Raw genomic sequence first — 49,723 nt, forward strand, 5'->3', positions numbered from 1 at the left:
AACAGGTTTCTGCTGCTATGTGTTTCATTTGCTCCGAAATAAACAAGATTCGTATTTAAAATATCATTGCCGTAAGACCATTGGAAGAAAATATTCAGATCGAAATCACCATAAGTGAAATTGTTAGTGAAGCCTCCGTAATGAATTGGCAATCCTCTGCCGATGACTGTGTAATCATTTGCATTCACCACTTTATCTCCATTAATATCTCTGTATTTAATATCGCCGGGTTGAATTCTGTCCCTGTTATTTCCATTGGTAGTAACATTGTCTTTTAAGATATAACCACCGGTTCCGGTTCTGTTAAAATCATCGTAGGTATAAACACCATCCCAGATAAACCCATACATCATACCCAGCGGCATTCCAAGTTTTGCAATGTAAGCAGGTGTATTTCTCCAGTTCTGATCCCAGTTGATATTGCTTATTAAAGCTTCCTGATCTTCGGCGAGTTTTAACACCTCACTTTTATTGAATGAAATATTAAAGCTTGAACTCCATGAAAACTTTGCCTTTTGGATGTTAACAGAATTCAATGAAAACTCAAGTCCCTGATTGCGCACACTACCCACATTTTTAAATACTGTTGTAAACCCGGTAGATGTAGGAATATCTGCATTTAACAACAGGTCAGGTGTTGTTTTTTGATACACATCAGCAGTGAAGTTTAATCGCTGATCAAAAAATCCTAAATCAACTCCAATATCAAACTGCCGGGTATTTTCCCAACGCAGATCATTGTTACCCAACTGTGCAGCCTCAACTCCGGGTTGATAGTTATTATTGAAAACATAAAGCGGATTGGTTAACCGCATGAGTGTGAGATAAGCAAAATCGCTTACACGGTTATTTCCTGTTTGTCCATAACTTATTCTGAATTTACCCTCCGACAAAACTTTACTGTTCACCAGGAAATTTTCTTTAGAAAAGCGCCATGAAAAGGCACCGGAAGGAAAATAACTCCATTTGTTGTTTGATGAAAACTTAGACGATCCATCAGCACGGAAAGAAGCAGTAAACAGGTATTTTGATTTGTAACTGTAATTCACTCTTCCGAGGTAAGAAGCCATCGACCACAACGAACTTGATGCAAAAATCGGCTGCAAAATACCTTCATCCAAACCACTAAGCCCTAACTCTTCGTTCGGGAGTTGTGTTGCCCGCATGCCGTAAGATGAAGACTTACCCGACTGTGCTGTAAAACCAGCAACTGCATTCAGTGTATGTGATTTACCAAACGATTTATTCCAATTGAGTGTGTTTTCATTTAACCATGAACTGTTCTTCGGAAAAGTAATGGAACCGTTTACACCATCCAGCGATCGTGGATTCCCATACTGTGTTTGGGAATTATTAAACACTTCATTTTCGCCGGCATTCTGTATAACACCACCACTGATCCGCAATTTTAAGTTTGGCATTATTGCATACTCTGCATAAGCGTTTACAGTAAAATTCTGTAACCGGTTATTGCGAACAAGATTTTTTTGATTGACTACAGGGTTCACACGATAATCATTCGCTGAATTGATAGTAGGATCAAACAACATATCTTCCGGATCATCCACATCCGGAGAAACAGGTCTTGCGCCCCAGATTGCAACCATCAGATTATGGCTGGCACTGAATACACTTTGACTGGGGCTGATACCTGATTGCAACAAATTGCTGTAGTTGGCATTAATGCTGATCTTCAATTTTGAATTGATGGTTTGATCTAAAACGATTCTGCCTTGATAGCGTTTGTATCCGGAGTTTATCAGTATCCCCTGCTGATCGAGTAACGAACCAGAAATGGCATATCTTGTTTGCTTTGTGCCTCCCGTAACAGATAAGTTGTAGTTGGCCATTGGTGCCACACGCAAGACTGCATCCTGCCAATCAAATGCTTTTTCATTTTTATAATCCTCCATACTTTTTCCATTAGAAAGATAAATCTGGGATGGAGTTTGTCCAAATGAACCCGCCGCAGGAACTAGTGATGGATCAGATTCTACCTGATACCGCACATATTCATAAGCACTTAACAAATCCATTTTCCGCAGTGCTTTTTGTGTACCGTACGATACATTCAATGAAATGACTGGCGGTCCTTCCTTTCCTTTTTTTGTTGTTATCATAATAACACCGTTGGCACCACGTGCACCATAAATTGCAGTTGCAGATGCATCTTTCAATACTTCAATTGTTTCAATATCGGCTGGATTGATGGCATTGTTATCTGAATTTTCAATAGGAAATCCATCGATAACATACAGCGGTGAGTTGTTTTGTGTAATCGAATTATTACCCCTTACAACAATGCTGATGCCTGAACCGGGCTGGCCATCACTCGATTGCACCTGAACACCAGCAGTACGACCGGCAAGTGCTTCATCGAAAGAACGCACCGGTGCTTTATTGATATCTTCCATGTTCACTTTTGCAACCGAACCGGTAAGATCTTTTTTCCTCACGGTTCCGTAGCCAACTACAACCACCTCTTCCGATTCTTTTATTCTCGACTGTAACACCACATCTAAAGTTGAATTTTTACCGGGCGATAATTCTCTGTCTAAATAGCCAACATGCGAAAAAATCAAAAATGCATCCCGGGTGGAAATAGTAATGCGGTATTTACCTTCCGCATTGGTAATAGCGCCGGCTGTTTGTGATCCTTTCACTTTCACTGAAACTCCTTCTACTGGAGCGTTATCAGAACCGGTAACAGTTCCGCTGATAGTAACCTGTTGCGCAAAGGCAAGGGACAGATTCAGCAGCAGAATACATGCAAGCAAGCAACGTCTCATAATGCGTAAATTTTGGATTATTTATTTAAAGCTTTGGTTGTTTGATTATAGCGCAGTAACGCCTCCAGATAATAATAATCGGCATAAACAATAGGAACATCCACTTCAGCTCCATGCGGAATACTTCCTACTGAATGTTTGATTAAAAAATTCCCATTTGTGCCGTGCTTGGCAAAATAATCAGGACTGCTGAGTGATTGAAGAGAGGCAACAGCAAACTCTTTATAGTGATTTCCTTTCACACCAAGATGTTTGCTTAATTCAAATAAAGCAGAACTCACAATGGCGGCAGCAGAAGCATCACGGGGAGTATAACTGAATTTTGATGGATCGTATTTCCAATCCGGCTTATACCCCGCTTCATTTACATTAAAATCCCAATAAGGAATTTTGTCTTTTGGCAGGTTGGGATTGTTTATATAAAAATCTGTAAGCTTTTGAGCTACGTTTAAAAAGCGCTTATCGCCAGTTTCACGATAGGTCATTGTGTAGCCGTAAATAGCCCATGCCTGTCCACGTGCCCATGTTGAATTATCAGCATAACCCTGGCAGGTTTGTTTGTTGAGTACGTTTCCTGTGAGTGTATCATAATTCACAACGTGGTAAGAGCTGTAATCATCACGGAAATGATGTTTCATCGTTGTTTCAGCATGTTTTACAGCAATATTTTTATACAATGGATCGCCGGTAACTTTTGACGCAAAGAATAATAATTCCAGATTCATCATGTTATCAATGATAACGGGATAATACCACTTTGTTTTACCATCCCACGAAAGGCGGTAGTTCCATGATTTTATACAACCCACACGTGGATCAAAACGCTTGCTGAGTGATTTCGCTGATTGGATCAGAATGGCTTTGTATGCTTCGTTTTTAGTTAAACGGTATGCATTACCATAGCTGCAATACATCATAAAACCAAGATCATGATGACTTGTGTTAAACTGATTTGCTTCTAAACTCTCTGTCCACCGAACAGCTGCATTTTTCCAGTTATCATCTTTGGTATATTCATAAACATACCAGAGATTGCCCGGCCAAAAACCACCAGTCCAGTCGGAGATGGGAACATAAGCAGTATTTCCTTTTGCATCTGTTGTTCGTGGATACTTTGTAAGATCGGTGGAGCGCAGCAGCATATCTGTGTATTGTTCTTCTGCTGTTTTGAAAGCTTGTTCTACTAATACTTTCGCCGGCTTTTTATTTTGACTGAAAGAGAAGGCACAAAGAGTACCAATGACGACAACTGTAATAACAAGTTTAAACGTATATTTTTTTTTCAACTGCATATGGCTAGTATTAACAAATCGTTCATTTCATCGTAAAATGAATAAACAAATCTGCTGATTACTTTACTAACCATGAGGGCAGAATTCTCTCTAAAAAGGGGTATATTTTTATCAGAAAGCAGATTATGAGATTTTCCCTCCCCTTTCTGCAAGATATTCTGATGGAGACTTGCCAAAAAACTTCCTGAATTCTTTACTGAAATATTTACGGTCGTTGAACCCTACTTCCCAGGCTATTTCAGAAATATTCATACTATCGTTAACAAGAAGTGATGCTGCTTTTTTCAGACGCATATTTTTAATGAACTCGCCTATAGGAATATGTACCAAAGCATTAAATTTTTTATAGAGAACAGCCTTACTCATACCCAGCTCTTTTGCTAAAGAAGGCACACTGAAATCAGGTCGTCCAAGATTATCTTCTATGATACTCATCAACCGTTCCATAAATTTTTTATCCACCGTTCCTACTTCCACATCCAACGGTTCCAGATAAATCTTTTGACTGTAGCGTTGCCTCAAAACGGTTTTTAACTTCAACAGATTGCTGATATAGTTTTGTAAAACCAGAATACTGAAAGGTTTTGTAAGGTAGATGTCTGCACCGCTTTCGAGTCCTTCGATGAGTTGATCTTCTGCAGCTTTTGCAGTAAGCATAATAACAGGAATATGACTTGTGCGTTCGTCCTGTTTCAGATTTCTGCAAAATTCATTACCGTCCATTTGCGGCATCATCACATCGGTTATGATCAGATCGGGAAGTTCATTCACAGCAAGCTCCCAGCCTTTCACACCATTCTCAGCTTCGAGTATGGAATAATCTTCTTCCAGACAGGCTTTAATAAATGCCCTGACATCGGGAGTATCCTCAATAATTAAAATACGGACCTGGGACATGGAACTGGTTTAGGCAAACAAATCAATCTAACACAGGATAATCATCTTTAAAATGATTCTTCCCAAGCTGTAAGTTAACAATAAAACGGGTTTCCATATTACCTGTTTGCATGTTCTTTCCGCTTTTGAAACGAAGAGTTCCTTTGTGTAACTCTACCAGTTTCTTTGAAAAAGCCAACCCTATACCCGATCCTTCACTTTTTGATGTGCCGGTATTTGCCTGATAGAAACGGGTAAATATATGTTCCTGATGTTCAGGAGGGATACCACAACCATTATCGAATATTTCAATATCCACACTTTCCTGTTCTGTTTTTATTACAGTCACCGAAACCTTTCCTGATTCAGGAGCAAATCTTATGGCATTCGCCAGCAAATTCGAAAGTACAATCTCAAGATGATGTGCATCAAAATAGACGAGCAGCTCATTTTCATCACATATGAAATCGTAATGAATATTTTTTTTCTCAGCGGCGCCAATAAATTTATCGAAAACGGATTTTGTAAATTCTGCAATATCTGACCGGGCAATTTTCAATTTGGTATAACCGGCCTCTGCCTTTCTAAAGTCCAGCAAATCATTGGTGAGGGTTAACAGTCGGTCAGCATTACTTTTAATATTCTTCAGCATACTTTGCGCCATCGTATTGCCTGAAAGTTTTTTCATTAACATTTCTACAGGGCCAATTACAAGTGTAAGTGGTGTTCTGATTTCATGGGAAATATGTGTAAAAAAATCCAACTTCATTTGATGAAGTTCCTGCTGTTGCTGGTTCAACATATGTTCATATCGGATTTCCCTCTTTAGTGATGCTCTCGACACAAAAAAGTAAATAATCCCGAATGCAAGCAACGCAACGAATAATGCATATAACGTATAAGCCCACCACGTTTTCCATGGTGGCGGAAGTATTTTTAGTTTGATTTGATAAGGAACCTCATTCCACACGCCATCATTATTTGCACCTTTGATCATAAGGAAATAAGTGCCTGGCTGCAAATTTGTAAATGAAGCATGATGTGCATCAGTATAAACCCAGTCTTTATTAAATCCTTTCAGCAGATAGGCTGATCTGTTTTTTGATGGTTTCACAAAATTCATCACAGCATACTCAATCGAAAACACGTTTTGGCTGTAATCAAGAATCAATTCATTTATCGCTGAAATATCAGCTTTTAGAATTCCGGACGAATCATTCGTTTTTACCGGAAGCCCGTTTATACGAAGCTCCGTTAGAACAATGCCGGGGGCCTGCCTGTTCATTTCAACATTGTTTGGATCAAACTCCACCAACCCATTATGAGTACCAAAGAAAATATGGCCTTGTTTGTCTTTGAAAAATGAACGGTAGTTGAATACTTTGCCCGGCAAACCATCATGTGAGTCGTATAAATAAAATTGTTTCCTTAACCGATCAAATCTGTTAAGTCCATTATTTGTACTCACCCATAAATTATTACGGTTATCAACAACGATACCTGCGATTTTATTATCTGCAAGACCTTCAGTGATGGTGTAAGTGGTAAAACTATTTTTACCCGGGTCATAAGCAGAAAGCCCCATGTACGTCCCGATCCAGATGATTCCATTTTGATCTTGTGTAATACATGTAATAAAATCTGATTGTAGTTGATCGGGTTGTTTCCCCTGAAAGAATTGAATGAATTTGGCACCATTTGAGGAGATCATGTTTAATCCCTGACCGGTTCCAATCCAGATATTGTACATTGAATCTTCAAACATGCAAGTAATTCCCTTGTCAGACAAATTCTTACCCGGATACAACGTTTCAAATTGTTCAGGTTTTCCTTTAGCACCATCATAAATATTTATACCGTTATCATCTGTTCCGATCCATATCCGGTTTTTGTGATCTTGCAGTAAGGATGAAACACTTTCTGAATTGATCGTATTACTTCCTTTGTCGGGCCCAAACTCTTTCCATTTTTTACCCGATGGTTCAAATACGTTAACCCCGCCTCTTGACATGCCTACCCACAAATTTTTCTTATTGTCAAGTAACAGCGCTTTAACAAGGTTAGAAGTTAAAAATGAATTGGGATCTTTTGGGTTCGTTGAACGGACGAATATATTTCTCTTCCTGTCATAGTAGTTCAGCCCTTCAGCTTCTGTACCAATCCATAAATTATTATGTTGATCTTCAATAATTGCACTGATAATATTACTACTTACACCTTTACCTTTCGTATCGTTCTGATAAACGATAAACGGAGTTGTAAGAGACTCCACATAATTGAGTCCGCCAAAATAAGTACCGATCCAGATATTACCTTGTCTGTCTTCAAACAGATCATATATCGAATTAAAGTTTAGCGACCGTGCATCATCAGGATGATGTGTATACGATTCGATTTTTTCAATTTCAGGATAAAACAGGTTTAAGCCTTTCAATGTTCCTATCCAGATTCGTCCGGCTGTATCAATGCGGAGTTTACGTATAATGTTGCTGAGAAGGCCAACAGGTTTGCTATCCTCGTTGTACTGCTTCACTATCCGGAATTCATGATCGGTTTTAATTAAACCGTTTCCCCTTGTTCCTATCCAGAAGTTTTGATGCTTATCTCTTACTATAGAAACCACAGGAATACCCGGTAAGGCTCTCTTGATTTTTACAGCGGCCCCGGTTACATCCGATTTAAAAAAAACAACAAGGCCATCATTTGTGCCTGCAATCATCTTACCATTACCCGCTTCAAAAACACATTGTATATTTTTTATACCACTGGTTTTATCATCTTCGAATGGAACAGGTAGGAAACTATAAGATGAATCGTTTCGAATAATTTTAGTTAATCCCTCTGCTGTACTCACCCATACATCACCACTACTGTCGTTATCTAAAGAATTGATGTTATTGCTGATAATACTTCTGTTATCAGAAGCTGAATGCTCATAGTAAATAAACGTATCTGTCAGATCGTTATAAAGATACAATCCATTATTTGTACCGATCCATAGTTCATTCTTTCGACCGGCAAGAGTATTGTTTATTTTTATGCGGGAACCAATACTATTGTCCTTGTAAAACGATCGGTAAATTTTTACGTTTTTCCCGTCATATCGATTTAACCCATCCATTGTTCCAACCCAAAGGAATCCTTTCTGATCTTGCGTAATGGATAATACAGATGGTGAAGAGAGTCCGTTTTCTACAGTAAAGTGTTTGAACGAAAGCTTTTTCTGAGCGCATACCGGAGTGCTCCGGAGTATTCCCCAGCATAATACAGCAACAGTTAAAAGCAATCTACCCACAGAACATTTTTTTAATCAGCAAGATGATTTCATCTCAACCGAAGTTATGGCTTAAACTTATTTGACCGCCATCGACCTGTTAATCATAATTCAAGTTGTCTTTATTGAATGATTCATGATCAATTCAACTTCAATGTTTTTAGTATGAATTCAATTTGTTTATTGCGTTGCGCCTGCGTAACGGCATGTCCCGTTTCCTTATCAATAAAAAATGTTTTAGGCGCCTTGATGCTATTAAACGTAGCGTAAAGAGAAGTAGGCGGTGTGGTTTCATCATTGTAGCCCAACGAGTAAAATCCAGGAATGCTAATGAGTCGGGCAAAATTTACTGCATCGTAGTAACGAGATGTTTCAATTTTTTCTTTTGTAAGATGTTCTTTTTTAGCAAACATGTGCGGCCATCCACCGGCTCTGCCAATTTGATATCCTGTAAGATCACTTAATGCAGGATGCGTACACAAAATTGTTTTCACCCGTTTGTCTAACGCAGCTGTTACCAATGCCAATGCACCACCCTGACTTCCTCCCATGACGATCATGTTGCTGCCATCAAATTCTGGTAACGAAAAAATTAAATCGACCGAACGTAAACAACCAAGGTAAACCCGTTTGTAATAATACTCATCACGGTTATCAAGATTAAACGTAGGATAACCAAGCAACGCACCAAAGCGCAGATTTTCATACACCATCGAATCGAGGTTAACAGGTATTCCGTGAATGCCGATTTCAAAAACAACGATTCCTTTTTCGGCCAGCTTTACATCACCCTTATACGGACGAACACCTGCACCGGGAACCCTTAACACAGCCGGATATTTCCCCGGAGCTTTCGGCATGCTCAGCATTCCATACAAACGCATACCGATTTTATGGTTTTGCATGTTTACCTGGTACACATTCACTTTATCGTTACTTAGCTGTGGCTGCAGTTCCATGCGCAGATCCATCGGTATCTTTTTGTTCTCTTCAATGGCTTTGGTCCAGAATTCCATAAAATCGTTTGGCATAACAGTCGTGGGCTGAATGGTCTCCGGGCTTATCGCTGCTGTTGCCATTCCCTTGTATTTCTTGCCTTCATATTCCACTGTAGCTGTGCAGCGAAGAAAACCACCTGTTTGCATGGCACCACCGTCAAGTACCAAATCCGAACCAATTAATTGCACTTCCCCTGTTTGTACAGGAGGCATTTTTTCAGGTCCGATTTCGTAACTGAGTTTTGCGCCCTTCATTGGTTTGCCATCCTGTAGTACAGAAATTTTAAACACAACTTTTTCATTGATTTTGTACAGCCAATCACTATGATCAGCTGTCACCTTCACAACAACAGCCTCCGCAGCTGCAGGTTTATCTATACGCTGAACAGCAGCTGTTTCAGATGTATGCCTTGGCGTTTTTGCCTTTGCAACGTTCAGACTTAGTATAACCGCTGTGAACATCCAAACTGAAGTACGGGACAGAAAAGCTTTTTGCATTCGCTTCATCATATGACAGATTTTAAAAATTAACTGCTAAATTATTGATTCGTTTTTGTTTTGCTGCATAATGTCAAACACCAAACGTCTTTCGCAAAACGATCGCACATAGCACAACCGTTATTAAAACAATGAAAATAAGATAATCTTTTACGCTGAAGTTACATTCAGTGGTTTCGAAATTTTTCATTCAGGCAGATGAGCGGAAGAGTTGAAACCCTTCCGCACATCTGCCCTTACCTGTTTGACTAAACTAAAAAACGTTAGAGTTTTACAATCTTCTTTCTGGCTATTCCTAATCCATTTTTTACATGAACAAAATAGATGCCTGCTGCCAATCCGCTCAATGAAATTCCCTGGTTTGTTTTCACAAGTGCTGCATTCCGCACCAACATGCCCTGCGCATTATATACTTGTACGTTTGCGTTCTTATCCAGCATATGAACTGTAACAAATAACATATCCTGAACAGGATTCGGAAATACGTTCATCATCACGTCATTTGATTCAGATGTAGTAGTAACCCTTCTGCCTGCTACACCACACTCACCCAGCGCATCGCCATGATTTAAATGTTCCTGTATTGCTTCAGATGAAATACAAATACTGTTATTGTTATGGCAAACTCTCACCTTATTACCATTGTTACCGCATCGCACATCTACTACATTTATTTGTATCGCTGCAGAAGTTTGGCAACCTTTCAAATCAGTAACAGTTACGGTATAGGTTCCTGCATCTGCAACTGCAATTGACTGCGTTTGTTCTCCGGTACTCCAACTGTAACGATACTCTCCGGCTCCACCTTGAGGCGTAGCCGTAATGGATAATGATGACGGACCATAACCTAAATAAAGTGTGTTCTTTAAATCCATTGCTGCATTCACTGCAAAAACATCTGCAATAGTTACCGTTAATCGGTTAGTAATGGTTATTGTACAAACAGCGGTTGAATGATTACCATACAAATCTGTCACTGTCCATGTAATGGTCGACACACCCTCTTCAAAGAAGCCGCTTGCATTTACTCCATTATCACTTCGTTGTGTTGCACCTGAAACAACATACTGAATTGTTGCAATGCCAACATTATCTGTTGCTGTTAAAACAGGCACCTGGTAGTTTGATCCTTCATAACATATACTTTGCTCAGCAGGTGCAATCAATACCGGTGCTTCACTATCTGTTACGGTTACCAGTTGTATGGCTGTTGCAACATTTCCGGAAACATCTGTCGCCGTCCATGTAACCTCTGTTACACCAACAGGATAAATTGGCGGAGCATTGTTGGTTACAGACTGAAGAGCATCATTATCGCTGGCTGTAGCTAATCCAAGCGACACATTGCTTGCAGTAGCTATGCCCGCATCTGTATGCACGTTAATATTTGCAGGAGCTGTTAAAACCGGAGGTTCAACATCCTTCACAGTTAGTGTTTGTACGGACGTGGCAGCATCATAAAGATCATTTCCTTTTTGTGAAGCTGTAATCGTTGCTGTACCCTTGCCAACAACAACTACGGTGTCGCCTTTTACTAACGCAACAGCGGTGTTAGAACTGCTGTAGCTGACAGGCAGACCTGACGATGCAGTTGCCGTTAAAATAAAAGCTGTATCAGTCGTTGCTTTTTCAGCGATTGGATCAAAGCTGATTGTTTGCTGAGCTAAAACCCGGCTCAACACAATTTCTACCGGTAATCCGTCTCTTGTTGTAAACTGTAGGATAGTTTCTCCGTTTGCTGTATCACTTATACTTGCATTCGCATGTGGCTGTGAAATTTCCCAGTTCGTTCCTTTTATAGAAATTTTAATTTGCCTGGTTACAGATGCAGCATCTGATCTGTAATTGTATCCGAGATCAGGATTGTTTACTGCTATCTGAAACGTTTTTTGTGCTGTATCATATTTACTCATGACCAGGCAAGGATAATCAGCACCTGTCAACAATCCATTATTGTTGATGCCGGAAAGTGCACTAAAAAAAGCATATCCAAATATCGCATTCGTGTTAGCAGCAGGTTTGTATTCTACAATATGTGCAATGCCGTCCTGGCGGTGTACAGTATATGGTTTATTGCCTGCACTTATCTGGTTGTTTAAATCAACCATAGTAATAGCAGTAGTATTCGGTACACAAATGTATTCGTAAGATTTGTTTGACGGCGCTGTTCCATGATCAAGAAATCCTTTCGCATAATTTCCTACAGGATTATTGGTAATTGTTTGAGCTGATAATAATTTATCATGTTGTGGTGTTTGTTGGTCGGCTTTCGATAGCTTAATTGTACCACTTCCTGCAAACACATAAAACCCGGTGTTGTAATTATCTACAATCCAGTGGTTGGTATTATCGGTATAAGTGTTGTTGTAAGTGCCGGTTGGCAATAAATTATCATCAACAGTTACCTGTTCTTTTGCTGCTGATGTTTTACGTTGATACAACGCTGTCATAGTGGTATTCGCTGCATCGTTGTTACCAATATTGGAGCCCAAACAAATCAACATATTATCAAACGCAAACACTGATTTTTTAAACACAAATGTTGCGTTATGATTTTCAGTTGAATAGACGGTTCCAAATCCCTGGCCTGTTCTTTCCTGAAAATCCATTGCAAACAAACCATACGTTCCTTGAATGGCTTTCAGATAAGATCCGTTCTTATTGATAAAACTTAAAGAACCAACAAATCTTTTCTGTTGCAGCTCGTCAATACGTTGTTTCTCGCCATGCAGCTTATTCCAGGGAAGCCTGATAACCGTTGCACCGGGAGTGAAATTCCAATCCCATGTTGTTACATCGTATCCATTTCCTGTCAGTGCATCTCCGGGATAAATGATATTTACTGCACCATAACTTTGATAGCGCCCGAAACGATTTGCATCCGGAAAAATTTCAGAACCCAACATATTATTGTTAAAACCCTTGCATACAGCCAACCATCCATCGTTTCTGTATATACCTGCCATGCTGTGGTTAAACTGAAAATAACCTGAGTTAAAAGAAGCTTTTATACTATTACCAAAAGGTGCGTAACCACCCCACACACGATTATAATAGGTTGCTATCACAGGATCTGATGCACCAGTACCCAGTATACTTCCTCCGGCAACTCCCATATTACGCAAACTAAACCGGCTGATGGTGGTAACAATTTCTTCTGGTTTTCTTCCGCCCATCGTTAAAAATCTCGTGGTATTATCATTGGTAAACATGAGTTGAGCCATGATTGCATCTCTCAGGCGCAGGTAGGCAGCACTATCGACTTGAAAAGAAGTTTCTCTTAAATTGGAAATGATCTCTGCTACGCTGTTTAAATTAGACGTGTAAGATGGATAGCCGGTCCAGTGATGAAAGCCTGAACCATCTTGTTTTATTCCGGCGTAAGAATTACCTGGTGCATAGCGGGTGAAGTTTTCGATATAACGTTTGAAAGCGGTCATATAACGGTAACGCTCATCCGCAGATTCAATCCATTTCACATAGGCCATTGTAACATTTCCACTGTTGCCCAAATGATCGTCATTAATTCCTACTATGTAGTTTGGATCCCAGAAATGCAGAAAATTATCCTGTTGGTACAATACGTTTTCAAACAGGCTTTTTACAAATGAGTTCTCCTTAATGCGTGGTATCAAAATAGCCGATCGTGCAAAATCCCGATACACATATTGATTATAATCGATCTCAAATAAGCCTTTACACATTCTGTCCGATATCAGCCACACGGTGTTAAGGGCTTTCGTGAAGACATCGTTATCCTCAGGATGGAACTTGAGGTACTGAGCAAATGTTTTTAAAAATGCTGTCTGACTGTAACTGGTAACGGCTGTTTGAGCTGAGATGCTGTATCCGTCTACTGTTATGTTCAATGCATTGTAACTTGCGATGGCATTGGTAAGTGCAGTCGCAGTTGGTTCAGCTACACCCAAATAAGCATCAGAAAACCGCTGCACAATTGTATTGATCTCTGCTTCGATCGTTGCGTTCGAAGGCAGTAATGGCAAATCAGGAGTTAAACTGATTGGACATGGAGCTGCCGGCACTGGCGATGTAAGCAGTTGATAGTTTACAGCATTTCCTGCGTACGTTACATCACCTGTATAACCGGATGTGTTTAAAATTGTTCCGAAAGTTCCTGCAACAGTTGCAGGTGATGTTGTTTGTACAAATGTGAGAGATGGTTGTTCCGGTGTGCTGTATGCATTAATGAAATCAACCTTTAATATTGTTGATGTTCCGATACTGATATTTCCGGTTGCATTTACCTGATCGTAAGTTGTTCCTGCAGTAGTTCCCCCGGCCTGCACACGTAAGCTTCCGTTATTGGCTAATGAAAAATTTCCGTTCACCTGCAGTATCCTGGTAGCATTATCGCCTGAGGCTGTTCCAAAGGTTAAAGCGTTAACTGTGAGATTTCCGTTTACGGTAACAGGACCCGCTGCAGTGGATAAATACCCGCTGTTAATGTTCAATTCATTCAGCACTGCTGCTGTGGGATCAAATGTAATGATGGTGGCAGCACTGCTTGGAAGCGTAGCACTTGTTCCCGAAATGGTAAGATTTGAATTGGCATGTCCTTTTAGCAAACGGGTTGTGCTGTTTCCACTTTTTATAGAAGAAGCCTGTAAGTTATATCCCGCAAGATCTAACGTACAGGTTGTAGCGGCGAAAACCAATGGACTATAGAACTTACAATTTCCTGCCAATGAACGGTAACTGCCATTCAGCTGCAGACCGACACTGATGTTGGTTGAATTGGTAACACCTGATGATAGCTGCGTTAAGCTGATGGTTTTGTTTGTCCCACCCAGGTACACACCACGGGTACTGTTTAAATGATGAATAGCAGTAGTGCCAATTACATCGCCGTTTGCATTGAAAAAATTACTCCCTCCGGATGTAGCCTGTAATGTTCGAATCGTACCATTCCATGTTAGCAGACCCGTAATTGTAAATGTAGATGCCCATGCGTTGTTATTATGAACAATGGTTCCTCCTGCATTTATGGTTAGAGAAGCAACAGTCATGGTACCTGTATTCGTAATGGTGGCAGTACCTCCATTTAAAATAAAAAGATTGTCCGTTGCTGTAATAGTAACAGTTGTTAAACCGGTTATTCCATTGGGATTGGTCGTCCAGTTGGCGGAAGCCGTTCCATTACCGGTGAGCGTAGCACTTGCTGAAGCCGTGTAGTAATCAGCAGCTGCTGCATACTGTACTGCGCACAGAAGCATTACAAAAAAGAGGAGATTTTTTTTCATCAGAAACAATCGATTTTTTAAAAGTGAAAACTTTTTACTTGGTAAATCTGATAAAAAGAGGAATAGCGTTAGGGATGAATCTGTCTTAGTTTAGGGGGAAAAATGTATTGAGATTGATTGAAACGATATAGAAAAATGTTATTGAATAAAATCAACACATGTACAACAGTAACTGCCTGATCTCTTTATTGCCTGGTAATTGCATTTTTATTAAAACTGAAAATGAAAGCCGTCTATCCGTTTGCCTAATACCCTTGTTTAGTTTGAAAGTTTATAGTTCTACCACAACAGGATCATTGTACTGCTCTTTTTTCTGCAACAGCTTTTGCTGCATCATTTTCCTGATGCTTGAATAAGCAGGGTCATGAAATATATTCTTCATCTCATGCTTATCCTTTAGCAGATCGTACATCTCCCATTCTTTGTTTTCATAAAAGTAAATGATCTTGTAACGGCTGGTTCGAACACCGATATGTTTGGCAACTTTGTGTTCGATGTTTTCGTAAAAATGATAATACAATGCATTATGTAAATCGCTTTTTTGTTTACCCTTCAATAAAGGAACAAAACTTTTCCCTTGCATATCAGCCGGAACAGGCAACCCTGCCATTTCAAGAATGGTTTCAGCAAAATCCAAATTCTGCACCATCATCGATGTAGTTTCTTTTTTGTTGGTAACACCAGGCCATTTCACAATTAATGGTGTGCGGAACGATTCTTCATACATCCAGCGCTTATCGAACCAGCCATGTTCGCCCAGAAAAAAACCCTGATCAGATGTGTAGATGACAATTGTATTGTCTTCTAAATTATTTTCTTTCAGGTATGCCATTAACCGCCCCACGTTATCATCCACACTCTGCACACAACGCAGATAATCTTTCATGTAACGTTGATATTTCCATACCGCTAACTCTTCGCCCGAAAGATTTGCTTTTTTGAATGCTTCGATCATTGGGCCATAGGCAGCTTCCCATTTCTTCTTTTCATCGGGAGTAAAGCGGTCATAAATACCCTGCCACATATTGGCAAGCCCAACTCTTTCCTCTTTCGTAAGATCAAATGCAAGTTTCAGATCATATGCATCATTCATATCTGCTGCTATTTCCATTTCCTGTTCTTTTGCAGCTCTTGATCTTGTTTGATATTTGTCGAAAAAGGTTGAAGGAACAGGGAATGCTGTACTATCGAACAAATGATAATACTTCTCTTCCGGCATCCAGTTACGATGTGGTGCCTTTTGTTGATACACTAGGAAGAAAGGTTTATTCTGATCCCTTGTATTTAACCAGCTAATTGCAAAATCAGTTGTGATGTTTGTAACATAACCGGGCACACGTTTGCGAACACCCATCTCTATAAAATCAGGATTGTGATAACTGCCCTGCCCCGGCACTATATTCCAATAGTCAAACCCCTGCGGATCACTTTCCAAATGCCATTTACCCACCAATGCTGTTTGATAACCTGCTGCCTGCAGATATTTAGCAACAGTTGGTTGATCGCCATTAAAACGACTGTGATTGTCTTTAAATCCATTGATATGACTATGCTTCCCTGTGAGCAGTACTGCACGACTTGGGCCACAAATAGAGTTTGTAACAAACGCTCTTGTAAACAACATCCCCTTCTCTGCAAGCTGATCGATATTAGGTGTTTTGTTTAACCCATAACCGTATGCACTGATAGCCTGGTAGCCATGATCATCACTCATCATGTAAATAATGTTCGGCCGTTTTCTGGCCAACTGTTGTGCAGAAACATAACCGAATGCAACAACCATATATAGAAATACAATTATCTTCTTCATTGAATACACATTTCTGTTATTTTACTTTAGCTGCAGGCCTTATTTCAGTTCCCGGCAGTTTGGTTAAATCATCTTTTGTTCACGCATCAATTACTGCACCAGCGAATCTGTTCCCCATGGTATGAACCAGTTTCGGGCTTTGCAGGATGAAACATCTATTTCCGGTATTACAATAATCTGCCATTCACTTGCATAACGGATGACCTCCTGAATATCTTCCTGTGTGTAATAAGTTGCAGGCCAAACGGATTTGTGTAATTGCCAACACCCCCACTAAATGCAGTATTTGTTGCAGGCAAGTTGCTCCTGCCTGTAATTGCTCATTTTCCACAACCATTGCCGTTTGCTGATTGAGCAGAAACTGAGACGCCTGTCTGGTTGCCTGTACAGGTTGAAGTATAACAGAACATTGTGCAGCAACTCCCTGTTGCAGGATGAATACAATAGCAAACGTTAGAAAACATCTCGGTAAAAAAAACATATCAAAGTTCTTTGTTGCTTAAATATACCCATTTCAGGAAGAATGGAATCATGCAAACGGATGCGCAACGTTATATCAACTACTGCCATTTTATCCCCGCACATTTCAAGTATCAATCTGCTGCATTGGATCCTGTTTTCATGAATCATATGCAATCTTATTCCCATTCGTGGAACACAATCCGAGGCGTTAGATTAATAAAATGTTCTGAAAGAAGTTACAATGGAACTTAGATCGGGATTTCTCAGCAAGTGGGCTTTCCAATTGTTATCTGAATGATCAGTGTTAGTGATTACGGTGCTGAATATCATTACCTCTTGCCCTTTGTAAGTTGTAACTTCTACCAAACAATCAGGATGAAAAAGCTGATTTCTTTTTTTTCATTGATGTTGTTATTGACAGCCTGCAATAAAGCCCCCAAGGTTTTTTCTGTGAATAATTATACCATGGAGAACGATAGTGCCCGAGCAATCATGGGTGTAAAAGCACTATCTATACCTGATATAACCGGCCTCTGGACAGGGATGGGACATAATATAAAAATCAATATCACCAATGGAATAAACGGGTTAACACTATACTCTGTCGCATTGATAGATATCATGGATTGCAAATTTTGTGGTACTACTATTTTTGATACAGATTTTATGACAGCTGGTGGAAAGCCTTATGTTGAAGTGATTACCTGGGGCGGCGGAGATTCACATGATTTTACACTAACCATAAGTACTTACCTGAAAATTAATAAACTGACTAAGGATACCATTATTGTGCAAACCATGAACAATGCCTTTACAGAAGGTTGGCTCAAGTCAAAAGGATTTAAATTCTTTGTACCCTATATAGAAAAATTGGACAAAGACCGTCGGTTGTATCTTACGGAAGACCTGCCAAGGCTGGCTAATCTCCTTAATGAAGCATACAGTGTACCACAAATTTTTAATATGGCAGATACATTAGTGCGGAAGCAATAGAATTTTAGCTTACGGTTGCGTACCCAACTTTCCAGGCCTCTTTCTTCCCATCCAAGCCTTATGCAAGCCGGGGGCTCACGAAGTGAATCCCTAGATTTTTACATTATAACTATCGGGTTCGGTTACACCAGACCCCCGGCTTACGGAAATTCCCACTGTATGTTGACTATTGCCAATAGATTGTTGCCAATTCCCAAATTCCCCATTGCCCATTATACTGTCTATCCTTCGCTCATCCTTAGTTCTTAAAGGCAGGATACACCCACGATACTCCCTGGATGAAGCGTATCAGATGGAAAGATCCGACTACCCATCATAGGGTTGCCAACCTTCGAAAAGTTGGAAACCTTTACCCCCACTAACAACTAATTCCTTCCAACCTCCTCCTTATCAATTCGTGCAATTCATGTAACCTATCTATCTGTCATGAGGCAGGCCTCCTGCTTAATCTTGAGTCAACCTGTTCCGCATCAAGCGGGAGTCGAAGGTGTGTGTACGTGTTCATTTGTGTTCATCTGTGTTCCGTTTTTCTTCTTCGTGAAAACCAGTCTGCTAACAGGCAAAATCCTGCACTTCGTGGCTTTCAAACCGGATAAAACACAAGAAGCCACTCAAAGTCTGAGTGGCTTCTTGCGCCCGGACGGCTCCGAGCTTATCCGCCATAACTATTTAACAACCGAATTATTACAAGCCTCCAAAATATCGTATCACCAAATGACTCACTAACTTTGTTTCACCTAATTTATCATCTCTCGAATCACTTCAACGATGCATTTACAAAATGAAAATAATAAAAAAAGTAGACCAGAAAACACAGCACTCATTATCAATTTTTCAAACACAGACTTAAAAAATGAGTGAAGTCGATGAGCTAAAATGATGCTTGATGTTTAGGATATCTTCGTATAACTATCACCTTGATTTGCTAACTAATTTACATTTCCACTGCCACCGAAACCCAAACACTCCTCCCCACTCCATTAATGCCCGAACCATGCGTGCGATAATCTTCATTAAAAAGATTCTGAATACCGGTGTTGAATCGAAGTTGCTTCCATTCGTAGCCCGCATAGATATTCAACACATTCCATCCGGGAGTGCCGCCTTTGGGAATACGATTATCATCTTTATCGCCCTGTGCCAATCGGGTTTGCTTTGATGCATACAACCACTCCACTGATGCAAACCATTGGTTCTTTTTATAAGAACTTATGAACCTTCCATTAACCGGAGGAATTCGACGCAAGGGTTCATTCTTTGTTTTGTTGTGACCATAGTTGTAAGAAATATTCCCATTCAACTGTAAACCATTTACAGGCATCCAAGTCAACTCGGCTTCCGCACCAGCGATAAATGCCTTTTCCGTATTTTCTTTTCGATAAACCTGGTAGCCATTAATGATTGTGCCATCTTCTCTTACTCGTGTAATTAAATCATTCAGATGCATGTAGTACACAGCTACATCGCCCTTTAATTTTTTCGAGTTGAACTTGTAACCGGTTTCGAGATTACCTGATTTTTCAGGGTTCAAGTTTGAAGTCGGCAATTCATACCTGAAATCAACAATACCGAGCGTTCCCATATCATCAATATTTGGTGCTCTGTAGCCGGTGCTGTAACCAACATACACATGGTGGTTTCTACTCACTGCATAATTAACGGCAGCATTATATACCATAGCTGAAGGTGTAATATTTACTTTGCCCACACTGCTGTCTTGCAAATTGATGGAAAACGTATTAAACCGTATACCCGCATCAATAAACCAACGCTGAAAATTAAAATGATGTAATGAGTACAAAGAGTAATTGCCATAGGTAGCATCATTTGGATAAAGTCCACGCTTTTGTACGCTTGTATTTGCCTGTACATCCGTATCCACCGTTTTGCTTTTCACTTTATCGATATACATTTCAACTCCACTGTTTGCAGTCCAGAATTTGGAAAAACGGGAATTGATGTCGAGCGTCAATCCGATTGTTTGTACATCATCATTTTCGTTTCTCAACATATTGCTTCCGTTTCTTCTGCTGGTTCTACCTTCATTGGTTTGTTGGTGCGATCCAATCAACGTAAACTTATCAGCCCACTTCTGATTTGTATTCGCTTCGAATTTTACGTATTGCAACTGATGCTTCTGCAAATCAAACTCACTAAGGGCAAAATTTTCAAGTTTTACTCTGTGATACAATGGAATGTGAGTCTGTTGCAACTGCTGATGCGATAAGGTTAATTGCATCGTCTTCGTTACCAAAAACTTTACTTTGGCATTGAGCGACCATTCATCGTAACCGGACGGAGTTTGTTTACCGGTCGTATCGCCACCAATCAAATCACCAAAATCACGCAACGTAATACCACCTGTAAATGCGATTCGTTCAGTGCTATAAGTAAGTGAAGCTCTCGCCGTTTTCTCCATGTTGCCACTCATGTACTTGATCAATCCATTACCACTCAGTTTTGCTTTACCTGTTGTAAAAACCGGTTCTTTACTGAACAGTTGAATCACGCCACCAAGCGCATCTGTTCCGTACTGAACAGAACCTGTGCCTTTCGCTACTTCAATACGATCGATCAAAAACGGATCAATTGTATTTAAATATTGATTGGGACCATAACGATAAGTAGAGTTATTCAACCGGATTCCATCCATTAATAGCAATGTTTGGTTTCCTGTTAATCCACGAACAAATGCGGAGCCTCCACCATGATTTGTTTTCTGAATAAACACACCGTTCATTCCTTGCAAGGCTTCCGGCGTGGTGCGTGGTACAAACTGCTGCAACTGATCTTTACCAATACGTTTTACAGCATAGGGTATTTTCAGCACCTGTTGATTGCTTCTTTGTGCTGTAACAAACACTTCACCTAATTCCTTTGTTTCAGATGAATCAGTTTGTGCAACTACCATCTTTAACGAAGAAAAAAATAGTAACGCAAATAATATTCGCATTTTCATTCTACTTCTTTTTACCCGATTTGGTTTTAGTGTTTTTTTCAACTTCGTTTTCCTCGTCCTCCTCTTCTTCCTCATCTTTCACTTTTAAGAAGGCGCTGCGCCTTGGTGCAGGCATAGGAGAATCTTCACCCTTGATAGCCTTCCACACAATTTCACTAAAGATCAGATCGGGAATCGTGTCTTCTTTTCTAAAATCAAACGTATTGCTTAGTCTTGCGCTGGCTGTATTCCTGCTGTTACGCTCATTCAAATTAATATTGGCAGGCAGCGAAACAAACGGTTTGTAGTCGGGCGTTGCAGTAAACGAATTCCACATGGGAGTGGCAGCCGCATCGTACTGACTCATAGGAGGTAAACCAAGAATCAATTCCATGGTTCGTAACATCGATGATGTTGAATACATGGTATGATCCACAAATCCACGTTTTACAAAAGGACCTGCTAAATATGCAGTGGTGCGGTGTGCATCAACATGATCGGCACCGTTTTGTGCATCATCCTCTACAATAAACACAGCACAATCTTTCCAAATCGGACTGTTAGATAAATGTTCAATAAACAAACCAACGGCCAGATCATTATCTGCAACATGTGCAAAGGGTGTTGGCCGTCCGGTACGTTGTCCTTCAGTATGATCATTGCCAAAACGAACTGTATTAAACTGCGGCACTGCATTCAGTCCCACTAAGGAATCAAACTCCCGCTTCCATTGATAAAAACGTGTTGTATCCGCCACACTTAAATTATAGCCGGTAAAGTATGGGCAGAAATGATTTTCCAAAGCCGGAATATTTGCTTTACCTCCATCTGCAAACTCGCCATAGGTACGATAGCTTACACCTGCACGTTTACAATAATCCCAGATAAATCCTTTCTTCGGATTTGCAACATCACGTTTTCCTTCGCCAGGGTATATACCACCTCTGCCTCCATAACTTGTAACCCAGTTTTTCTCCAGAAAATCAGTTGCATTAGCAGATGTACTCCAGTTATGACCATCAGCACTTACTTCACCATCCGCATAAAAATTATCGAGCAGCACAAATTCCTTAACCAGTTTATGTTGATTGGGTGTAATTTTTTCACCAAACAATACAAGACTTGTATCACCATTTCCTTGAGGAACATCACCCAACACCTGATCGTAGGTTCTATTTTCTTTGATCACATAAAACACATATTTAATGGGAGAAGCGGCCCCCACTTTCATGGGAATAGGATTCCCCACCTCACCTGCTGCATTCATTTCTTTTTCCTTGTTGTAGGGCGTGTTGCTGTACACAGCTTTTGAATACACAGCAAGCGCTGCATCGGCCGGCTCGTCAATAATTGAAAGTGTGCCTTTCATTAATCCACCAATATATCCTGAACGAACTTTTACGCTCGTATCGCCAACATGATGCTCAACTGTTTGTTCCGGTTTACTTGGGTTGGGTCCGGTTGGATTTGCAAATGAAGAAAACCCTTTGCCGTTTGCTACAAATATTTTTTTACCAATTACTTTAATATTGGTTGGATACCATCCAACAGGAATAAATCCTTTTGAACGGCTTCGCCCCGCTGTTGATACATCAAACACTGCTAAACTATTATTATCGGCATTGGCAACATATAAAGTCCTTTCATTTACAGATAACGCAAGTCCATTGGCGGTAGAGCCGGTTGGTGCATCGGGAAACAAAGCAGTATTTAATACTTCCAACACTTTACGTTGTTTGATATCAATTACAGAAACACTATTATCATTGGCGTTGGCAACAAATAACAGAGTTCCGTTTTTGTTCAGCAATAATTCATTCGGATTATCGCCTACTGCAATTTTGGAAGTAATGCTGCGTGTTGTGGTATTAAAAACAATCACTTGATCACCACCCCATGAAGAAATATATAGTTCCTTTTTATCTTTCGATAATAAGCAGGCATAAGCTTCGTATCCAAGTTTTTCTTCATGGACGATTTTCTTTGTGCGAAGTTCAACAACATACAAAGCATTATTCTCTTTTGTTACAACATATAGAAGACCTGCTTGATCATCCAGCGTAATACCGGCAGGCGAAATCTTCGCCGGCCACTTCGCACCAAGTTTAATACTGTCTTTCAACTGCAGCCGGTTGTTTGCAATGGTATATTGAAGAATCCAGTTATCGTTACCGCCGGATGCATAAAGAAATTTTTCATCTTCACTGAATGTGAGACCATACCAGGATTTAGGAATGATAATACTATGCAGGATCTTTTCAGCTTTCGGATCAATCAGTTGAAGACTCTGTACACTTTGTCCGTTGTTGGTGACCGCAATAAAACGTTGCGTTTTTGAAACCGCAATATTTAAAGGAAAATCACCCAACGGCAGCATTCTTCCGGCAGGCGATAAATGCCAGCCATTCGGCAAACGCACTCTTGACTTGTTTAGTTGCTGCTCAAGTGATGCAGCCGTTTGAGCAAATGTGAGTTGACAAATAAAAAAGGATAAAAAAAGAAAAACGAATGATCTCATGATGGTTGATTTAAAATATGTAGCTGCGGGTTATTCAAAACCTAAAGTAAATAAAGTAACCTAACCCCGATTCATCGGCGGCCAGGTTACTGTTATATCTATTTAAATAAAGCCTTCGCTATTAGAATCCATAACGGGCTCCAATCTGAATCTGGTAAGGTGTTCCGTTTGCCTGTTGTACACCCACATTTTCATTTACACGATAGTTGTATTGTTTTGTTGCCTGATCAAATCCGGTTACAAAAAGCAGGTTTTGTGTACCTAAGTTAAAGTTTCTGCCCCACTCTTTATTCAGAAGATTTGCAAAATTGAATACATCAATACTAATGGTAAGCTTTTGTTTCTTCGTGATTTTAAAGTCTTTGGTTAAACGCAGATCAATTGTACCGGCGAATGGATTCTCTCCGCCATTTCTATCTGCAATTTTTCCGAGACTATTCCTGATATAGTCTTTTGCTCTGTTATCCGGATTGCTTAATACTTTTTCCATTGAAGCTTTTATTGCAGATGGAGTTTTTGAATCATTCGGATCAAAAATGAACGCCAAATCATTATCATTTCCAGGACCACCCACAAAATCTCCATTTGTATCTGCATCAATTGTAAGACTGTAACGGGTGCCGCCAATTCCTGTGTAACGGCCGCTCAATGAAAAGCCTTTCCATGTTGGAGTTGAACCAAAGAATACCAGCTTGTGCTTAAACTGATTATCAGAAAAATTAATTTCAGACAGATCACGTGGATCTGACTTAACAGGTCGGAAAGTAGATGTATTTGCTACGTTTCCGTTATAAGATGTATTATCTTTTGTAATATTATACGTGTAGCTGAAATTGATATACCCATCTTTGAAATATCTGTATTCACCATCAATGATAGCTGTATAACCGAAAAGTTTTGCACCATTCGTAAACTCCAATGTGCGCCCTACCGCCTGTGTTTTACGACTCAACACATTGTTGGTGATGCCTGCCGCAGAAATACTTTCAGCAGGAACAAACACTCCCCTGTTCGCTTCATTCGCCAATCTGAAGAATGGCTGATCAACGATGTTACGATCGAGATAAACATAGTTGTTATACGTATATGAGCAAAGCAGATTTACACCAAGCCTCAGTCTTCCATCCAATAAAATTTTATTGTAAGAAAGATTCATTTTAAAAATACTTGGCACCTGTAAGTTCGGATCGTTCAGATTAATGGTTGAAACAGTTGGCACACCGGGAATTAATCCGGGAGCAGTTGAAGGATTATCTCTGTACGAGGGAAAGTTTGGTACCGGAACCAGATTGGGACTTCCGTTTGTTGGACGTGTAACATCAATAGCCGCCACCATTGTACCACTGTTCTGAATATTATTTACCTGTGCATACGTAATAGGATTTGCTGAGAACATACCTGCACCAAATTTAAATACGTCGGTTCGCTTTCCTTTTACATCCCATGTGAACTGTACTCTCGGTTGAATGTTATTCCAGTCAGTTGGATTGTTATCGGTACGTAATCCCAACTCCTGTTCTACAACAGGATTGTAATCACCTGCTGTTAAATAACTCGTTACATCCCAACGCAATCCAAATACTGCATCCACATTTTTCCAGGGCGAAAATTGCATTTCACCAAACAGAGAACCATTAAAAACATATTGCTGCACCGAAGGCACGCCTTTTAACGGAACTTCCCTTGCGTAACGTGAAGGATTCAAATTGTCAAACTCTGCAATGCTGTTAAAAATAAAACGTCCGTTTTGCTCATTTGAAATATAGGTGTCTAAATAGGTAAGCGTATTATCAGTTCCAAAGGTGAAATTATATTTTCCTTTTGTCCAGAAAGTAGTATTGATTAACTGCCACTGATTTTCCAGGTTATCTTCCGGATTAAAACGCTGTCCACCTAATTGTACAGTGGTGTTACCCTGTGTTCCGTTTGGCAATGTAGATCGCACTGTAACGATTGCTCTTGGAATATTTGCAGCCGGCAATTCTGAATTGGGCACAAAGTTTCTGGTAGCAGTTTGATATTGTACTTTCAATTCATTCAGCACATTTCGGTTTACCTGCGTACGAAGTGATAACAGCGAACTGTTTTCCTGCGATTTAAAATCACCCCACACTTCAAACAGGTTGATATTGCTGTTATCATTTACACTGGTTGGATCGTTCCAATTACTGAAGTTGTTTCGGAACGTCAATCGGTTCTTTTCATTAATCTGCCAGTCCAAACGAACGAGCAATGTATTAGCTGTTGTTTTACGGCCAAATTCACCTACTTGTTTATTATTACTCAATCCATATTTATTACGGGCGATGGTGAGCACCTGTTCAAGAGCTTCCTTGCTGATGCGAAGTGAATTTGCATCAGCGTCTGTACGAATATCAGCAATAAAGAAAGGCGCTGATGCATCTTCCCGATCAAAAGCTGTAAAGAAATGAAGTTTGTTTTTAATAATCGGTCCTCCCAAACTAAATCCATACTGATTGTTGCTAAACTTCTGTGTACGCCTGTTTCCTCTGATATCATATTTACTCGCCAACGCATCTGAACGGAAATAATTGAAAACACTTCCTGTAAATGTATTGGTTCCCGATTTAGTAACGGCACTAATAGCACCACCACCCTGCCGGCCTTGTGTTACACTATACACATTCGTAATAATTTCAAATTCACGGATGGCTTCCATTGATAATGAGAATGGGCCACGACCGATTTCACCGCTGGTAAGATTATTTCTTGCACTTACACCATCAATTAAAAAACTGGTAGAAGAAAAACGTTGCCCGCCTAAATTAGAACCATTCGATAACGGAGACAGTGAAGCAAGGTCATTAAAATTTCTGTTGCGGGCCGGTATCTGCCGAATGGTATTGGCATTAATGGCTGTTGTTGCACCAAAGCGATCGATCCTGCTGCTGACAGAATTTGACCGGATCACAATTTCTGAAAGATCAGAACTGTTATCTGACAGAATAAAATCAGAAAGAATCTGATCACCCAAATTGATTGAGATATTTTCCTTTTGTTGTGTTTTGAACCCGATAAAACTTACCTGTATTGTGTAAGGAGTTCCTAATGGCAATTGCCGAAACAAATACACGCCCGATGCATTTGTTTGTGTAGTAGATTTAAAACCGGTAGAACTATTGGTTATAATTACTGTAGCACCTGCCAACGGTTTTTTCTCGTTGTTGATTACCGTTCCTGTTGCTGATGCATCTGTTGACTGAGAAAATGAATAATTCCCCAGTAATAAAACAGAAACGATCAGCATTGCTCGAAGAAGATAAATTCTACTTTTCATTGCAGTTTGTTTTGATATAAAAATTAATGTACTAGTGATGATTACAAGAACCCATACAATTCCGGTTGAAACATCTTAAAGATTACAGATTGAAAAACAACCGCATACTTTTAAACGATCTTTCTTAAGGCTGCGAAACTCAAGGGCTGATGTGATTGAATTCTTATGGGAAGGTTACCAAAAGATTAAGGATATGATTATGTTTTATGTAAACTACTCAAATCAATAAAATTCCTAATCATACCAATATAATTCAGTGTATGCAGCGCTTCTATTTACTTTGAGAAGTATTTAGCTGAACAATATAATTGTTGAAATTATATTTACACATCACGTTCAATTCGTTTGGTTCAAAAGCTACCGCCATGTTGTTGTTGATACGTGAACTTGCCCAAATAAACAACATGCACTAGGCAAGGAGAATCGTAATTGATCAGTGAAATTCTGCTTCGCTTTGTCTGATTGACATAAAAAAAAGGAAACCGGTTGTATTAAGCAGCAATATTTAAATACGCTGAACGCTTAAACTCAGTTATTTGTTATTCCGTGAAAATTATTGCGATCGAATCAAATCAAATTCAGCTTTGCCGCAATCTTTACCATTGCTGCCACATTTTTAGCTTCCAGTTTTAACAGCAAATTCTTGCGATGTGTTTCAACTGTAGCAGCGCTAACGAACAATTTGTCTGCAATTTCCTGTGTGGTTAATCCATCGGCTATTAGTTCAAGTACTTCTTTTTCACGACGGGTAAGAACGGGCAATTCATCGCCCTCTTTTTTTTCAGTGAGTATTGCAGCTTCATGACTTAAAAATGTGTGGCCACGCACCACTGTTTGAATGGCGAACAAAAGCTCTTCTTTTGTTGCATTTTTCAGCACATACCCCGATGCGCCATTCTCCATCATTCTGGTTATAAAACTGTGCTGGTTGAAAGTACTGAGCCCGATGATTGAAATGGCCGGGTATGCCTGGTTCACTTCTTTGCAAAGATCGATGCCGCTTTTATCGGGAAGATTAATGTCCATAAAAATCACATCGGGCCGACGGTTATTCAAAAATGCCAAACAACTTTCAGCATTCATAGCGTGGCCCATCCATTCAATCCCTTTTTCATGTTCCAAAAGTGAACGGATGCCTTCGATCACCATGTAATGATCATCTACAATAAAAACTTTTGTAACCAGGCTCATGTTTTTTATGCTGTCATTTCGATTATCACCGATGTTCCCTTCCCGGGCTGTGAATCCACATCCCATTTCCCTTTTAAAAACTGAATCCGGTTTTGGATATTACTCCACCCGATTCCTTTGGATTGATTCAATATTGATGGATCAAATCCTTTTCCATCATCTTCCACAGTGATTGTTAAAACATCATCATTGTAACTTAACTGCACCACCGCATTTTTTGCCGACGCATGTTTCATTGTATTGTTCAACAACTCCTGTACAATGCGATAAATGGTTACGCTTTTTGTTTGATCAATGTCTGCTTCTTTTAAACCAATCGATTGGTATTGAACCTGCAAAGCTCCGCTTTTATTAATGTCATAACAAAAGTCCTGCATCGCCGTATCAAGTCCAAATTTTACCAGCGCCTCGGGCATCATATTATGAGCCACTCTTCGCATTTCACGAATGCTGCTGTCGAGCATATCAATGCTGCGCCCAAAGGCCTGTGCATTTTCAGGCGTCATAACTAAATTGCCTTTCATATTGTTAAGTGTATATTTTATCCCGGACAACATGCCCCCTAACCCGTCATGCAGATCTTTTGCCAAACGGGTTCGCTCCTGTTCTTCTCCCTTTAATACGGCTTCGGTAGCGGCAAGTTGCTTTTCTGTTTCCAGTTCATTGATACGTTGCTGCTGCAGCTTTTGTTTTTGCCTGTAATTCCTGTACGATAATAATGAAATGATTAGCAGAACAACAGCACCTGCTGCCAACAAATAATTGATAACGCTTTTTTGTTTTAATGCAGCTTGTTGAATTTTTATCTGGCTGTCTTTTCTTTCAGAGTCGTATTTTTTTTCAATGTCAATGATATTCTTTTTGATAAGATCGTTATTGATACTGTCAACAATCATCTCCGATTGAAGGGCGTATTGCTGGCCCGCAACCACTTCCTGCAATCCAAAATGTATTCGGGAAAGCAGCTCCAGTATCTTCGCTTTTTCAGGAAGCATTTGTTCTTCGTTCGCAATTTGTAATGCATTTAACGCCATTGCTTTGGCCTGTTCAAAATCTTTTCTGAAAAAATAGTAAACGCCAAGTCCACGGTAGCTTACAGCTTTGGTTTCGCTGCTATTGACAATATTGGATAATTCCAGCGCCTTTCCATAATAGTTTTTCAATTGATCATATTCGCCTTTGCTGTAATGCAGATCGGCCAAGTTGAGCAGTTGGGCCGCCTGCATTTCAACATGCCCAATGTTTTTACTAATCGCAAAGGCTTCTTTCCAGCTGCTTTCTGCTTCCCGGTACTTTTTTCTCTTTGAATAACTCATTCCCAAATTAGTGAGTGCGTTACCCAGCCAGATCGAATCTTCGTTTTTCCGAAAATAGTTTACGGCAGCTTCGCCGTATTGAATAGACCGGTCATAATCTCTCAGGTCGTAGTATAAAAGCTGAAGGATATCATACGATCTGGCTACCATCGAACTGTCCTTATTTCCGGCAAATACTTTTTTGCCTTCTTCATAAAACGTAGCAGCCATTTCATATTGCGACAGCAGCCTGTAAGAGGTGCCGGTATTAAACAACGCTTTGCCAAGTACAACAGGATCATTCAGCTTTTTTGCTATTTCAACAGATTGCAGATTTAATACAAGACTTGAATCGTATTGGCCTTGCAGATTGAGTATGTACGTATAATTAAAAATGTAACGGGCCTCTCCTTCCGCATACTTGATCTTTTTACTCACCTCACCTGCTTTCTTGTAATAATATTTAGCAAGCTCAGGTGTATTGTTTTCATATTGCTGGCCAATATTAATGTACAGGTCTACTGCCTCTTTATTGTCTTTTACCTGCGGTAATAACTTCAACAAACTGTCTCTATTCATCAATACCTGTGCATGAGCAGTGGTAAACAGAAAGACCGTATAGAAAAGTAGTTTTTTCATTCAAATAAAGTAAACCAAAAATATCTTATTACAAATAAAAAGGACTATTCCCAAACTTCTTATCCCCGTTTTCCATGATATACCATCCTGAAAATCCTGTTTTTCAGGGAAATGGTTCCAACGTTCGGGGTGCTACGTTTACATCGTAAATCATTCCAACATGAAACGTTTATTTCAATTTTTACTGCTTATTGTGTTAACAGCGTCTTTTACCTCTGCTGATATACAATTAAAACAACAGACTTTTTTACAGATGGTTGATGCGAAAGGTCAGCTTATACAAGGTAGCAGCGTACAACGTGGCTATGAACGGCTGATCATTGCAACTTCTTTCTCGGGTGTTACTACCGGCAATGCACAGGTGAGTTATACGATGCCTTCCGGTGGAGCTTCTGCAGTATTAGCAACCATGCAAGGCAGCAAGCAAAAACTTCCATATGCTGTTTTTACAATTACTGAACCCGGGGAAGCACGATTGAATGTATTGTCCACAGTTCGTCTTGAATCTGTCAGCATCATTCGTGTAGAAGATGTAAATGGCAGCACCAACGTAACTCTGCAGGCAGCAAGAATCGGCACCACATATTTTCAGCAAAATCTTAAAACAGGTGTAAGAACGATCAGCGGTAAAACGGGATTTGATTACACAACAGGACAAACATGGAATTCATTTTAACCGAAACCTTATTCAAAAACAACAACATAAAATAAAACATATGAAATCAATGTTATTTTTTGCATTTGCGTTTCTGCTGCAAAATGCTAATGCTCAAATCAGAGTCATCCAACAAGTACAAAAAAAAGATACGGCAAAATTACAAATCAGGAAACTGTCACAAACTGCCACCACCAATACGCAGTCAGTTAATACACAGGCTCAACCCACAATGAGCAGCTTTCTCCTGAATACTCCAACAACCATGGTACAAGCGGCTCCGGTGACCACCACCACAGCTACTACTACTTCTTCTTCTACTACTACCCAAACACAAACTACTGTTCCTGCATTTATTCCAAGTCGTGAAGTTTTACAGGCATACCAATGGTGGCGTAATATCAACCCCTATGATCTCTCCGTTTACAGCTCACCATTCCAACTGGTGCCGCATACCAGATTTGATACAACCGTTGAAAAGTTTGCCGGAAAAAAAAGCCTGACTTTCAAAGGCTGGATGCATCAGCAAGGATGGCCACTTTGGAAAAACGATAGCCTGGTTCATTTACGATCACTTCAAAATCTGGTCCAGCTTGATCTTCCTTTACTTTTTGTAAATGATTCAGCGTTTCAGGTATTAGGTACAGTAAATCAATTAAGAGCAATTTATTATCACAGTGGCACCAATGTTCCTTCTTACAACGGAAGCGAAGCCATCTACCCCAATCATCCTGTAACTGATATTGGCTTAGCGGCATTGCTGCAAAATACGTCACTCGAATATGTAGGGTTCCAGGATTTGGGACGTATTACCGATGCGGGCTTTGCACATTTCACCAACCTCCGAAATTTAAAAGTACTTCAAACACTGGGTTGGACCGGAATAACCGACCAGGCACTTTTATCACTACAAGGTTGCGAGTCATTAGAAACCCTATACCTGGTGCGTTGCAATATTACTGATCAGGGACTCACCTATTTGTTACAGATAAAAAATCGACTGCCACGATTAAAAACTGTTTATCTCAATTTCAGCAAAGTAACTGTGGCGGGAATTCAACAGTTGCAGCAAAATTGGGGAAGTCCCTTAAATGTTCAGTTCAATTATTAAAAATGGAAATGGTATCCGGATTATAAAAATCCTGCTTTACACAATAACCACATACCAACACGAAAATTAATTCCAGCTTACAATCAATCTGCATGAAATTCATTTTAAGTTTTGCTCTGCTCATTTGCCTGCAAACATCAGCACAAAAAAAACCGGTTAAAAAAGATCCGCCTCCTTCTCAAAAAGAAATGAATGAAATGATGAAGGAAATGGAGGATGCGTTTAACAACATGAGCCCTGAGGAAAAAAGGTTTATGGATAGCATGAGCATTAAAATGCCGAACGTAAAGCAAATGAAAAAAACAGCTGATTTTGCAATGGCAAACTCCAGTGTACAACCAGATGTGCTTGTACCAAAACGGGATGCAATAAGAATTGCTGCTATTTCAAAAATCCCATTGACAAAAGCAGCGTTGCCCGTGTACCTCCAATCGGTTTATCAAAATCTGGTCAGCAAGTTTCCTTCGTCTGTAATTTCAAAAACAGATGAACTGTATAAGGCTGTAAAGTCGAAATACGGTTCATCAACGGCCGTTGCTAACGCTGCCGTGGGTTGCTGGGCCTTTGGCAAAGCAGCCCCGGCATTACTTTTATTGGGTCGTGCCTGTTCCGAAGATCCAACAAACAGTAACCACCTGAATAATTTTGCTGCCATGTTGAGCATGTGTGGTGGAGAACAATTATCCCTGCCCCTTCTCAATTACCTCAATAAACAACATCCGCAAAACAGTACCATTCTAAACAACATAGCGCATGCATGGTTTGGATTGGGCGATGTAACAACTGCATCAAAATATATTGACAGTACCATTCGCTTATGTGCATGGCACCCACAAGCCAACCAGATAAAAGCTGCTATTGCAGAAAGCAAAGGCAATAAAACCGAAGCGATAAAAGCACTGAAGCAATCTATCAGCCGGATGCACACACCTGACAAAGAACGGGCGCTTAATAATTTGGGATATGAATTGAAAAGCGACGACATCGTATGGGGTCCACGTAATGCACCCGACCAATTGGGTCTTTCGAAGTTTGCCTGGCCATCATTTCCAAAATCTGTTACTGAAAGTGAAGATGCAGAGATTTATTGGAAGGCAATCCGCAGTGAGTTTGATGCCCGGATGGCTGCATTGAAAGTTGAACACGAGATACTCCTCAATAATTATAATCAAGCATTCCAAGCCCGGATGAGGCATGATATAAATGCACCACAAACAGGCGCCACCACTTCAGCAATGTTTGGCAGTGTTGTTCCCAAAGCAGTGATCAAACTCTGGCCTTACGTTGATATGTTACTCGAGCAGGAAGCAAAAGATCCTTTGGGTTTAGCAGTAGTGACGTTAAGAGATACGCTGAGAATTTACGAAGAAAATTATGAGAAAAGATTGAAAGAGATCAATGAAAATATATCTCCCGGTGCAGAAGGAAGCGGCATCAACAAAGCTTATTGCGATGCGATGGATGCCGCTGCAACAGAATTTCTGAAAAGTGCGAATTCAGTGATAGAAGCATTCTGCATCAGGCATCGGGACAGGGCAAAAAAACGTATCACTGAATTGGTAAACTTTAAACTGTACAGCGAGTTCCCTGAAAAATTTGCGCTTACTGTTAATGAAGCGAAAATGGAATGGCTCTCGTTAATGATGATGCCCAAAGACCTCATCTACTTTAAAGATCCAAACAGGATGTGCACCAAAAAACAGGAAAACACAAGGGGTAGGTTTGCGTTGGCCGATTATGATGATGTGAACTGTCTTTACCGCAGCAAGTCCGACTTTGTTTTCGGATCTATTGAAACCATTTGTGGACGTACCGTTGCTAAAATGGAAATTGATTTTGTAAAAATCGGATGGGAAACCAAATCAGCTGATCTTGAAGCGAACCGGAATTTCATGGATGAATTTCAACGATGCACAATTGAAGTTACAGCAGGCGTAGACAGATCGATTGGCGAAGGCCCATTGCAATTACAAGCATCAGTTGGAGCAACAGGGTTTTTAGAATTCGATCGTACAGGATTAAAAGATGCAGGTGTAAAGATCGATGCAAATGTGAGTGTAGGAAGCAATGTGCTGGATACAAAAGTAGACACTGATATTGGCGAAGTGAATGTTGGACCAAAAGAACCTTCGGTATCACTTGGCGGCGTAAATGCCACCATTTCTATCAACAGTGGCTTTACAGCAACCGGCAGTGGCATATTAAAAGGAGTTAAACTGTAATTAAACTAAACATCATGAAAAAAACTTTCATTTTCATTTTCCTATTGCTTCATCAAATGGCGAATGCACAGCAACAGACGTTCGACATATTTACGTTTACCCCACCAAAAAAATGGACCAAAGCAGCAAAAGAAAATAGTCTCATCTTTTCAACAACAGATAATAACAAACGCACATGGGCACAAATTGATTTTGTAAAAAGCACGGCCAGCAAAGGGAACATTGATGCCGACTTTGAAAATGAATGGAAAGAACTTGTAATGAACCGTTATGGTGTGCAAGGTGAGCCGTTGGCAACAGACACACAAACCTTCAATGGATGGAAACTTTACACAGGCCTTGGAAAGTTTCTGTTTAATAATGATACCTCAACTGTATTGTTAAATACGTTCAGTGATGGCGTTAATTGCGCCAGTTTTCTTTTGTTGAGCAATACAACAACTTACGGACAAGTATTGGATGAGTTTATTGCATCATTAAATGTTTCGTTACCCAATACAGATAAGCCGCAGGATAATCCGGTTGAAGAAATTAAAACGACTCCAACAAACGATGGCTTTACGTTCAACACTACCAATTTCGATGATGGCTGGACAAGCGTGGTAAAAGAAGATTGGGTGGAAGCAACAAAAGGCAACATCAAAGTATTACTGCATTATCCACGTGCAGAAGACAGCAAATATTATACACAGCACGATGAGCGGATGAATACATTTTGGAATCTGCTGGTTGCGCCACGTTATTCAAATCTGCGTAACTACGAAGCTCCGGGAAGCAATCTTCCTGAATCGGCCTACTTTGCTTGTGGTATGTTGCAAGACAATGCAACGGGCAAAGATGTTTGGGTAACATTATTTAATAAAGGAAAGAGTGGTTGGATCGAAATCATCACACCCGATAAAAATACATTTGTGCAAGCCTTTGGCATCAACAATCCACACATGTATTATACTGAATGGAATTCGTTACTAAATCTCGCCGGCATGAATCGGTTTGCAGTGGGTGAAAAAGATCTTCCAGGTAAATGGTCGAATGAGTTTCAAGGTTCAACTGCATACTACAATACATACACCGGTATATACGCCGGCTCTACAACACATGCATCAAGACAAAATTTCATTTTCCGTAATAACAAAACATACAACTGGGATTTGGTAGTGGGAAGCAGCGCTTATGGTTCTACTATGAAAGTTGACCAGGCAAAAGCAAGTGGCAACTGGAAATTTTTAAATAACTGGCAGATCTGGTTTTCTGATATTGAACGCAGTGCTAAAACATACAACGCCTACTTCTCTTGTTTCAAAGGTGGCCGCATTTTATGGTTGCAGGATACAAGTTATGGCAGCTATACTGCTTATGGAAAAGTAAGTGATTGACAACATTATAACACAATACGGAATCATGAAAAAAATTATTACTTCACTGTCTTTACTGTTTGTTCTGCATGCAACAGCACAGGATAATGATTGTGTTGATCGCCAGTTAGCAAAAGCCGGGAAATGGACAAAATTAAAAGAGACTATCAAGTCAGCACCTGCTGACCTAGCCATTCAACGGCGGTTTTTTAATGCACTGCATAATCCTTTGCAGGCGGCTTATCAACCAAAAGGTTTAGATGCTGCATATTCCGGCTCTTTTCAACCGGTGATGTACAGCCAACCGGTAGCACATTATTGGTACACACTTTTTGCCGAGCGCTATATCTGCGAAGGAGATGCACTGGTGCTAAATAAATTCGACATCACCAGCATCTTCACTACCGCATTTAATTATGTAAACTTTCTTGAAATTTATGATACTACTGCTGCCGACAATAGTCTAGGCTTTCGTCCGCTACGTGAAGGCTTTCCGGTTGAAATTCGCCCGGGTATCTGGCAGTTCAATGATGTAAAAACTTCATTGGGTGCCGGTAATGAAGGACTCACCAAACTTTGGTTAATTACGTATGACGGACAACTGCCATGGAGCTTTGTAACACGCCGGGAATTTTTGTTGAAGCGGAAACGTTTTTTGCAAAAAGAGATGGCCGCAGAAGCACCACGGTTGAAAGATCAATTGGCAGGCTGGGAGCAGCAAAAAAAATACAAAGAGCAGGAATACAAGTCGGACCCTGCAAGGCTGGCCACTTATATTTCCAGTACTCATAACCCGGCCATTGAACGGGTGCAGGCATCGTATAAAAAATTAATGCAAGGTTACGAAAGCGCTTTTGCAAGATTGGACGAACAACTCACAGCACCTTCTGATGAATTAAACAAATGGGCCATCGTGATCAAAAGCACTAAGAATAATTTTGACTATGATTTTACAGACAAGATGGAACCATTTGCAGAATTGCTCACGAAACCTAATCCTGCCTATTTCAAAAAATGGAGTTCAGCAGCTGTGCCGCAAATGATCACAGTAAGCATCAGGTACGATCCCAAAAATCCTGTGATGGTTGGCTTTGCAAACGAAATGGAGAAAAATTTGCGTCTTGATTACCTGAAATCTTTCATCGGTAAAACAGCACCACCTTCATCAACGGTATCATCGTCTGCACAAAATCAAGTTAGCGGTACAACCAATAAAGTGAGTGCACCTGCATCTTCCGGTCAAATTACATCCTCATCAAAAACCAATAAGGAAACAACATCGAAACCATTAACTCCGCAAGGGCCGTTAGCAAGTAATGGAATGTTTCTTACAGGCACGTTAAGTGCGCCGGCAGGAGTACCTGTTACTCTTGCTTACAATAATGGTAATGATCTCACCATCACTCCACCAAAAGGCAACGGAAATTTGTATACTACATCGCCCATACGTTTTTCAAAATCTTTGAAAGAAGAGGAAACGTATAATGTGACGCTGAAAAAAATTGCTTCCAATATGAAAGGCGTAGTGTATTATGGAAAAGGGAAAGCGCCGGTTGATGTAAATAAAATAAAAGTGGGTGTTGATTTCACCTATGAATTGCTCACACGCAGTTCTGATGATAAAGTGATGAGCAGCTTTTATGAATCGTTTGCACCGGCTGTTGGTGGATTTCAAGGAGAAGAAGGCAGGTATGTTGTATTTGTATCAGGCACAAAAGATTTTCAAGGATCAAACGGCAAATTCCGGCAGGTGTTTTGGCGTGACAGGAATACTGGCATTACGAAAATGATTTCTGTTGCAGCAAACGGTGAACAAGGCAATGGTGATTGTGCCGAGCCATCGATTTCTGCCGATGGACAAACCGTTGTGTTTGAATCAAAGGCTACGAATCTTGTATCGGGCGATAATAATAATGCAAAAGATATTTTCCTTTGGAGAAAGAGTACGAACAACATTGAGCTGATCAGCAAAGCAACAAACGGTGCTGCAGATGCAGAAAGTTTTGATGCATCCATATCGGGCAATGGTAATTTTGTTGTGTTTACTTCACCCGCTACCAACCTCGCTACAGTACCTAAAGGAAGATCGCTGGCTAACATTTTCTTACATGATATTCAAAATGGAAAAACAGAAATGATCAGCGTTGATCCTGTTGCAAAAACTGGCGGCAATGGTTACAAAGGAAGTATTTCATTCGACGGCAGTCGCATCAGTTTTTGTTCTCCCTCCGGCACTTTGGTGACAAATGACAATAATAATTTGTGGGATATTTTCTTGTGGCAACGTGGACAAACAGGTTTGAAACGAATCAGTATGACCCATGATGGCAAAGAAAAAAATGGCGGTACGGAGTCAGCTTCACGCCAGGTAGCTTCTGTCATTTCTGGCAACGGACGCTATATAGCGTTTGCCACCACTGCCAGCAATATGGTGCCCAACGACAATAATAAATTCCAGGATGTATTTGTGATTGATGTAGAAACAGGGAAAGTAAATGTTGCCAGCTTTACAGATGATGGACAACCTTCCAACAACGACAGTCCTATAGAACAGGGTGAACGTGTAGCAATAAGTTACGATGGTACGTGGGTCGCCTTTCCAACCAAAGCAACCAATCTTGGCGCAGCAGCTTCCAACATTATTTTACACAATACGATCAGTGGTAAAAAAACAGCAGTGAGTAATGTAAGCGGCAGTTATGTAGGCCGACCTTCTATTTCGTATAGCGGAAGTTACGTCCTATTCGGCAAATCCGTTAACCTTGATAATCGCTTTGCTGATTCAGGCATTTTCGCACACTTTACCGGGAACGGGCCTTGCAGGGATTGTAAATAAACAACATTCATCAATTAAGAAATTGATCAAATCAAACACCAGCGCTGACGAAAAAACAAACGGTTGATGATTTCCATGATGACATGTTTCTATCAAATTTTCATGCCTTCGTCAAATCAATCAGTAATTGAAATTTTGTGAAATAATCCGGATTAAATTATCATACATTATAAAAGGTGCAATAGCAAGGTTTCTTTGCTGGAATAGGTCACATTTTTTGGGAATATTTCGGGGTATGTTTTTTAAAGCAGTACCGTCGAAGTTGAAAAGGTTAAATTTTTTTTCGATTAGGGGTTAAATCACAACAAACATAAGGCCAAAGAAAATTATCACTGAGAATTCCAAATGAGGCTATCATCGTAGTATAAAAAATAGAAACACAGCTCCACCCAGAAACATCATCCATTTTCCCAGTTGTCTGGTTTCCTTATTATAAGCGTAGTATGATTCTCCGTCCGCTGTCTTTATTTTTGACTGGCTGTAGATATAACCAGCATATACAGCCAGTAAGCCACCCAATAATGCTAACACAAAACAAAAAAAATATAAAAGGGATTTCCATCTTTCCCTTCAGCCAATTGTGTTTTCACTGTTTGTCAACAAGTTCTTTTTGCTTCAAGGAATCATCGAGCCTAATTTTTCGGGCTTGTAATTCCTGTTCTGCCAGTTGAACAAAATCAGGATGGTAATCTCTTGCATGAATAAAGATATCTCTTACTTCTTTATCCGTCTTTTGTTTAATTTAATCAGTGAAGTCAAGTTTCATAGCTGGTCGTTTCAGATGATCTTTTTAGTATCGAGTAAAAAATGTAAGAAGCCTGCGAAAAAGAACCGCTGGTCTTTTCTGTATTTGCTAAATAAATAGTACAACTGTCCAGGGTGAAATCGTTTCTCATTTGCACGAGTCCTGCACAGTAAAATATGGAAACATGTACGTATTAGAATCGGCTATCAACTGCAAACTGGCATCTGGCAAACAAAAACGCCTCTCAAATTGAGCGGCGTTTTCCGGACGGGACGATCCCGAATTTAAGTATTATTACTAATTGAAAAACAACTTTTTACAAGCTTTCAAAATTTCGACTCACCAAATGACTCACCAACTTCTTCCTATCATTATTCAATCAAATTGAATTGCTTCAACAATGCATTTGTAAATGAAAGATAGTAAAAATCAAAACTAAACTCTTACAAACAAGAAATCATTTTTTGGCATTATAATCGATAGCTACATCTGTCCACATACCATCTTTCGTTACAATAACATCAACTGGTTTGCTGTAGCAAAAGCTGCAAGTAGTTTATTCTTATTTGATACTGTTATCTCTCTTCATAAAATATTAGTAGTGGCAAACAAACTAAAACTAACGATCAATAAATAAACGGGTTTCATTAATATTTTTCTACTTGTTATGTTCGGTTTTTGTGGATTTCTAAATCTTCTTTCTACTTATTCTAATTTATAAACTTTAAAGTTTTCAAATGTTTGATGACTGGTGGTAGTCCGAAAACCAAAATATCCTTCCTTATAGGGAGCTGCATCTTTAAATTCCCAAAACAATATTTCATTTATAAAATATTGAACAAGCCCGTTGTCAACAACTATCTTAATGGCATATTTTTTATTTCCTTCTAACAGATGCTCTTTGTCTGTGTATTCTTTTAAAACTTTTTTCCCTTCGCTGCCAGTATATTTTCTAAAACGAGTTGTTGTGTTATCGTGCCCACCTATACCTGCATAATACAAATGCAGGTTATCGTAAGATGAAAATTTCCCATTTTGCAGAAACATTTGATCCGACGTTGGATTGGTTGCCATCCAAAAAGCATTTAAATCTGAAACCCTGTCGTTCTTACCAGCAGAATCTATTACTGTTGCTGTATAAGTAATCATCACATTACCTGCTAATTTACTTTTGTACCAAACGGTGGCGCCCTTGGCAGCATTTAGATCCAATATACCGTTCTGGATTTTTAAAGTCGAACCAACTGGTTGTTCAAATTCTGCAATCCAGTTTTTAGTTTCCTTCTGAAAATTATCTTCAAAAATGATGTTGCCTGCGGATTTATGTATACGCTGTGTACAAGCAACAGGAATATTACTCAGTATTAAAAAATAAATGAAAAAAAATCTGATTTTTCTTGTCATAACCAAACACAATTTATCTTCCACATAGGTGAAACCTGGTGCTCAATTCGTAAATCTGCTGCTGTGATATTCTGGTTGCTCTTAGCAGGCATCTATCTACGCTAAGAAACCTATATTTCCTGAGCAAAGAGAAACGATTATATGCTTAAAAGTACATTAATTCAAATACCCTATCATCTCATAGAATAACCTTTTGCGTTGCCCCTTCTTTAACCGTGTACTTCTTTTCCTGCCCTGATTTTTTTATTGTGATCACTAATTTTCCCGGAGCTGTTCGTGTAACTTCTACATCAAACACATTTCCAAACGAATGAATATTTCGCAAGGCCATTTGATTCCATTCTTTCGGCAAGCGAGGTGTGCAGGTGAAACTATTGAAGCCCGTCGGTCGCATACCGAAAATACCTTCTGTATAAATGCGGCAATACAAACCACTCTCTGCTGATAAATGACGTTGATTGCCTTCAGGATATGCTTCAACTGCATAGGGAACATGTTCGCCAAGTAATCTTCTGCGTGAAAAGTATTTTAGAAAAGCTAAAGCTTTCTCTGTTTCACCTGCTGCAAAAGCACCTCTTAAACCATACAATGTAGAGCGATCCCAAAATGTTTTATTGCCTGCCAATGAAGCCAAGCCATCTTCCGTCCATAGACGAGGCGAGAACAATGCGGCAATCGTACCTGCTTTGCGTTCGAATATATCAACCGTTAATGGAGTAGTGATCCATGCACGTAACGTATCATTTCCTTTGTAATAGCGATACGTTTCAAAGCCATCGACTGTCGCACCAAAATATTTTTCGATATTGATACGCAGCGTTGCAGCTTCCTGTTGATATTGTTTGGTTTGCTTAACAGGTATACCTAAGAGTTTACCAAGATATGCGGCCGATATCAATGCATCATAGTACAAAGAGCTCGTGTTAAGATTCGCTTTCCCTGCGGGGAATCTTCCTTCCAATTCATCACTGTCAGAATACACTACTCCTTCTGCTGTTACTTTTCGTTTAAGATATTCTAGACACCATTCGATCAATGGCCACAATACTTTTGCTGAATCAACATTGCCATACGCCAGTGCATAACGTCCGGCACCATAAGCAATCATTGCCATATCGCCTCTATCCCTTGCACCTTGCCATACTCCTGCTCCTTCTGCAATAATAGAACTTGGAATGGCTTTGTACTGCGGGTTCATGTATTTCGCAAACATGCGGAACGAATTCATTGCCGACTTATTTCCAATTTCATCTCCTAAGAAAGCAAAAAACGGATTGATGTATTCGGCCTGATCATTTGCCCAAATAGCAGCATAATAACGTAAGCCACCCGGTCCATGCATATAGCCGCCCTTTGTGTTATAAATACTTTCCGTACCACGAATTTTTGCAAATGCAAACATGGTATTCAAAATCTTTTCAGGCGTTTCAAGAATAAGGTTTGCTGTCATCTGTTTCACACGCATCTCCCTTGCATTTTCTTCTTTGTTGACGTCAACTGTAAGCAAAGGCTCGGCTGCTCTTGTAGCTTGGTACGTTATTGCAAATACAGCACTATCACCCGGCTGTATCGTTTTTAATCCTGCACCAATAGTTGAGATAATAAAGTGATGCGGACCATTACTTGTACGTTCGGCTGAGGGACTTACTTCCCGTTTGAGATAGTCCATGTCCACACGGATCGGTTGTTTACCGGTATTAGTAAATACAAGTTTTTCAATAGCAACTGCTTTATCTACCGATGGAAAATAAACACGCCTGAGTAATAATCCGTCTTTCCCAATTTCACCATTGATTTGCATGATGCCGTAATGTGTGATGCTGGTAACTTTCTCCTGCATATCTGTTTGTAATGATGCATTATGCACACCTGCCTTGAACAACCTGTCGTTAATATAAATTCTTGGGAGATCATTGTCTTCAACATTATACGTCATATGTGCAATGGTACGCTGCGGCAATAATCTAAAGGAAGGAAAAACCAAGGTACGAGACAGTTTTGGTTTGGCACTGCTGTCAACTCCGTACTGCATCCACATTGCTACTTTTTCTCCGGCCATTTCAATATGATCACTATGCGGTATCCTTCCATTGATCGTCCACTGAATACTTCCATCAGGTTGTATAACCCATCGATCGTTTTGCTCCGATAGCGTATACGACTGGGCACTTATACCAAAACTTATGACCATTAAAGGAAAAACAAACAGTATCCGCATAAAAGTGCATTTATGATGTTGTAGCAATAGAAAAACTTGCTGATTAAGTAACTTTAGCGAAGTTCTTTCAGACAGGGGAAACCACGGGTATTTTATTGGCTTATTATTCAACTATTCTGGCATGCCTGTTCATATCATTAAAAAAAGTCGGAATCTTATACCGGAATTTATTGTATCACTTTATCTATAATTGCCATGTTAAAAAAACGAGTTGCTTTTACATCGTTCATTATCATTCTTGCGTTTCAGCTGCTTTCTGTAAGTCCCGGAGTTTTCCATTGGGAATCTTCCTTTTTGAAAGTAAATAAAAATGGAAGCATTATTTACAAGGCCGATGAAAAAGGGAATACGATTCCTGATTTCAGCAGGGTGGGTTTTTATGGAGGAGATAAGAAAATTCCCGATGTATCAATCGTTAAAACCGTATCGCCAAGTGGCACTGATAATGACGAACTCATCATTCAAGCGGCCATCGATGAGGTGGCAAAGCTTCCATTGGATAAAAACGGTTTTCGTGGAGCGATCTTATTAAAAAAAGGAACGTATAAAATTCCGCAGAGTATCCGCATATCTGCCAGCGGAATTGTACTTCGTGGAGAAGGCGATCAACCGGAAGGAACAAAACTTATTGCTACATCAAAAAAGCAAGTATCGCTGATCACCGTTGCAGGAAACGGAAACATCAAAGAAGTAAAAGGTAGTCGAGTAAAAGTAACCGACGCTTATGTACCTACGGGAACATTTTCGTTTACCGTTGCTGATACCAAAAAATTTAAAAAAGGCGACAAGATCATTCTTTTCCGGCCCGGCACACAAAAATGGATCGATGATTTAAAAATGAACCAGATCGAAGAACGACCCGGCACCAAACAATGGCAGGCAAAAGAATACGATCTATCGTTTGAACGCATCATCACCAAAATTGAAGGCAATAAAATTTCGATCGACAATCCTGTAGTGATGCCAATGGAAACAAAATATGGTGGTGCAGAAATCTATAACTACAGTTTTGAAGGACGCATCAAACATGTTGGTGTTGAACATATTTATTTTGAAAGTGAATATGAAAAAGACACTTCTGAAAATCATGCATGGAATGCAGTTGCGTTCAGTAAAATTGAACATAGCTGGGTTCGCAATGTAACAGCAAAATATTTTGGCAATAGCTGTGTAACTCTTGATGGAAGTGCAAAAAATATTTCTGTATTGAATAGCAACTGTTACGATCACAAATCGGTAATTACAGGAAGCCGCCGGTATTCGTTCAACAATAATGGTCAGTTGAATCTGTTTATGAATTGTAAAGCAACAGACGGAAGACATGACTACGTAACAGGTGCAAGAACATGCGGCCCGAATGTTTTTTACAACAGTACAGCTGCCAAAACACATGCTGATATTGGCCCACACCACCGGTGGTCAACAGGTACATTGTATGATAACATTACTACCGATGGTGAAATTAATATTCAAGACCGTGGAAATTGGGGAAGTGGTCATGGCTGGGTTGGTGTAACGCAGGTTGTTTGGAACTGTACAGTGAAACGAGCCGCCGTACAAAATCCATGGGCATCGGGTAAAAACTATTGTATTGGTTTGAAAGGAGAAAAATATGATGGTCGCTTGAAAGGCAGACAGGATGCTGAATGGGAAGGCCAGAATAAAGATGGACTTCAACCAGCCTCGTTGTATGTAGCACAATTGAAAGCACGAAACGCCAAGCCTTAATTACTCACACAGAATAAACTACAGTGATGAAAGAAAACGATTCTCTCTCCCGTCGTCAATGGTTGGGTAAAATAACTGTTCCCGCAATGGCAGCAGGCACCACTCTCCTTGCAACAAATGTCCACGCATCTCCAACAGATGATCAAAAAGAAGACAAATTGAAAGGTGCACGTATTTACAACGTTCAAGACTTTGGTGCAAAAGGAGATGGAATAACATTGAACACAAAATCCATTCAAGCGGCTATTGATAAATGTGCAGCTGAGCAAGGTGGTACTGTTTTAATTCCTGGTGGTGACTTTATGTCCGGCACATTGGAATTAAAATCAAATGTTACACTTCATATTGCTGCTGCAGGAAAATTATTAGGCAGTCCGAAGCGGGAAGATTATACAGCAGGCAAAGGTGTTCCTCCCAGCAATGGGAATATCGTTTTTCTGTTTGCTGTGAATGCACATCATCTTTCCATTGAAGGAAAAGGAACCATCGATGGGAATGGCTTAGCATTTTACAATGGCAAGGGCGACAACACCGGACCTGGACAAAATGGTGTGGGTGGAAATTTTGACCGTCCACATCTTGGCATCTTTTACCAATGCGAAAATCTGCGGATGGATGATGTGTTCTGTACAGCAAGTGCCTATCATTGCTTCCGCATCTTAAGTTGTAAGCATGTACACATTGATGGTATCAGAATATACAATCGTGTTAACCGGAACAATGATGGATTTCATTTTAATAACAGCGAGTATGTGCACATCATTAATTGCGATGTACAATGTCAGGACGATGCATGTGCATTATTTGGCAGCAACAAATTTGTAACGATCAGTAATTGCAGTTTCAGTACACGCTGGTCAATTTTCCGCTTTGGAGGTGGTGAATCACAAAATATTACGGTCACTAATTGTTTGATCTATGATACGTATGGTTGCCCGATCAAGATCAGTGCAGGTAATGCAAGAATTGAGAACCTCACTTTCTCGAATATCATTATGCGAAATGTAACCGGGCCAATTGGTATTGGATTTAGCGGCCCTTCAAGAAACAATTCCAATAACAATCCACAACCAACAACAAAGCCTTTTATACGGAATATTGTTTTTAATGGAATCCGTGCAACAGTGGCGGCGAAGCCTATTGATCACCCCGATATTCATTTTGGTGTAACAATCAGAGAAGGTGAAAAGAATTCCTGTATTACGTTGAATGCAATGAATGAATATTATTTAGAAAATATCAGTTTTACGGATGTGCATGTTACATACGCCGGCGGGGGTACGGCCGAACAAGCAGCGAAAGAAGTGCCGAAAGTAGCTGCTGAATATTTTGGTGTGTGGGATCCTTTGCCGGGTGGCCCACCTGCTTATGGTTTGTATGCACGAAATGTAAAAGGATTGACTTTACAGAATGTACGGTTTGGGTATGAACAGGCCGATGCAAGACCTGCGATCATTCTTGATAACGTAGAAGATGCGTCGATCAACGGATTGAGCGTGATGGGCAGTGCGGGCAATGAAGTAATGCGACTGATCAATTCTAAAGATGTGCTGCTGACTGCAACAAAAATCTTAACGCCTGCAGCCGTGTTTTTAAAAATCGAAGGAGCTGAAAGTGCAGGAATTATAGCGGACGGTGGCGATCTGCGAAAAGCCAGTCAAAAAACAGTTTTTGATAAAGGAGCGCTGAAAGATGCTGTTACACTTCGGGGATAATTATCGTATAAAAAAGGTGCATCACATTACATGATGCACCACGAACCGAAAACTGCTGCTATACGAAAACTATTATGATACTAATGTACCGTCATTAACTTTATTTTATTGAATTCGTCTTGGCAAAGCATTCAGCAATATTAACATAACTGTTTCCCTTGCGAATCATTATTTGCTTCTCTCCTGTGATTTGAAAAATGACAGCATTTCATTTTTCATTTCTTTACTTACCGCAGCATACTTTTTATCATTTGCCACGTTTACCGTTTCTAACGGATCCTTTTCATAATCATACAGCTCGGTGGCAACTAAAAGTTTTTCGCTGAAAGGACGATTGCTACGGAAATCATTTCCCATCCATACTGTAAAACGATATCGTTGGTTGCGAATAGAATAGCCCATTAAACCCGTACTGCTATATCCTAATTGAGCAGCTTGTTCTTTTTTCATACTTCGTGGATATTGACTTACAGCAAACTCTTTCACTTTTACATCCGGATTTTTCATAACTGCTACCTGACTTTTTCCATCCAAATGTGCAGGCACGTCAATCTTTGCCAGGTCGCAAAGCGTTGGAAATACATCCACAAATTCAGAACTTGAATTTGTAACCGAAGGCTTTATACCCGGTGCAGAAATAATCATCGGCGTGCGGGTTGCCTGCTCAAAGTTCGAGTGCTTGCACCAGAGATTATGATCGCCCAAATGCCAGCCATGATCGCCCCACAATACAATAATGGTATTTTCAGTAAGTCCAAGCGAATCGAGTGTGTGAAGTAAAATACCTACCTGTGCATCCATGTATGAAACAGCTGCATAATATCCATGAATCAATTCCTTTTGTTTATCGATTGGCAATGTAATGCCAAACTCTTTCTGAGTAGTTGTTTCGATTATTTGTGGAATATCGGTGTAAGCTCTTATTTCACCCGCATCATGAAAAGCGATATCAACTGCGTTCAGTGGTTTTTCCTGATGAGCAGCAAGTGGTAACTTATCACGGTCGTACAGATCCCAATACTTTTTTGGTGCTACAAAAGGAAGATGTGGTTTTGTAAAACCTACTGCAAAAAAGAACGGCTGATTTTTTTGTTTTAACTGAATGAGAATATCTTTTGATTGCAGCGCATTTGCGCCATCTACGTATGCATTATCCGGCACATCAACACACTCTACCGTTGGCCGAACTTTACTAACAACAAAATCATTCAGCTCTTTTTGATTCAATCCTTTTGCAAGTCCTTCTTTTTGATATTTTTCTGCTAATTCTTTTGTTTCTTTTGACTGATACCGACCAAGAGCAGGCCTTCCGTTTTCACGAGGATAATATTTATTGTTGGTTGAGTAATATGGCACTGTCCAGGAAGGAGCATCTAAATCATCATCTACACAACGTGGATCGTAAACTTTTCCAATGCCTTGGGTACTATATCCATTGGCAGCAAAATGCTGGGGCATCGTCAGAATGTTCGGATTCATATCCCGCATCTTAGTTTTCAAATCCCATACTTTGGTATAGTCGGGTCGCATGCCGGTCATAATACTTGCACGTGTGGGACCACAAACAGCCTGCTGACAATAATTTGATCGAAACATAGTGCCTCGTTTTGCAAGGCGATCGATATTGGGTGTTTTGATCATGGTATCACCATAGCAGCCCAATAGTGGTTTTAAATCATCAATAGCGATAAATAATATGTTCGGCTTATGTTCGGCTGTTTGTGCAAGTCCAACATACGCTACCGACATAAAAAAAACGAGTACTATAAATATTTTTTTCATAATGCCTTATTTGAAAAGTTAACGGCTAACTGTTCTTTCACTTATTCGATATTTTTGAAGCAGTTGTTTCATTTCTTTTACTATTTCAGGATATTTTTCGAACAAATTTACCCGTTGCTCCGGATCATCTTTCATATTGAAAAGAATTCCTTCGGTAGAAAAATCGGTATACCCTCTTAACTTTTTAAAAGATTCCGGCATTTCACGTTGGCTGCCGGTTGAATTATTAATATAGAGCCAATCTCCTTTGCGAAGTCCCCATCTTTCTTGGTGGGTGTTATGTACTGTGGCTTCCCTGAGTGGCGATTTGTATTGCTTTCCTGTTAACACTGCTGTAAGATCATAACTATCGGGTGCCGCTTTTTCATCTAAATCAATTCCTGTAATCTTGGCAAGTGTAGCCATTACGTCTACCTGTGAAATTACTTCATTTGAAATCGAACCGGCTTTGATATGTCCGGGCCACTTAAAAATAAAAGGTACGTGATGACCACCTTCGTACACATCCTGTTTCAAACCACGATCATTGCCCATGCTAAAATGCCCAAACTTCTCTGCACGTTTCCATGCATACCGTTCCGTACCATTATCGGCACTGAAAATAATGATGGTGTTTTGGTCCAGACCTTTATCTTTTAAGGCCTGCAATACTTGCCCTGCTACCCAGTCGGTTTGAAAAACAAAATCGCCATAAGCACCTGCTTTCGATTTATTATCAAACTCATCGTTGGGAATTATCGGTGCATGAGGTGATGGCAGGGGTAAGTAAAGAAAGAATGGTTCATTTTCCTTTCGGTTGTTAATCCATTCAACAGCTTTTTTAGTAAGTGTAGGCAATACATCGTATGGATTCCAGTCTTTTACTTTTGGCCCCGGTCTGAATTCCCAGTTTCCCTCTTTGGTTTTGAAACCGATATTGCTTTCAAGCATAGTTTCTGTAGGATACTCCAGAAAACGATCATTTTCAATCCATGCATAAGGAGGGAAATTAATGGTACCATCGCCAAAGTAATAATCAAAACCACGTGAAAGCGGGCCACCTTTAACCGGCTTACTCCAATCAATGTCCTGCGGTTGGTAATATTTAACCTTTTTTCCGAATTGTTCAGTTTCGCTTGAAGGTTCATTTTTAAATTCCCAATCCCATCCCAAATGCCATTTACCAATACAAGCGGTTGTATAGCCTTTGGTTTTTAATACCTGGGGCAGCGTAATATCCGAATCTTTAAAAAAAGGTTTACCAAATGAACTTACAATACCATGTTGCCTTCGCCAATGATACGTGCCGGTGAGAAAAGCAAAACGACTGGGGGAGCATATACCGGAGGAACTGTGTGCATCGGTAAAACGCATCCCTTCCGATGCCAGCTTATCGAGATTAGGTGTGGGAATTTTTGAATCTGGATTTTGGCAATTCAAATCACCATAGCCCATATCATCAGCATAAATGATAACAATGTTGGGCCGATTTGATTTTTTCTGAAATCCCTGTGCCATTGTTAACACTAAAAAAGGTAATAGTGCCAAGAGAAGTTTTTTCATACTATTTTTTTCTTGAACAATTTGCTTTGAAAATAACGTTTACTGCATTTTAAAAACCGAGCGTGCAAAGGCATACATCTTCATCGTAATATCTTCATACCTGTCAGAACCACCTTTACCATAAAAAGCATGCACATAATTTTCATAAATATTTTTTTCTGCACGCCCTCCTTTTTTCGATACAGCATCGCAAAGTGCAACTGATTGCAAATAGGAAATGGTGAAATCTGCCGTACCATGAAAAACAATCACTGCGGGAATGTTGGCAACTTTCTCCG

Annotated in this window: 26 protein-coding genes (1 of these 26 cut by a window edge); 8 read left to right on the forward strand and 18 right to left on the reverse strand. The window is 39.9% G+C overall.

The window, feature by feature from the left end:
- The 8 genes from VK159_RS04240 to VK159_RS23615 all read right to left on the reverse strand — a co-directional run.
- Positions 1–2,789: the 5' portion of a TonB-dependent receptor gene (locus VK159_RS04240; protein ID WP_324228898.1), read on the reverse strand. Its footprint begins 346 nt before the window's first position; 2,789 of the gene's 3,135 nt are visible here — the first part of the coding sequence; the start codon lies at positions 2,787–2,789; the stop codon falls past the left edge of the window.
- A gap of 17 nt (positions 2,790–2,806) precedes the next feature.
- The gene (locus VK159_RS04245) at positions 2,807–4,081 is read right to left on the reverse strand and encodes a glycoside hydrolase family 88 protein (RefSeq protein ID WP_324228899.1); all 1,275 of its coding nucleotides are present in this window, start codon (positions 4,079–4,081) and stop codon (positions 2,807–2,809) included.
- A gap of 123 nt (positions 4,082–4,204) precedes the next feature.
- Positions 4,205–4,978 (reverse strand): response regulator transcription factor, encoded by a 774-nt coding sequence (locus VK159_RS04250; protein WP_324228900.1) that lies wholly within the window; start codon positions 4,976–4,978, stop codon positions 4,205–4,207.
- Positions 4,979–5,000: 22 nt separating this feature from the next.
- On the reverse strand, positions 5,001–8,252 hold the full coding sequence (locus tag VK159_RS04255) for a ligand-binding sensor domain-containing protein (protein WP_324228901.1): 3,252 nt from the start codon (positions 8,250–8,252) through the stop codon (positions 5,001–5,003).
- Positions 8,253–8,371: 119 nt separating this feature from the next.
- Entirely contained in the window at positions 8,372–9,739 is a 1,368-nt protein-coding gene (locus VK159_RS04260) for an acetylxylan esterase (protein ID WP_324228902.1), read from the reverse strand.
- Between the two features lie 251 nt (positions 9,740–9,990).
- Positions 9,991–14,988 (reverse strand): polysaccharide lyase family 8 super-sandwich domain-containing protein, encoded by a 4,998-nt coding sequence (locus VK159_RS04265; RefSeq protein WP_324228903.1) that lies wholly within the window; start codon positions 14,986–14,988, stop codon positions 9,991–9,993.
- A 271-nt stretch (positions 14,989–15,259) separates the two neighbouring features.
- The gene (locus VK159_RS04270) at positions 15,260–16,798 is read right to left on the reverse strand and encodes a sulfatase (protein WP_324228904.1); all 1,539 of its coding nucleotides are present in this window, start codon (positions 16,796–16,798) and stop codon (positions 15,260–15,262) included.
- Between the two features lie 90 nt (positions 16,799–16,888).
- Entirely contained in the window at positions 16,889–17,011 is a 123-nt protein-coding gene (locus tag VK159_RS23615; protein ID WP_349254774.1) for a hypothetical protein, read from the reverse strand.
- Positions 17,012–17,635: 624 nt separating this feature from the next.
- Here VK159_RS23615 and VK159_RS04275 point away from each other — a divergent pair.
- Positions 17,636–18,253, forward strand: a complete 618-nt coding sequence (locus VK159_RS04275; RefSeq protein ID WP_324228905.1) for a lipoprotein — start codon at positions 17,636–17,638, stop codon at positions 18,251–18,253.
- A gap of 934 nt (positions 18,254–19,187) precedes the next feature.
- Here the strand turns inward: VK159_RS04275 and VK159_RS04280 are convergent.
- The 5 genes from VK159_RS04280 to VK159_RS04300 all read right to left on the reverse strand — a co-directional run bounded on the left by VK159_RS04280 (position 19,188) and on the right by VK159_RS04300 (position 30,132).
- Positions 19,188–21,212 carry a TonB-dependent receptor gene (locus tag VK159_RS04280; protein ID WP_324228906.1) on the reverse strand — a complete coding sequence of 675 codons (2,025 nt, stop codon included), beginning with the start codon at positions 21,210–21,212 and terminating at the stop codon, positions 19,188–19,190.
- A gap of 1 nt (position 21,213) precedes the next feature.
- Positions 21,214–23,709 (reverse strand): bifunctional YncE family protein/alkaline phosphatase family protein, encoded by a 2,496-nt coding sequence (locus tag VK159_RS04285; protein WP_324228907.1) that lies wholly within the window; start codon positions 23,707–23,709, stop codon positions 21,214–21,216.
- Between the two features lie 121 nt (positions 23,710–23,830).
- On the reverse strand, positions 23,831–27,007 hold the full coding sequence (locus VK159_RS04290) for a carboxypeptidase-like regulatory domain-containing protein (protein ID WP_324228908.1): 3,177 nt from the start codon (positions 27,005–27,007) through the stop codon (positions 23,831–23,833).
- Between the two features lie 567 nt (positions 27,008–27,574).
- Positions 27,575–28,198, reverse strand: a complete 624-nt coding sequence (locus tag VK159_RS04295; RefSeq protein ID WP_324228909.1) for a response regulator transcription factor — start codon at positions 28,196–28,198, stop codon at positions 27,575–27,577.
- Positions 28,199–28,203: 5 nt separating this feature from the next.
- Positions 28,204–30,132 carry a sensor histidine kinase gene (locus VK159_RS04300; protein ID WP_324228910.1) on the reverse strand — a complete coding sequence of 643 codons (1,929 nt, stop codon included), beginning with the start codon at positions 30,130–30,132 and terminating at the stop codon, positions 28,204–28,206.
- 160 nt (positions 30,133–30,292) lie between these two features.
- Here VK159_RS04300 and VK159_RS04305 point away from each other — a divergent pair, with 160 nt between their 5' ends.
- The 5 genes from VK159_RS04305 (at position 30,293) to VK159_RS04325 (ending at position 38,311) form a co-directional block, all read left to right on the forward strand.
- Complete coding sequence (locus VK159_RS04305) at positions 30,293–30,808, forward strand: hypothetical protein (protein WP_324228911.1); 516 nt, start codon at positions 30,293–30,295, stop codon at positions 30,806–30,808.
- A gap of 40 nt (positions 30,809–30,848) precedes the next feature.
- Positions 30,849–31,898 carry a hypothetical protein gene (locus tag VK159_RS04310; RefSeq protein ID WP_324228912.1) on the forward strand — a complete coding sequence of 350 codons (1,050 nt, stop codon included), beginning with the start codon at positions 30,849–30,851 and terminating at the stop codon, positions 31,896–31,898.
- A 92-nt stretch (positions 31,899–31,990) separates the two neighbouring features.
- Complete coding sequence (locus tag VK159_RS04315; protein ID WP_324228913.1) at positions 31,991–34,120, forward strand: hypothetical protein; 2,130 nt, start codon at positions 31,991–31,993, stop codon at positions 34,118–34,120.
- Between the two features lie 14 nt (positions 34,121–34,134).
- Positions 34,135–35,496 carry a hypothetical protein gene (locus VK159_RS04320; RefSeq protein ID WP_324228914.1) on the forward strand — a complete coding sequence of 454 codons (1,362 nt, stop codon included), beginning with the start codon at positions 34,135–34,137 and terminating at the stop codon, positions 35,494–35,496.
- A 25-nt stretch (positions 35,497–35,521) separates the two neighbouring features.
- Positions 35,522–38,311 carry a hypothetical protein gene (locus tag VK159_RS04325; protein WP_324228915.1) on the forward strand — a complete coding sequence of 930 codons (2,790 nt, stop codon included), beginning with the start codon at positions 35,522–35,524 and terminating at the stop codon, positions 38,309–38,311.
- A 1,450-nt stretch (positions 38,312–39,761) separates the two neighbouring features.
- On the opposite strand, the gene VK159_RS04330 is transcribed toward VK159_RS04325, so the two are convergent.
- Together VK159_RS04330 and VK159_RS04335 are read right to left on the reverse strand one after the other, a co-directional pair.
- Positions 39,762–40,460, reverse strand: coding sequence for a DUF6250 domain-containing protein (locus VK159_RS04330; RefSeq protein WP_324228916.1), 699 nt, complete (start codon positions 40,458–40,460; stop codon positions 39,762–39,764).
- A 178-nt stretch (positions 40,461–40,638) separates the two neighbouring features.
- Entirely contained in the window at positions 40,639–42,678 is a 2,040-nt protein-coding gene (locus VK159_RS04335; RefSeq protein WP_324228917.1) for a hypothetical protein, read from the reverse strand.
- Positions 42,679–42,873: 195 nt separating this feature from the next.
- Here VK159_RS04335 and VK159_RS04340 point away from each other — a divergent pair, with 195 nt between their 5' ends.
- Entirely contained in the window at positions 42,874–44,406 is a 1,533-nt protein-coding gene (locus VK159_RS04340; RefSeq protein ID WP_324228918.1) for a hypothetical protein, read from the forward strand.
- Between the two features lie 26 nt (positions 44,407–44,432).
- The gene (locus tag VK159_RS04345; protein WP_324228919.1) at positions 44,433–46,121 is read left to right on the forward strand and encodes a glycoside hydrolase family 28 protein; all 1,689 of its coding nucleotides are present in this window, start codon (positions 44,433–44,435) and stop codon (positions 46,119–46,121) included.
- A gap of 168 nt (positions 46,122–46,289) precedes the next feature.
- Here VK159_RS04345 and VK159_RS04350 read toward each other — a convergent pair whose 3' ends face one another.
- The 3 genes from VK159_RS04350 to VK159_RS04360 form a co-directional block, all read right to left on the reverse strand.
- On the reverse strand, positions 46,290–47,903 hold the full coding sequence (locus tag VK159_RS04350) for a sulfatase (protein WP_324228920.1): 1,614 nt from the start codon (positions 47,901–47,903) through the stop codon (positions 46,290–46,292).
- Positions 47,904–47,921: 18 nt separating this feature from the next.
- Entirely contained in the window at positions 47,922–49,445 is a 1,524-nt protein-coding gene (locus tag VK159_RS04355; protein WP_324228921.1) for an arylsulfatase, read from the reverse strand.
- A 39-nt stretch (positions 49,446–49,484) separates the two neighbouring features.
- Positions 49,485–49,723: prolyl oligopeptidase family serine peptidase (locus tag VK159_RS04360; protein ID WP_324228922.1), on the reverse strand; the 239-nt coding region annotated here is incomplete at its 5' end.

Source organism: Lacibacter sp., assembly GCF_035299325.1.
Taxonomy (GTDB): domain Bacteria; phylum Bacteroidota; class Bacteroidia; order Chitinophagales; family Chitinophagaceae; genus Lacibacter.

Coding starts and splice junctions, on each gene's coding strand:
- VK159_RS04245 (WP_324228899.1), bottom strand. CDS start 4,081: ATGCAGTTGAAAAAAAAATATACGTTTAAACTTGTTATTACAGTTGTC.
- VK159_RS04250 (WP_324228900.1), bottom strand. CDS start 4,978: ATGTCCCAGGTCCGTATTTTAATTATTGAGGATACTCCCGATGTCAGG.
- VK159_RS04260 (WP_324228902.1), bottom strand. CDS start 9,739: ATGATGAAGCGAATGCAAAAAGCTTTTCTGTCCCGTACTTCAGTTTGG.
- VK159_RS04265 (WP_324228903.1), bottom strand. CDS start 14,988: ATGAAAAAAAATCTCCTCTTTTTTGTAATGCTTCTGTGCGCAGTACAG.
- VK159_RS04270 (WP_324228904.1), bottom strand. CDS start 16,798: ATGAAGAAGATAATTGTATTTCTATATATGGTTGTTGCATTCGGTTAT.
- VK159_RS04275 (WP_324228905.1), top strand. CDS start 17,636: ATGAAAAAGCTGATTTCTTTTTTTTCATTGATGTTGTTATTGACAGCC.
- VK159_RS04280 (WP_324228906.1), bottom strand. CDS start 21,212: ATGAAAATGCGAATATTATTTGCGTTACTATTTTTTTCTTCGTTAAAG.
- VK159_RS04285 (WP_324228907.1), bottom strand. CDS start 23,709: ATGAGATCATTCGTTTTTCTTTTTTTATCCTTTTTTATTTGTCAACTC.
- VK159_RS04290 (WP_324228908.1), bottom strand. CDS start 27,007: ATGAAAAGTAGAATTTATCTTCTTCGAGCAATGCTGATCGTTTCTGTT.
- VK159_RS04295 (WP_324228909.1), bottom strand. CDS start 28,198: ATGAGCCTGGTTACAAAAGTTTTTATTGTAGATGATCATTACATGGTG.
- VK159_RS04300 (WP_324228910.1), bottom strand. CDS start 30,132: ATGAAAAAACTACTTTTCTATACGGTCTTTCTGTTTACCACTGCTCAT.
- VK159_RS04305 (WP_324228911.1), top strand. CDS start 30,293: ATGAAACGTTTATTTCAATTTTTACTGCTTATTGTGTTAACAGCGTCT.
- VK159_RS04310 (WP_324228912.1), top strand. CDS start 30,849: ATGAAATCAATGTTATTTTTTGCATTTGCGTTTCTGCTGCAAAATGCT.
- VK159_RS04315 (WP_324228913.1), top strand. CDS start 31,991: ATGAAATTCATTTTAAGTTTTGCTCTGCTCATTTGCCTGCAAACATCA.
- VK159_RS04320 (WP_324228914.1), top strand. CDS start 34,135: ATGAAAAAAACTTTCATTTTCATTTTCCTATTGCTTCATCAAATGGCG.
- VK159_RS04325 (WP_324228915.1), top strand. CDS start 35,522: ATGAAAAAAATTATTACTTCACTGTCTTTACTGTTTGTTCTGCATGCA.
- VK159_RS04330 (WP_324228916.1), bottom strand. CDS start 40,460: ATGACAAGAAAAATCAGATTTTTTTTCATTTATTTTTTAATACTGAGT.
- VK159_RS04335 (WP_324228917.1), bottom strand. CDS start 42,678: ATGCGGATACTGTTTGTTTTTCCTTTAATGGTCATAAGTTTTGGTATA.
- VK159_RS04340 (WP_324228918.1), top strand. CDS start 42,874: ATGTTAAAAAAACGAGTTGCTTTTACATCGTTCATTATCATTCTTGCG.
- VK159_RS04345 (WP_324228919.1), top strand. CDS start 44,433: ATGAAAGAAAACGATTCTCTCTCCCGTCGTCAATGGTTGGGTAAAATA.
- VK159_RS04350 (WP_324228920.1), bottom strand. CDS start 47,903: ATGAAAAAAATATTTATAGTACTCGTTTTTTTTATGTCGGTAGCGTAT.
- VK159_RS04355 (WP_324228921.1), bottom strand. CDS start 49,445: ATGAAAAAACTTCTCTTGGCACTATTACCTTTTTTAGTGTTAACAATG.